Origin of the sequence: uncultured Tessaracoccus sp. (assembly GCF_947286155.1) — a bacterium.
Lineage (GTDB): Bacteria > Actinomycetota > Actinomycetes > Propionibacteriales > Propionibacteriaceae > Arachnia.
Window position 1 is genome coordinate 1 of record NZ_CAMYPD010000014.1, and the last position, 55679, is coordinate 55679.

Here is a 55679-nt window from a genome sequence, read left to right on the forward strand (position 1 = left end):
GGCTTCTGAACGCGGCCCCTGCCGGGCAGGTGCAACCTGTGCGGGCGGGCAGCCCTCTGAGTGATCCTGCAAGATACATCCTAGAACGCCTGTAAAACACGGCCTAGAAAGCCTGCAGAATCCGTTCTACTGTAAGCTTGCAGCATGGATACGCGCGACGTCCTCGGCCAGCCCTACCGCCCCCGGATCATCGACGAGGTGCTCGCCGATGCGCTGCAAACGGCCGGAGCCGTCGTGATTGAGGGGCCGCGCGCCTGCGGCAAGACCATGACTGGCCTGAATGCGGCCGCGTCGTACGTGTTCATGGACGACGACGAAGCGCAAGCCAGGCTCGACGTGGCCCCTGCATCACTGCTCGACGGCGCATCTCCCAGGCTGCTGGATGAATGGCAAGTAGCGCCTGGGGTATGGAATCGCGTGCGTCGCCGCGTCGATGCGCAGGCCAAGCCTGGCCAGTTCATCCTCACCGGTTCGGCGGTGCCGTTCGACGATGAGTCCAGGCACACCGGAGCTGGGCGCTTTCTGAGGCTGCGGCAGCGCACGCTGGCTTGGGCTGAGCAGCCAGTGGGCGAGCCGACGGTGAGCCTCCAGGCCCTCTTTCACCAGGAAGCGCCGCCGACGTCGGCCCCGCAGCTGACACTGACGCAACTCACCCAGCAGCTCGTCACGCCGGGGTTTCCTGCTATGACGACGTTGCCCCCAGGTCGGGCGGCTCAACTACTACGCGCATATCTCACCGAGACCGCGCGCGTCGATGTGGCCCGGCTCGCGAATGTGCGGCATGACCCATCCGTCATGGAGCGTTTGATTCGAGCGTTGGCTAGGGCAAGTGCGTCGGAAACGACGTTCCAAACGCTCCGGGCGGATGTGGCGGCCATTGCACCGAGCATCACCGTCGACACGGTCGCCGGTTACGTCGGGCTGCTTGAGCGCCTCTTCGTCGTCGAGCAGCAGCCAGCGTGGGCACCGGGATTGCGCACGCGAGCGCGACTGAGGACCTCGCCGCGTTGGCATCTCGCTGACCCGGCACTGGCCGCCGCCGCGTTACGGGCAGATCAGCACGCGCTCTTCGAGGATCTGCTCACGACGGGAGTCTTGTTCGAAAGCGCAGCGGTGCACGACTTGTCGGTGTTGGTTGAGCCACTGGGCGGGCGTGTCTATCACTATCGGGACTCGAACGGACACGAGATCGATGCCATCGTCGAGTTGCCCGACGGGCGCTGGGGCGCCATCGAGATCAAGCTGGGGGAGAGACAGGTGCCCCAAGGTGCAGCGACGTTGGCGAAAGCCGTCGCGCAGATTGACAGCGAGCCGGCCTTTCGCCTCGTACTCACTGCACTGGGCGGTACGTACTGCCTCGACGACGGCACCGTTACGTGCTCCTTGGCTGCCCTCTGCCCTTGAGTGTGCCGCATCGTGGGTGTCCCGGCCCAGGCAGGCGTAACCTGTGCGGCTCTGTCCCGGAATAGGTGTCACTTGCCTAGCTGCGACGAGGCGTCGTCGGGAGGCAGGTGACACTTGATCCGCTCTGTTGCCGCACAGGTTGCACCTGCCCGGGCGCGCCGGGCACCCCCCACCCCCACCCACACCACCCGACGACGCCGGACGCCGCGCGCAGGTTCCGGGTAGGCTCGCGGGGTGCACTATCTGCTTCCCGACGACACCGTGCCGGGTGCGTTTCGTGTGATGTTCGGGCCGACGCAGCAGTCGTGGGTCGACCCGTCGCGCCCCGACTTCCTCGTCTTCGAGTACGTCCAGCAGATCGCCCTCCTCCTCGACCACACCGCCCTGCGCGCCCCCGACAACAACCGTCTCCGCATCGTCCACATCGGCGGCGGCGGTCTCACCATCCCGCGCTGGGTCGCGTGGCGCCGCCCGCACACCGCGCAGGTGGTGTGCGAACCCAACGTCGAGCTCACCGAGGAAGTCCGCCGCAAAACTCCGCTGCCGAAGCGCTCCGGCATCAAGGTGCGCGACGTCGACGGGCGCACCGGGCTCCAAGCCATGCCCGACGAGTGGGCCGACGTGGTGATCGTCGACGCGTTCAACGGCGCTCAGGTACCGCCGGAGCTGGTCACGTCGGAGGCGTTCGATGAGATCCGACGGGTCACCCGCGGCGAATCTGTGGTCATCCTGAACTGCACCGACCGCGCCCCCTTCACCTGGTCGAAGCGCGTCGCGGCGGGCATCCAACGGCGGTGGCGCCACTTCCTCGTCGGCGCTGAACCTGCCGTTCACAAGGGTCGACGGTACGGCAACCTGCTGTTCGTCGGAGCCCTCGAGCAGCCGGACCTCCGCGGCATCGCCCGCGCATCCGCCGGGCTGTCGGCGGGGTATCGTTGGTTGTCCGGCAAGGAAGCGGCCGCCTGGCCCGGCGGCGCGGACCCCTTCGTCGACGACGATTCTGAGGCCTCGCCCGAGCCCATCCACTCCAAACTCTGGTTCTAGTCTCTCCGCGGCCCGGCGGGAGTGCGCCACAATAGGCCCATGGCCGATGAGACGAAGCGCGGAGTCACCCCAGGCAGGATGCTGCTGGCGCTGGGCGTCCTGATCCTCGTCGCAGTGCTCGCGGTTGCGGGCAGGGCGCTGTGGTTGTTCGTCGGCACGAACATGGCCGCACAAGGCCCGACAGCAGACGCGCTCAAGCGAGCCGAATCCGCCGTCGCAAAGCGCCCTGACAAGGCCAAATCCGAGGCCGAGCTGCCCCTACCCACCGCCGGCGAGCCCACCTGGGTGCTGGAGATCCCCAAACTCCACCTCCGCACCGCCATCATCGCCGGCACCACCCCCGACGACCTGCGCCGCGGCGTGGGCTGGTACCCGACGACGAACCTCCCCGGTGAGATCGGCAACATGGCTATTGCCGGGCACCACACCACCGACGGCAAACCCTTCGCACGGCTGCAGCACCTGGTGAGCGGCGACGAGGTCATCGTCGAGACGAGCCTCGCGCGCTATATCTATGAGGTGCGCGTGGCGCCGAACGACCTCACCGTGCAGCGCGACGACTCGTGGGTGCTCGAGGCGGTGCCCGGCCAAGACGAGCCGCCGCAGCAGCCCTGGCTCACCCTCACCACCGACCAAGACCTCATCCCCACCGACGATCGCTCCGTGGCGTTCGCTGTGCTCACCCGCGAAGAGCGACGGTGAACCGCGGAGCGGGTGCATCGAGACGCGGGCTCGGCTGGGGAAACTGCAAAACTCGCCATCAGACGCAACCCTCCCCGCTCACGCAAGCGTGAGGCTCTCAACTGATGGCGAGTTTTGCAGTTTGGTGCGGGATGATTGCGACTCGCCGCCCTCGACGACGGCTCAATCATCGGTTGCAAGCCTCCGCTGCTCAACCACGGGGGAGATCGAACCAGGCCCCCGACACTAGGGAGACGCGTTGCTCAGCTGCTTCAAGACAGATAAACTGTGCAACAACATGACCGGTTCCGCTGCCCGCCTCGGTGGGAGTCCAGGGCCGGTCTTCGTTTAGTCCCCGCAAGGAGCGCGCGTGCGGCAAGCCAAGCAATTCAAGACCTACGCCGAACAGGTCGAGTTGCTCCGAGCGCGTGGCATGTACGTCGCTGACCCGCAAGAAGCAGAGCGTTTCTTGGCTCACCTGAACTACTATCGTGTGTCGGGCTATTGGTATCCGATGCGCCGTTTTCGTCCATGCGACGGGGGTAGCTCTCGATGAATTCGTCGACGGCGCATCGTTCGACTTGGTAGTTGCGCTGTACGAGTTTGATGAGCGGCTACGCCATGCCGTATTCATCGAGCTAGACCGGGTAGAGATGGCTGTGAGAGCCACGCTCGGTTATGAACTAGGACGGATAGACCCCCTTGGTTACTTGAACCCGCAGCGCCTAGGTGCTCGAGCCCGCCGTCTGCGCCACGATGGGCGAAGTGCACACGATGTGTGGTTGGGGAAGTATCACTCGGCGCTCAAGACGTCGAAAGAGGTTTTTGTGGCTCACCACAGAGCCAATTACCGAGGTGAGTTGCCCACTTGGGCAGCTGTGGAGGTTATGAACTGGGGGATGCTGTCTCATTTGTTCGGGATGGCTCCAAACGTCGTCCGTAACCGCGTGGCCGTGCAGTGCGGCGCGAGCGGGCCTCAGCTGGAGTCATGGCTGAAATCCTTGAACATCGTCCGAAACTATGCGGCGCATCACGCTCGTATGTTCAACCGTGTGTATGACATCAAGCCCAAGTTAAATGACGACCCAAGGCTGGCGGCAGTTGCCGATTCGGTAAACCGCGCCTTTGGCCAGCTATCCCTGATCCAGTACCTACACCGCCAGTTGAAGCTGTCGGACGCTGACCGGCTGCCGAGGGTATTGGCTTCGTACCCAGATAATGCGATTGTTCCGCTGGTGCGAACCGGGGCTCCAGCAGGATGGCGGCAGCTTGCCCTTTGGGCATACGACGACACCGGCCCGGCCTTCTGATTTCGACTCGCCACCTCCGGCGGCGGCTCAATCATCGGTTGCAAACCCCCGGTGGTTGAGTAGCGGCCGTAGGTCGGGTATCGAAACCCCGCCGACAGACGGAAGGCAACCCCACCCGACGACCGCGGTAACGCACCCACCCGCTGGTACTCTGGAAATGTACAGCCACTGAAGGAGAGATTTCGTGGACCTCTTGATTCAAATTCTTCTCGGCATCCTTGCCCTCGTCGTCATTTTGGCCATCGTCGTTGTCATCTGGTGGATCTCGACGCACAACAGCCTTGTGCGCGGCCGCAACACCATTCAGGAATCGTGGCGGCAGATCGACGTCGAGCTGTCCCGTCGCTACGACCTCATCCCCAACCTGGTCGAGACGGTGAAGGGGTACGCGACGCACGAGCGTTCCACGCTGGAGTCGGTAATTCAGCACCGTAACCAGGCGTACGCGGCCGCAAACGCGGCGGGCCATGGGCCGTCGGAGGAGCGCGCTCAGGCGGAGTCGAAGCTGAGCCAAGAGGTGCGCAACCTGATGGTGTCGGTTGAGGCGTACCCTGAGATCAAGTCCAACCAGAACTTCATGCAGCTCCAGCGCCAGCTGGCTGACACCGAAGACCGCATCGCGAACAGCCGTCGCTTCTACAACGCGAACGTGCGCGACTACAACACCCGCATCGAGTCGGTGCCCAGCAGCATCGTCGCCAACGCGGGCAAGTTTGAGAAGGCCACGTACTTCGAGATTCAGGATCCGACGGTACGCGAGGCCCCGCGCGTGAGCTTCGACAACTAACACCGCCCATCCCCGCATCTCCCGTCCGCCCCGTGCCGCACGGTACGGGGCGGAATCATGCTCCGAAGATCATCCCCGACGAAAGGCGCCCATGAGCAGCACCGACGAACTCCCTCGCCCGACGGTGGGTGGCATCATCTACAACGCCGTGCGCGGTGGTCTGATTGGGTTGGCCGAGCTCATCCCGGGCGTCTCCGGCGGCACGATCGCCCTTATCACCGGCGTCTACGAGCGCGTGCTCGACTCCGGCAACCACCTCATCAGCGCGGTGAAGACGCTCATCGTGGGGCCTGATCGTCGCAAGGGCTTCGTCGCAGCGTGCAAGCGCGTGGACTGGTGGCTGCTCATCCCCATGCTCATCGGCATGGCGGCGATGGTGCTCTCACTCGCGGGGGTGATGGCGGCGTTCGTCACCAATACCCCGACGTTATCCCGCGGCCTATTCATGGGCATGGTCGCGGCGTCGGTGGTAGTTCCCCTGCTCATGATCGACCGCCGCAGTGTGCGGCGGGAGCGTCTGTGGGTGTACGCGCTGGTGTTCGTCGTGGTCGCCGTCGCGGCGTTCCTCCTCACCTCCTCCGGCGCGGGTGCAGTGGTGCAGCAGCCGCCGCTGTGGATGGTGTTCTGTGCTGCCGCGGTGGCGATCTGCGCGCTGGCGCTGCCGGGTGTGTCGGGCTCGTTCTTCCTGCTGGTGGTGGGGCTCTACGCGCCAACCCTGAACGCCATCCACACCCGCGACCTCGGCTACATCGCCGTCTTCGGCCTCGGTGCGCTCACCGGCCTCGCGCTGTTCATCCGCGCGCTGCACTGGCTGCTGGAGCATCACCACACCGCGACGATGGTGGCGATGTCGGGGTTGCTGCTCGGTTCGCTGCGTGCGCTGTGGCCATGGCAGAGTGCCGACGGTGGTTTGCTCTCGCCGGGCAACGATGCTGTGGTCGTTGGGGGGTTAGCCCTGGTGGGTGTGGGCATCGTCGCGGCACTCGTCGTCACAGATCGGGTGTTGTCACGTCAGGCTCCCGCAGCCGATGGGTAGTGACGGCATCGTCGAAGAAAGAATGAGGGATTCCACCGAAAATGGTGGAATCCCTCATTCTTTGTTTGAGGTGTGTCTCGCCCGGTGGTTGAGTAGCGGGCGTAGCCCGCGTATCGAAACCCCGGGGATGATTTCGATACGCACCCTGCGGGTGCTACTCAATCATCGAAATGAGCGCTTGGACTCCTGGTAGCCGAGCTGGCGCACTTCGTCGAACGGGGTCGGCGGTTCGACGCGGTGCTGAATCGCGTACGTCACGAACTCCTTGGCGGTCTGCACGGCGTCGGGCACCGTCGCGCCCTTCGCGAGCTCTGCCGTGATCGCCGCCGCCAGGGTGCAGCCCGCGCCGGTGACGTAGCGCTCACCAATCTTCGGCGCACGGTACTCGGTGAAGGACTCCCCGTCGTAGAGCACATCGACGGCGTCGTCGCCCGGCAGCAGCGCGCCACCCTTCGCGACGACGTACGGCACGCCGCTCTCCTGAATGGCCTTCGCGGCCTCCTTGAGCGACTCCACGTCGGTCACCTTGATGCCCGACAGAATCTCCGCCTCGATGGCGTTCGGGGTGAGCACGGTGGCGTGGGGGAGGATGCGCTTGCGCAGGAGGTCGTCGGTGGCCTTCGCGGCGGTGGCGGTGTCCTCCTTGCAGATGAGCACCGGGTCTACCACGACGTTGCGCCACTCGCGCTTGCCGAGCTCGTCGGCCACCGCGTCGATGGTGTCCGGCGCGCCGAGCATACCGATCTTCACCGTGTCGACAGGGTGCACGGCGGTGATGGCCTCGATCTGGTCGCGGATCACCTGAGCATCCACCGGCACGAAGCGGTGCCCCCAGCTGTTCTTCGGGTCGAACGACACGATGCACGTGAGCGCCGCGACGGCGAACGTGCCCAGCTCGTGGAACGTCTTGATGTCGGTTTGAGCTCCCGCGCCACCCGTGGCCTCGGAGCCCGCAATCGTAAATGCGTAATTCACCATGCGGGAAATCCTAGTGCCGCCCGACGCATCCGCGCCTCTTCGCCCAGCCGGTGTCGTCACCGTATGCTGAGCCCGTGACTACCCCCGACGATGACCCCACGGCGCCGAACGTCGGCGTCGGCCCGCACCCTGAGCCCTGGCCCGACGACCCGCGCCTCGACGCCACCCTCCTCGCCGAGGGCGACCGTCGCAACGTGCTCGACGAGTTCCGGTACTGGAGCGTGGAAGCCATCGTCGCAGAGCTCGACAAGCATCGTGCGCCGCTACATGTCGCCATCCAAAACTGGGAACACGACTTCAACATCGGCTCCATGGTGCGCACCGCCAACGCCTTCAACGTCGCGGGCGTGCACATCGTCGGGAAGCGACGGTGGAACCGCCGCGGCGCGATGGTCACCGACCGCTACCTCCACGTCCACCACCACCCCGACGAAGCCTCCCTCTTCGCGTTCCTCCGCGACGCCGGCATCACGCCCGTGGGCGTCGACAACCTGGTCGGCTCCGTGCCGCTGGAAACCACTGTTCTGCCCACGCGCACCTGCCTCATCTTTGGCTCCGAAGGCCCAGGCCTCACCGACGATATGGTCGCCGGCTGCGAGAAACTCGTCGCCATCACGCAGTACGGCTCGACGCGCAGCATGAACGCCGGCGCCGCGGCCGCCATCGCCATGTATCACTGGCGCCTGCACCACGAATGAGCCGGTAGCGAGGAGCACCGGCGAAGAAGGGGGCCGGTGGTCGGCCCACCCGTAGGCCCTCGTCGCACTAGAGTGAATCCCATGCAGGAACGGTTTTCGGTGCACCTCACGCCGATCCCCACGTCGTCGCGGGTGGCGCGCCAACGCCGCACGTTGCGGTGGCGCTGGCTGACGTTCGCCATCTCGACGGTGATTCTCGCGGTGATCCTGATCTGGTTCCGCCCCGACTGGCCGACGCCCTGGATCGTCCTCGGCGCCGTGCTGTGGGTGGGCAGCTCCGTGTTTTGGCTCGTGGTGAGCCTCGTCAGCCTCAGCAACGCGAAGAAAGACCTGACGCGCATCCCCGACGGCGTCGCCTTCCACATCGACCCGGAGGGGTTGTCCTTCGTGTGGCCGAAACGAGTGGCGGTGCCGTGGTCCAAGATTGAGCGTCTCCCCGTCGTTGGAGGCTCGGGAGGTGCGGGGCCCAGGATCGCCGTCGACGCCGACGGCCAGCGCGCGGTGGAAGTGCCGCTCAGTTTCCTCGACGCGAGCCCGGCGGTGCTGGATTCAATGATTACCGCCTGCTCGCTCGGCGAGCACCACCTCGACGCAGCCAAACTCGAACGTACTGCGTGAGCCCACCCTGTCGCTGCCTTTCGCCGGGCGATAAGCTGGGGGATGACACAGTCGGCTAGTTCTAGGAAAAGAGGCCCCCATGCCCATTGCAAGCCCTGAAGTTTACGGCGAGATGATCGACCGCGCGAAGGCCGGTTCCTTCGCCTACCCCGCCATCAACATCACCTCCTCGCAGACGATCAACGCAGCCATCCGTGGCTTCGCTGAAGCTGGCTCCGACGGCATCATCCAGGTCTCCACCGGCGGCGCCGAATACGCTTCGGGCTCGACGATCAAGGACATGGTCACCGGCGCCGTCGCACTGGCGAAGTACGCCGAGGAAGTCGCCAAGAACTACCCCGTGAACATCGCGCTGCACACCGACCACTGCCAGAAGGAAAAGCTGGACAAGTACGTCAACCCGCTGATCGCCATCTCCCAAGAGCGCGTCGACCGCGGCGAGAACCCCCTGTTCAACTCCCACATGTGGGACGGCTCCGCCATCGAGGTTGAAGAGAACCTGCAGATCGCTGACGAGCTGCTCACCCGCACGTCGAAGGCCAAGCTCATCCTCGAGATCGAGGTTGGCGCAGTAGGCGGCGAGGAAGACGGCGTCACCGGCGAGATCAACGAAAAGCTGTACACCACCGTTGAAGACGGCATGCGCACCCTCGAGGTGCTCGGCACCGGCGAAAAGGGCCGCTACATCACCGCCCTCACCTTCGGCAACGTGCATGGTGCCTACAAGCCGGGCTTCGTGAAGCTGCGCCCCGAGATCCTCAAGGAAATCCAGGACGCCTGTGGCGAGAAGTACGGCAAGGACAAGCCGTTCGACCTCGTCTTCCACGGCGGCTCCGGCTCCACCGCGCAGGAGATCTCCGACGCGGTCGACTACGGCGTCATCAAGATGAACATCGACACCGACACCCAGTACGCCTTCAGCCGCCCCGTTGTGGATCACATGTTCAAGAACTACGACGGCATGCTGAAGATCGACGGTGAGGTCGGCAACAAGAAGATGTACGATCCGCGCTCGTGGGGCAAGGCCGCGGAAGCCGGCATGGCCCAGCGCGTCGTCGAGGCTTGCGAGGCGCTCCGCTCCGCTGGCACCGCGATGAAGTGACGTAACTCTCCCTCCACCCGACGGGGCATCCTCTCCTCGAGAGGGTGCCCCGGTTTGGTGCTTCGTCGCTGCGGTGCCGGTCACCGTCGCTGCGCGGGGGAACGACACCCCACGTACTGTGTAATTTGGTGCGGAAAACCGCAACAAATTTCACACTGTCGGAAAATGGTGGTCGCTTCGTTCATAGGCGGGTCGAGGGTCTACAGTGGCTGCTACATGGCGTCGTAGGAGGCACTGATGGAGAACCGCCGTAAGGACATGACGATCCTTCCCGATCTTGCATCGTCGCGAGGACGGGTTGGGCCGGTGCGAGACCGCCGACCGGTCTACCAAGACTTGCTGCCACCGTGCAACGCCGCATGCCCGGCGGGGGAGAACATTCAGGAATACCTGCAGCTCGTGAAGGCGGGCAAGGTGAAGGAAGCCTGGCAACAGCTCGTCCAGGACAACCCGTTCCCCGCCATCCACGGCCGCGTCTGCTACCACCCCTGCGAGGTGTCCTGTAACCGCGGCGACCTCGACACTGCCGTCTCCATCCGCTCCGTCGAACGCCACCTCGGCGATCTCGCCATCGCTGAGGGTTGGGAATTCCCGACGCCGACCCGCCGCTCTGGGCGTCGCGTCATGGTGGTGGGCTCCGGGCCGTCGGGGCTCTCTGCCGCGTACCACCTCACCCGGCTGGGCCACGAGGTCGAGATTTTCGACGCCGGCGACAAGCCCGGCGGCATGATGCGCTACGGCATTCCCGAGTACCGCTTGCCGCGCGACGTGCTCGACGCGGAGCTCGACCGCCTCATCAAGTTCGGCGTCACCATTCACCAAAACAGCCCGGTGAAAGACCTCCTCGCCACGCAGAAGGAGGGCAACTTCGACGCTGTCTTCGTCGCCGTCGGCGCCCACATCTCCAAGCGCGTCGACATTCCGAGCATGGATGCCTCCAAGATGGTCGACGCCGTCAGCTTCCTGCGCGACGTGGCCTCGGGCGAGCGCCCGGTGATCGGCCGTCGCGTAGCCATCTACGGCGGCGGCAACACCGCCATGGACGCCGCCCGCGTCGCTCGTCGCCTCGGCGCGGAGGAGTCCGTCGTCGTGTACCGGCGCACCCAGGAGCAGATGCCGGCGCACGAAGAGGAGCGCCTGGACGCCGAACGCGAGGGCGTCAAGATGAACTGGCTGCGCACCATCAAGGAGATGGGCTCTGAGGCTGTCACCGTCGAGATCATGGAACTCGACGAGAACGGCCAGGCCGTCGGTACTGGTAAGTACGAGACGTTGGAAGCCGACACCGTGATCCTCGCGCTCGGCCAGCGCGCCGACACCGCGTTCCTGCACGACATTCCCGGCATGGCCTTCCACGACGATGTCGTCGACGTCGACCCGGACACGCTCATGACCGCCGTGCCCGGCATTTTCGCTGGCGGCGACATGGTGCCCTCCGACCGCACCGTCACCATCGGCACCGGCCACGGCAAGCGCGCCGCCAAGCGCATCGACGCCTGGCTCAACATGGAGGTGCACGACCCGGCGCCCAAGCACCCCATAGTCCACCTCGATTCCATGAACCTGTGGTACTTCGGCGGGCACGAGCGTCGCGCCCAGCAAGAAGCCGACGCCGCCGAGCGCGTCGCGGATTTCCAGGAAGTGGTGCAGTCGCTGACCGCGGAGGAAGCCCGGTTCGAGGCTCAGCGCTGCTTGAGCTGCGGCAACTGTTTCGAGTGCGACGGCTGCTATGGAGCCTGCCCTGAAGATGCGGTGATCAAGCTCGGACCAGGCAACCGATACCGCTTTGACTACGAGCGATGCACCGGATGCGCCACCTGTTACGAACAGTGCCCCGTGCACGCGATCGAGATGATCCCGGAAGGTAGCAACTGATGACCAAGGCAATCATCGACGGCAATGAGGCGGCGGCCGACGTCGCCTATCGGCTGAGCGAACTGTGCTCCATCTACCCCATCACGCCGTCGTCAACGATGGCGGAGCTCGCTGACGAGTGGTCAGCGAGCAACCGCAAGAACGTCTACGGCACCGTCCCGACGGTGATCGAGATGCAGTCGGAAGGCGGCGCCGCCGGCACGATGCACGGCGCTCTCCAGGGCGGTGCGCTCTCGACGACGTTCACGGCCTCGCAGGGCCTGTTGCTGATGATCCCGAACATGTACCGCATCGCGGGCGAGCTCACGTCGACGGTGTTCCACGTCGCCGCGCGCTCCCTGGCCACGCAGGGCCTCAGCATCTTCGGTGATCACCAGGACGTCATGGCCGTGCGCCAAACCGGCGTCGCCATGCTGAGCTCCGCAAGTGTGCAGGAGGCGCATGACATGGCCGCCATCGCGCACCGCGCCACGCTCGAGGCGCGGGTGCCGTTCGTGCATTTCTTCGACGGGTTCCGCACCTCGCACGAGCTCAACACGCTCACCAAGATCTCCGACGACGAGCTGCGCGCCTTCGTGCCTAACGAGCTCGTACTGGAGCACCGCAAGCGCGCTCTCAGCCCGGCGCATCCGTTCATCCGAGGCACCGCGCAGAACCCAGATACGTATTTCCAGTCGCGCGAAACCGCGAACCCGTTCTACAACGCGGTGCCCGGCATTGTGCAGGCCACCATGGACGAACTGGCAGGCGTCACCGGACGCCAATACCACCTCGTCGAATACCACGGCGCTGACGACGCAGAACGCGTGGTCGTCGTGGTGGGCTCCGGCTACGAAACCCTCCTACCCGTGGTTGACCACCTCAACGCCAACGGCGAAAAGGTGGGCGTGGTGTTCGTCCGCCTCTACCGCCCATTCCCCGTCGAACAGCTGCTCGACGCCATCCCCGCCACCGTGCGCAAGGTCGCCGTGCTCGACCGCACGAAGGAGCCCGGCGCCGCCGGCGAGCCGCTCTTCCTCGACGTGTCGTCGGCGCTGGCGGAATCCGTCGCGGGCGGCCAGCGTGAGGTGCTGCCGCGCATCATCGGCGGCCGCTACGGCCTGTCCAGCAAGGAGTTCACGCCCGCCATGGCGAAGGCATGCTTCGACGAGCTGGCCAAGGATGAGCCGAAGCCGCGGTTCACCGTCGGTATCAACGACGACGTCACCCACCTCTCGCTGGAGTACGACTCGTCGTTCGACCTCTCCGACCCCGACACGCTCGCCGCCGTCTTTTACGGCATGGGCTCCGACGGCACCGTCGGCGCGAACAAGAACACCATCAAGATTCTCGGGCACCGCGACAACACCTTCGCTCAGGGCTACTTCGTCTACGACTCGAAGAAGTCCGGCTCGCGCACCGTCTCGCACCTCAGGTTCGGCCCCAACCCCATCCAGGCGCCGTACCTCGTCGGGCAGGCCGGCTTCATCGGCTGTCACCACTGGTCGATCCTGGAGCGCGTCGACGTGCTGCAATTCGCCAAGCCAGGCGCCACGTTCCTCATTAATTCGCCCCACGGCGACGCCACCTGGGACCATCTCCCGGAGCCGGTGCAGGAGCGCATCAAGGAGCTCGGCCTCAAGGTGTACGCCATCGACGCGGGCACCGTCGCGCGTAGCGTCGGGCTCGGGTCGCGCACGAACACCATCTTGCAGACCTGTTTCTTTGCGATCTCCGGCGTGCTGCCGCGCGACGAGGCCATCAAGGCCATCAAAGACTCCATCACTAAGACGTACATGCGTAAATCCGCCGAGATCGTGCGCAAGAACCACGTCGCGGTGGACGCGTCGCTCGAGCACATGTTCGAGGTGACGCCGGGTGACGCGTCCGGGCACAGCATGCTCGCGCCGGTGCCCGACGACGCGCCCGAGTTCGTGCGCACCGTCACCGCCGAAATGCTTGCCGACCGGGGCGAACGCCTTCCCGTCTCCGCGCTGCCCGTCGACGGCTCGTATCCGTCGGGCACGACGAAGTACGAGAAGCGCAACATCTCCGACATCATCGCGGTATGGGACAACGAGGCGTGCATCCAGTGCGGCAACTGCGCGTTCGTGTGCCCGCACGCGGTGCTCCGCGCGAAGTCGTACCCCAGCGAGGCTGCCGAGGGGGCACCCGACGGGTTCCTCACCGCCCCGCTGAACGCCGCCGGTTTGCCGGACACGAACTACACCCTCCAGGTGTACGCCGAGGACTGCACCGGCTGCGGGCTGTGCGTCGAGGCGTGCCCAGTGAAACCGATCGACCAGCCACACCGTCGCGCCATCAACCTCGAACCCAAGCTCGACCGCACCGCGGAGCGCGAGGCGGTGAAGTTCTTCGAGCAGATCCCCATGAACGCCCGGGAGCGCGTCGACTTCGGCACCGTGCGCGGCACCCAGTTCCTGGAGCCGCTGTTCGAGTTCTCTGGCGCCTGCTCGGGCTGCGGCGAGACGCCGTACCTGAAGCTCATGACCCAGCTGTTCGGCGACCGCCTCATGGTGGCTAACGCCACCGGCTGCTCGTCCATCTACGGCGGTAACCTGCCGACCACGCCGTGGGCGAAGAACGCTCATGGGCGCGGCCCGGCTTGGTCGAACTCGCTGTTCGAGGACAACGCCGAGTTCGGACTCGGCATGCGGCTAGCCGCCGACGTGCACGCCAACCTGGCGCGCACACGCCTGGAGGAGCTGCGACCCGAGATCGGCGACGACGAACTCGTCGACGCGATCCTCGCCAACGAGCAGCTCGACAGCTCTGATCTGGTGGCCCAGCGCGAGCGGGTGGAGCGCCTGATGGACATCCTCGTCGACCTGGATGGGCCCGAAGCGCGCGACCTGCTGAGCGTCGCCGATCACCTGCTGCGGCGTTCCGTGTGGATCGTCGGCGGCGACGGGTGGGCCTACGACATCGGCTCCGGCGGCCTCGACCACGTGCTCGCCTCCGGGCGCAACATCAACGTGCTCGTGCTGGACACGGAGGTGTACTCGAACACCGGCGGACAGGCATCCAAGTCGACGCCGCTCGGTGCCATCGCGAAGTTTGCCTCCGGTGGCAAGACCACCTACAAGAAGGACCTCGCGCTACAGGCAACCGCCTACGGCACGGTGTACGTCGCGAGGGTGGCGCTGGGTGCCGACCCGCAGCAAACACTCAAGGCGTTCCGCGAGGCGGAGGCCTACGACGGGCCCAGCCTCATCATCGCGTACAGCCACTGCATCGCCCACGGCTACGACCTGCGCAACGGGCTCGACCAGCAGTACAAGGCCGTGAACTCCGGCCACTGGCCGCTCATGCGTTACAACCCGGTGATTCGCGACCAGGGCGGCAACCCGTTCTTGCTCGATTCGCCGCGCCCGCGCGTGACGCTGGAGGACTACCAGTCTCGGGAAATCCGGTTCAAGGCGCTGAAGGTGGCCCGTCCCGAGGAGGCCGAGCGCCTGCTGGAACTCGCCCAGGCGCACGTGGATCGTCGGTGGAGAGAATACGAACAGCTAGCCGAGGCGCAGTCTGAAGACTTCGCAGAAGACACGAGGGAACGCTCATGAATCTCGAAACCAACTACATGGGGCTGAAGCTCCGCAACCCGGTGGTGGCCTCTGCGGGGCCGCTGAGCCAGACCGTCGACGGTATCCGCGAACTCGGCGACGGGGGCGTTGGCGCCGTCGTCGTGTACTCCCTGTTCGAGGAGCAGCTGCGCCGCGAGGCCGAGCGTGTGACCGCCGAAGCCGAGGAATTCGACGACATGTTTGGCGAAGCCACGTCGTTCTTCCCGTCGATGGTGGTGGAGGAGTTCGACCCTTCCCGCAAGTACCTGGAGCTGATCGAGGGCGCGGCGAAGGCGTCGGAGGTGCCGGTGATCGCGTCGCTGAACGGCTCGTCGGTGGGCGCCTGGACGCAGACCGCGAAGCGGCTGGAAGACGCAGGGGCCTCGGCGCTGGAGCTGAACATCTACCTGGTTCCGGGAGATCTCACCGCAACCGGCGCGCAAGTGGAGGAGCGGCACCTGGAGATCGTCGCTGCGGTCAAGGAAACGCTGAACATCCCCGTCGCGGTGAAGCTCAGCCCGTACTTCTCATCGGTGGGCAATATGTGCGTGCGCCTCGACGAGGCGGGTGCCGATGGCCTGGTGCTGTTCAACCGCTTCCTGCAGCCGGATATCGATATCGAGCGGATGGAGGTGACGTCGGGGATTAGCTTGTCGCAGCCGGGCGAGGCGAAGCTGCCGAGGACGTGGATTGCCATTCTGCGCGACAAGGTGAAGGCATCGCTCGCCGCCACCACGGGTGTCGAGAAAGCTGAGGATGTGGTGAAGTACATCCTGGCGGGTGCTGACGTGGTGATGACGACGTCGGCACTCGTGCGTCATGGTGCGGGGTATGCGGCCACGCTTGTTGCCGGGCTGGAATCGTGGCTCGGTGCGCACTCGCTCACCCTCAAGCAGGCGCGCGGCATGATGGCCGTGCCTGCTGACGTCGATGCCGCGCGGTACGAGCGTGCCGGATACGTGAGCGCGTTGGAGCAGGTGAAGTCCACCTACGGCTCGCTCGCGTAGCGATTTGTCCCTGAATGACCGTTATCCTCCACGCCTGACAGATTTCTCCGGAAACGGCGGTTTGCAAGCTTCTCGTGGAGGATAACGGTCACTTTTTTGTGGGTCCCCGCCGTGTCGCGATTCGCGTCGCGGGCCGGCGGCGTCTACACTTTCCCCCGGTCTACAAGCCGAGGAGGGCATATGGCAGGTTTTGGCTGGCGCTTACATGGGGACGGGCGGCATATCAGTACTGGAGAGGTGGTGCAGCCTGACGAGCGTCTCGCCTGGCCGCAGACCATCGGCATCGGCGCGCAGCATGTGGTTGCGATGTTCGGTGCAACGTTCCTTGTTCCACTCATCACAGGATTCAACCCGGCGACGACGCTGTTCTTCACCGGTATCGGAACGATCCTGTTCATTCTCATCACCGCAGGGCGACTGCCGAGCTACCTCGGGTCATCATTCGCGCTGCTCGCGCCCATCGGGGCGGTGACGGGCTACGTCGCTGAACCTGGCGCGGTGCTCGACCCACACAAGGCCGCGCTTGCGCAAGGCGGCATCATCGCGACTGGTGCGGCGCTGGCGATCATCGGAGTGATAGTCCATATAGCTGGTGCCCGGTGGATCGACAAACTGATGCCGCCAGTGGTGACAGGTTCGATCGTTGCACTGATTGGTTTCAACCTCGCACCAGCCGCATGGAACAACGTCAAAATCGCCCCGGTGACAGCAATAGTCACAATCGGGGCGATTTTGTTTACCACGGTGTTTTTCCGCGGCCTCATCGGCCGACTCTCGATCCTGATCGGGGTGCTCGTCGGGTATGTGACTGCGGTGATCCGAGGCGAGGTGGACTTCTCCGCGATCTCGCAGGCCGGCTGGGTAGGGCTACCCGAGTTCCACGCGCCAGCGTTCGACGTGACGCTGCTCGGCCTGTTCGTGCCGGTGGTGCTGGTGCTCGTCGCGGAGAACATTGGCCACGTGAAGTCGGTGTCCGCGATGACGGGGAAGGACCTCGACGACGTCACCGGCCGGGCGCTGTTCGCTGATGGTTTTTCGACGATGCTTGCCGGCTCCGGCGGCGGCTCCGGTACGACCACGTACGCGGAGAACATCGGCGTGATGGCGGCGACGAAGGTGTACTCGACGGCTGCCTACATCGTCGCGGCGCTGATGGCGATTGCGCTGTCACTGCTGCCGAAGTTCGGGCAGCTCATCAACACGATTCCTGCGGGTGTGTTGGGCGGCGCGGCTACGGTGCTGTACGGCATGATCGGCATGCTCGGCGTGCGCATCTGGGTGCAGAATCGCGTCAGCTTCTCCGACCCCGTCAACCTCAACACCGCCGCCGTCGCGATGATCATCGCGATCGCGAACTTCACCTGGACGGCGGGCGAGATGACGTTCGAGGGGATCGCGCTGGGATCGTTCGCGGCGATCGGCATCTACCACGCGATGCGCGGCATCGCGAAGTGGCGCGGCACCAGGTGGGAGTCCGCGAGCCCCGCGTCCGTGCCTGCCGGAAGCGAGCTAGAAGACCACTGACAACGCAGACGACGGACGGCGCAGAGCTGCTGGCGACCCCGATTGGATTCGAACCAACGACACCCGCTTTAGGAGAGCGGTGCTCTATCCAGCTGAGCTACGAGGTCAACGGCTAGACATTCTAGCGTGTTCGACGGGGATGGTTTCGACTCGGCCAGGCCAGGTGGTTGAGCCGCCCGCGCAGCGGGCGTGTCGAAACCCGACAGGGACCGGTGGTTGAGTAGCGCCCGGAGGGCGCGTATCGAAACCCAACACCAAAACTTCACAATCCGTACGTAGATGAGATGAAGGGCCCGATTTAGGGGTGTTAGATCAATCTGCGTACGGATTTTGAAGTTTTTGGGCGCATCTCGATACGGACCTTCGGTCCTACTCGACAGCCGAGGTGCGGCCTACGCGATAGCCGGGTGTGCGGGGCGCCCGCCCGACGCCCGCGACTCAATCGCCCCGGCTAGGATCGAGACGTAGCCGATGAAGGGAAGCAATATGTCGACAGAAGGGCTCGAAGCAGCACGTCGGAAGATGGAGGAAGCCGGGGTCGCGGCGCCCGCCGTCGAGGTGTTCTCCAACTTCTACAAGCAACTCGAAAGCGGCGCCACCGGCATCATCCGGGAGGACTCCATCACACCGCTGCTCGACCCGCCCATGCTCGACGACGTAGAAATCAGCGACGACGACGCCCGCGCCGCGCTCGACAAGCTCGTCGTCATCAAACTCAACGGCGGACTCGGCACGTCGATGGGTCTCGACCGCGCCAAAACCCTCCTCGAAGTGCGCGACGGCGAGAACTTCCTCGACCTCATCGCCAAACAGGTGCTCTCAGCCCGCGAACGCTACGACGTGCGCCTTCCGCTGCTGTTCATGACGAGCTTCCGCACCGACGCCGACACCGTCGAGTACCTCGCCAAATATCCCGAACTCCCCATCAGTGGGCTTCCGCTCACGTTCCTCCAGAACCAGGAGCCGAAGCTGCGTGCCGACGACTTCACCCCCGTCGAATGGCCGGCCGACCCGTCGCTCGAGTGGTGCCCGCCCGGCCATGGCGACCTCTACCCAGCCCTCCAAGGATCCGGCGTGCTCGACCAGCTCATCGACGCCGGCTTCCGCTACGCTTGTGTCTCCAACGGCGACAACCTCGGCGCGGCCCCCGACGCGCGCATCGCCGGCTGGTTCGCGAACTCCGGCGCACCGTACGCCGCCGAGCTGTGCCGCCGCACCATCAACGACAAGAAGGGCGGACACCTCGCCATCCGCAAATCCGACGGGCAGCTCATTCTTCGCGACACCGCGCAGACTGCCCCGGAAGAGATGGACTACTTCACCGACGAACACCGTCACCCGTTCTTCCACACCAACAACCTGTGGTTCGATCTCGTCCGCCTGCGCGACGCCCTCGTCGAGCGCAATTCAGTGCTCGGTCTCCCACTTATCCGCAACGAGAAGACCGTCGACCCCACCGACGCTAGCTCCACCCCCGTCATCCAAATCGAATCCGCGATGGGCGCAGCCATCGAGGTGTTCGACGGGGCCACCGCCATCTGCGTCGATCGCAGCCGCTTCCTTCCGGTGAAAACCACCAACGAGCTACTGCTGCTGCGCTCCGACGTGTACGAACTCGACGACGCCGGGCACCTCGTCGCGCAAACCGACAGCTCGCCAGAAATCTCGCTCGACAAGGACTTCTACAAGAAGATCGACGCCTTCGAGCTGCGCATCCCGCACGCCCCGTCGCTGAAGGACGCTACCCGTTTTGAGGTGCGGGGCGACTGGACGCTCGGCGGGGGGGTCACCGTCGTGGGCGATGTTGCGTTGCCTGACGAGGGTGAGGCGCGGCGGGTCGACGACGGTGCCACCCTCGGTGACTGACGCCGACCAGGTAGCCGTCGAGCTAGGGCGCGCCCTGACCGGCGAGGAGCTGCCCCTCACCGCGGCAGATGTCGAGGGTATTGCCAGTCAGCTCGACGGGCTGGGCTGGAATGCGAATCGCCTAGCCAGCGTGCGACAACAGCGTCAGGACGCGGGCGAACCCTGGCCTTTTCCGGTGCACACCGACGCGGTGGCGCGCGTCGGGTTCGCCGCCTTTCATGCCCAGCTCATGCACTTGCGAGCGCAGCTTGGTCTCACCGGACTACAACCGACGGCGACCACCCAGCGTCCCTGGAATACCGATGAGCAGCGCCTGGCTGCCGACCGTCCCCCGCACTGGGGCTGACAAACACAAACGAGGCGCCACCCAGTGGGGTAACGCCTCGTTGAAGCCGATGGTGGCTCAGGCGTGCTTGGCCTTGAGGAGATCGCGGATCTCGCCGAGCAGTGCCTCTTCAGCGGTGGGCTCGACTTCCTCTTCGACGACATCCTTCTCGAAGCGCTTACGGGCGATGTTGTAGGGCTTCACGATGCCGAAGTAGATGACGAAGGAGAGGATGAGGAAGGATACGAGTGCGGTCAGGAACACACCGACGCTGATGCCACCGGGGGCAAAGCTTGAGAAGTTGGGGGTGCCACCCAGCTTGCCGAGCAGGTCCATGATGACGGCGGTGAACGATTCGACGACAGTGGCGAAGGCGCCACCCATGATGAAGGCCACGGCAAGCTCGACGAGGTTGCCGCGCATGATGAATTCCTTGAATCCCTGCATTGTTGCGCTTTCTGTAGGCCGCCTGCTGGCGGGAATGAATCAGGGCGCGCGCAATCACCTGGAGGCGACGTTGGAGTGGGCACGCGCCCCACTAGCGCAACCACGATAGGTGATCCCTCGCAGGAAATTCAAATGTGCTTGTGCTATGGACCTCCGATCACCACCGCGAGCTGCCCGCTTTGCCCGAGCGTGGCCACCGACGGCGCCAGCTCAGCCGTTACTTCCATGAGCACCATGCTCGAACCCTTCGTCGCTCCGATCGTTGACGTAGGTGCGCTGGGTTGGGCGGCGACACGTGCTCGACCCAGTACCTCGGGCCGTTCACCGAGCGCCACCACCAGCTGTACTGCTGTGCCCGGCGTGAGCAGGTTGCGCAGGTCTTGGTCAGGTACGGACACCGGCACGAGTGCATGCCCCTTCTGCACGCCCCCGCCCTGGAGCAGCAAACCCCTCGTGAGCACCTGGCCTGCTTCCAGCGCAACAGCGGTGTGTGCCCCGGCGGCGTTGTCGGGGGAGCGCAGTGTTCCCTCAGTGAGCAGCGAAGCGGGGACGCGAACCGTCGTGAGATGCTCCGGTGAAAGCACCTCGCCGGCGGGTACGTCGGCAGCGAGTGCCACGACGGGCTCCCCGTCGGGCGGCCGTGCGCTGGCGACGGAGATGATGCCCGCGACGACGACCGCCGCGCACAGCGCGGCCACCACGCGGCGATGCCAGTTGATGAATGAACCAAGTCGGCGAAGGAGTTGCATGCCTTTACTATTGGCAACTCGCCACCCGCCACGCCCGTTTTCCACAGGATGAATTTGGTGGGTCAGGTGGGTTTCTTTGGGGGGATGGTTTCGATACGCGGGCTTCGCCCGCTACTCAACCATCGGGGCGGCCTCGCTACTCAACCACAGGGGCGCCCGGGGCGCGTGGCCACCGACCATCGAGTAGGCGACGGAGTCGCCGTATCGAGATGCAGAGACAAGAACTGCAAAACTCGCCATCAGTTGCTCGTCTCCTGCGGCAATCACACATGAGCGCTTCGACTGATGGCAAGTTTTGCAGTTTCTCCAGGGGTACTGCTCGGGGCCTGGTTTCGATACGCGGGCTTTGCCCGCTACTCAACCATCGGGCAGGGTGTGGTTTCGATACGCGGGCTTTGCCCGCTACTCAACCAGCGGGGCACCCGAGGCGTGGCTCAACCACCGGGAGGCGCGGGCTACTCAACCACCGGAGCAGCCGGCTTGGAATCTGCCGGCTTCGACTCAGACGCTTTCGACTCCGCAGGTTTTGCCGCAGCCGGCTTGGAGTCGGTCTTGTAGAAACCAGATCCCTTGAACACGACGCCGACGGCGCTGAACACCTTCCGCAGATTGCCCTGACACTCGGGGCACTCGGTGAGTGCGTCGTCGGTGAACTTCTGCTGCACCTCGAGATCGGCGTCGCAATCGTTGCAGTGATATTGGTACTTGGGCACTGGATCCTCCGAAGAAACAAACGGGCCTAGTGTACGCCCAGAAGCGCACATCAGTGCACCCACGCAACGCCCGCTTCCGTCACCCAGCCATCGCACGGCAGGTCGTGGGGTTCGCGCGGGAGCACGTCGCACACCTCCGCCTCGCGGGCCCACGCCAACACCGGCCCAGCCCCGCGGTGGGCGAGCGCCCGGTCGTACCAGCCTCCGCCGACCCCCAGTCTGTACCCCTCGCGATCCACACCCAAACACGAGGTGACAACCACATCTGCCTCCTCGAGTGAGGCCGCCCCCAGGCGCGTACCCGTCGGTTCCGGAATGCCGCGCCAAGCCGGACGTATGGCGGCCCAGCCGTCGAATCGCGCCCAGTCAGGCTCACGGCGAAGCACCGGTAACCGCACATCCCAGCCGCGCGTCACGAGCGCATCCACGAGCGCGACCGTATCGGGCTCACCCTCGACGCTCACATACGTCGCGCACACCCCAGGCTCTTCTGGAAGCCATTCGAGAAAGCGACGAAGCCGCTCGGCGTCCTCGCGTCGCATGGTTTCCGGCACGCGTTCTCGACGCGCCCGAGCGCGTAGTGCGTCCTTATCTGGTGTCACCCAACTATCGTAGGAGCATGGCTTGGTTTGGTCGTAAGCAGCAAGAACCCGTCGAGGTGGAAGAGGTCGAGGCTCCGCGCCTGCCCGACCCGCCCGCGAACAACGAGGCGGGTCTGCGCTCGATGCAAGACCACATCGACTATCTCCTCGGCCTCGTCGAGCCCCTGCGCCCCTTCGGCATGGGTCTGCTCGAAGCCTGGGATCAGGTGGTGTGCGAAGACATCACCTCGCTCGTCGACGTGCCCCACCAGACCACGGCACTCGTCGACGGGTACGCCGTGCGCGTCTCCGACCTCACCGACGACGGCGGCAAGCGCGTCGAGACGATGATGCTCGCCGAAACCGAAGACGGCCGACTCCCATTCGGCGCTGTGCGTCACGTCGCGGCGGGCGACCCCGTGCCGCCGGGCGCCACCGCAGTACTCCCGACGGTGTACGTCGCGCTGGAAGGTGACTTGGCCAGGATCTTCGACACCGTGAAGGACGACGAATACGTGCGTGTGGCCGGCGAGCACCTCCACGCCGGCGAGCCGCTGCTGAAGGAAGGCGACGTGCTCGACGACCGCTCCGTCGGCCTGTTGGCGAGCGCCGGCATCGACAAGGTCTTCGTCCGCCCGCGCCCGCGCGTGGTGATCGTCGGGTCGGGGGAGGGCCTCGTCGCGCCCGGTGCCCACGCCTCTGCCGACAGCAACTTCGACGCCAACTCCTTCCTCATCGCGGCCGCAGCCCGCGCGGCAGGTGCTCAGGTGTTCCACACCGTCGTCGGCTCCAACAACCACGACGAGCTGCGCCAGACGGTGACCGACCAGCTCATCCGCGCCGACCTCGTGATCTCCACGACGGGCGGGCGTCGGGAAGACTATGAAGCGATGGCGGAGGTGCTCTCCGGCATCGGCCTCGTCGACTCTGCGAAGGTGGCCATGACCCCCGGCCGCACGCAGACCTTCGGCCTCATCGGCGACGACAACATCCCCATGATCATGCTGCCGGGCAACCCCGTGAGCGCCTACGTCTCGTTCCAGGCCTTCGGCTGGCCGCTCATCCGTAAGCTCGCCGGCGCCGACCCGCATCGCCCCCTCCTGCGCGGTATCGCTGCCCACGGCATGCGCTCCACCGAGGGCCAGACGCACCTGCTCCGCGCGCGGGTTTCCAGGGAGTCCGGCATCAACCGCGTCACTCCCGTCTCCGATCCGCACGCGCTCACCGAGCTCGCGCAGACGAACGTGCTCGTGCTGCTCGACGAGCACACTGCCGCCGCGAACGCCGGCACTAGCGTGCAGTACTGGCGGCTCGACGAGCTCAACTGACCTGCCCGCTGTACGATTTTCGCGACGCGCCCATTGAGGTCACAGTTGAATCACAATTGTCCCTCTAGCGTGGCAGCATGCTCGCCGGACTCATCATTGCCACCCTGCTCGTGGCGGGTTTGGCATTCGCTATTCCCTGGATCTCAAATCAGCGCACCAGCCTTGACGACATTGCTGAAGAACCGACGGAGCGCTTCTCTCAATCGCTGCGAATCTTCACTGGCGACGACGCTGACTACGGCGATCCCGCCGCGGTGTCGACGCCGCTCACCCGCGCCTCGGAGCGCTACGGGCTGAAGATGGCCGCGCAGCAGGCGGCGCGTCGTCGTCTCACCGTGATGGCGACGCTGTGCATGATCGCGGTGGTGCTGGGTGTGCTCGGCGGCTTCGGTGTTGTTGCGTGGTGGGCCTTCCTCATTCCGGCCGCGCTGATGGTTACGTTCATCGGCGTTGCGCGGTTCACCGTCGTGAAGATGCACCAGCGGATGGACGCCCACGCTGCACGGATCGACGCCGGATTCAGCGACGACGAGGCCACCGAGGTAATCGAGGTCGTCGAGGAAACTGCCGAATCGACCGAGTTCTCTATCGACCTCAGCGCGCCATCGGAGCACGGCGTGTTCTGGGATCCGGTGCCCGTCACCGCCCCCACCTACGTGCAGAAGCCGCTCATGCCGCGCACGGTGCGCACCATCGACCTCTCCGCGCCCGTCGTCGCGAGCACGCCTTTGGTGCCCACCGCCGACGAACCCGGCGCACCCGTCGCGGAAGAGTCAGCCGAGCTGCCCCGCGCCATGGGCGAGTAGTCCCCGACGAGCAACGCCAGCCTAGAGTTCGCCCCGTCCCCGTGGCGGTACATTGCACGGCTGGGGCTACAGATGAGAGAGCCTGCTCACATGATCATGGTTGATTGGGGAGCTGACCCCGTGCGTGCGAAGTGCTCATGCGAATACGCCGGGGCCTGCGCAGCATCCAAGCGATGGCTACGAGAATGAACAGAATGCCATCAATGAGTGCCATGGTTACCGATGTGGGTAGCTCGGCTTTCCATGCAATTGCGAATCCAGCAATGGCGCTCAATACGGCAGTAATGACTGTTGCTGGGATAACGCTGCGGATGTCGCGGGTAATGAGTAACGCTGTTGCTGCTGGGCAAATCATCAACGCTACGACGAGAATTGACCCAGCAACGCTAAATGCGGTGACTACGGTCAAGGCGACGAGAGTCATGAACACGTTGTCGATACGCCGAACAGGCATGCCGATGGAGCGAGCGTACTGTGGGTCGAAGATTGCAGTGCACAGCACTCGTCGGTATCGCGCTATGAAGGCAATGTTCAACGCCGAGACGCCAATCAATGTCCACATGGCGCGCGGCCCAAGGCTGATTCCGTCGATGAAGATATGTTGCGAGCGTAGAGCCATCAGGTTGAGGTCGCCAGCCAACACTGTTTCCGTGCAGATATGGGTGTTGGAATAGGTGGTCGACAGCAGAAGAACGCCGAGTGAAAACAAGGCAGGGAAAAGGACGCCTTGGTCTGCTTCTCCTATGAGGAGGCTGGCCCGACGTAGCCAGTTTGAACACCACACTATGGCAAGTCCCATGAGTGTGGCGAGGGCAATCATGAGCGGCGATTGAAGGGTTCCTGTGATCACCACTCCCATGACAATTCCTGGCAGCACCGCATGCGACATCGCATCCACCAACATGGATTGCCTTCGGAGCACAACGAAGACCCCAGGAAGCGAACATGCTACTGAGGTAACAACGGCGAGTAAGAACGCAGATGCGATGAAGCTCATCGTGGGTCACCTGTGCTTCGAATCGCTACGCGTTGGCTCTCCTCGTCGCTGGGCCCATCCGCGGCACTGGGAATTGCAGCCCTGCGCCTGCGAGGAGAAACGAGTATCGCTATAACGAATACTCCAAATAGGAGTAGTACAACAATCGGGCCAGTGGGAACATTTCCAGCGCTAATGGAGAGATACGTTCCCACACCTCCGGCCAGGGCACCAATAACCCCTGACCCCAATGCCATGTGCGCCATGGAGCTGGCGAATTGGTGGCATATTGTTGCCGGAAGGATGGCAAAAGCGATCATGAGGATCATGCCGACACTTTTGATTCCTGCAACGATAGCGAGTGTCACGCATGTCATGAGAATGGGGTTGACGATAGATGGGCGTAAGCCATACATGCGAGCTGCCACCGGGTCGAAGATGCAGATCTTGAATTCCTTCCATAACACCACCAGCACCATCAACACGACGACTGATAGCCACACTATTGTGTGCAGATCAGCGGCTCGGGTGGTTGCAGCGTTGCCAAAGATGTAATCCGAGAGCCCCGCCCGTCCTCTTAGCCGAGAGTGACTGATGATGTAAAGGAGGCATAAGCCTCCCCCGTAGAACAGAGCCAGGGACACCGCCATCGCTGCGTCCGCGCTGATAGGAGTGCGATCGCTGATCCACGAGGTAATCCACACCGATAGGAATGCAGAGAGGGCAGCGCCCAGGATTAAGACTGGAATAGAGCGCCCGTTGATCCCGAGCACGGCTTCTGCGACGATGAATGCGCAGGCGACGCCGAAGATTGCTGAATGACCCATCACGTCGGACATCAGTGATTGCCGACGCAGGTAGAGCAGCGAGCCGAATACTCCAGCCAGGAGTCCTGCGAGGACGACAGCGAAGAAGGTGGTCCGGTAGCCATACGTCGAGAAGAACTCCGTTATCGGTATGAAGTGCAGGTTACCCATCGCAGCCCTTCAGCATTTCGGGGGCAATCCCGTAAGCGTTGGCAAGATGTTCTGGTGAGAGCACATCGTCGATAGCCCCAGTTGCTTGGACCGAACCAGCGGAGAGCAGCGTGGCTTGGTCGCAAAACCCACCGATACTTGAGATGTCATGGTGCACGATCATGACCGTCTTGCCCTGCGTGGCCACGTCCTGGAGGACGCTCCGGATCACGGATTCGGAGGCGATGTCTACCCCTGCGAATGGCTCGTCCATCATCAGCAGGTCACTTCCCTGAGCGAGTGTGCGTGCCACAAACACGCGCTGCTTTTGTCCGCCCGAGAGTGCTGATATATGTCTATCCGCGACGTCGGTCAGTCCCACGCGTTCCATCGCGGATGCGGCAGCCTTTCGCTCCGTGCGCCCCGGACGTCGCACCCAACCTAATCGTGGGAATGTCCCCATCAGGACTACGTCTTTGACCTTGATTGGGAAGTCCCACTCAACGCTGGCTGTCTGTGGCATGTAGGCAACACGCCTGCGTGCATGCTCCAAGGGCTTTCCAAAGAACGTGACCGTTCCTGTTGTGCCTGGGAGAAGACCGAGGGCCGCTTTCAGTAGCGTTGATTTTCCTGATCCGTTCGGTCCGATGATGGCATGAACTGACCCAGCCTCAACGTCGAGATTCGCATCGACTAATGCCATGGTTTGCTGATAACCCGCGCTCACGCCCCGCATATTGAGAGGAGCATCCAAGACACTCACCTGCCTTTCGATGGCGCTGTGCGCCATACGCAAGCCTGTTGTGCGGCGGAGTGTTGCCCGCACGCACAACAGGCTTTGTATTCGTCCCGGTTCTGCGTTATCGAAGCGCCTCGCTAATTACTTCGATGTTCGACTTAAACGCTCCCAGGTAGGTATCGGTTGGGGCAGACTCTCCCAACGTGTCGGCGAATAGCTCTGTGTCCGCCACTTCGACGTCTCCTCCCTTGGCTCGCACGGACTCCTTCAAGTGCTGGATCGCCTCTGGGTTCTTGAGATTGTCTTGGAAAATGACCTTGACTTCGTGCTGGACAATCAACTCAGCGAGATCGTTTAGCTCAGCCGCTGAGATCTGAGATTCAGATGTGACGAGGTCCGTGGCGTGCACGTCGATCTTGTAGGTGGCGCCGAGGTAGTTGAACGCATCATGACCAGTGATAAGAATGCGCTTATTCTCCGGAATCTGGGCGAGTTTCTTCATCGCCTCTTCGTGAGCGTCCTGGATTTCGGACTTGTATTTCTTCGCATTGTCGGCGTAGGTGCTGGCGTTGTCCGGATCTATGTCGGAGAGTTTGTCTGCGATCGAATCCACGACGTAGTTCCACAGTAACGGTGAGTTCCAGACGTGCGGGTCGTGCCCTTGCGTTCCGTCGTCGGTCTCCCACGGCAGTAGGTCTTTTTCTGGGATGGCCTCAGCTGCCGGCAGTGACTTATCACCGAGTGAATCAAAGTGCTCCATCATTCGGTGTTCCATGTCGTGACTCGTCCACACGACGAGATCAGCGCTGTCAACCTTCTGGATGTCAGCGGTCGTCAGCTCTTGCGTGTGTGGGTCTCCGCCAGGGGCGACGAGCGTCGTCACCTCAATACCTGGAGCGATGTTGTGAATGGCGTCGGTCAGGTATCCCGTCGAGGAGACGACGTCAAGTGCATCCCCGTCACCGTTGCTGCCAGACGAACACCCCGCTAACGCTGCCGTCGCACATGCAACAGCCACCAGCGCACCGACACAACGATTCATTCTCACGTTACTCTCCCAAACCTTCTACCGGGTCTCTCTTACGGCGGACCGCCCGTCGCAAACTTAGGTTAGGCAAACCTAAGTTTGCGTGTCAAGGCTGGGGGTGCTGCCCGCTGGTGCGCATCGACGACGCTGTGTCGCCGTCGAAACAAATCTGGTGGCACAAACAACCGGGGCGGCAACACCGAAGTATTGCCGCCCCAGCGTGTACGCCTGAGTGCAGGGTTTACGGAGCTTCGACGATCAGGTCGCGCACCAGAAGGTCGAGATCCGCATCCGCGTTCAGGAACTGGCGGATGGTCTTGCGGGTGGCACCGAACTGCTCGAACTCCTCGACGCTCATGCCGTCCACCTCGTAGGCGCGCATGAACTCGGGGATGCCCTTGAGCGTCTCCATGATGTGCTCCGCCACGGGCTCGTCGATGCGCGACACCGGCTTGTACCCGGAATCGTTGACGCGCTTGGCCCACTTGAACGGGGGAGACACGACGAGGTCGCCGCCGATGAACTCGCTCCACTGCAGCACGTTGCGGTAGGCAGCGATGAGCAGACGGGCGCGCAGGCCGCGCTCCTTCATGATCTTGTAGGCGTGCTTCGACGCGGCGATGCCTGCCCACTCGAGGTGGCCCGGGTCGAGGAAGCGCTGCTCCTTCTCGACGACGGTCTTCAGCCAGTCGTCGAGGCGCCCAACCATGAGGGTGACGACCGGGCCCATCTGCGATACGTCGAGGCCTTCTTCCTCGCGACGCTTCAGGCCGCGCTCGATAGCTTCTGCAGCGGCGATGACTTGAGGCACGGTGAAGGAAACAGTGACGTTGATGCTGACGCCGCGGTAGGTGGCGTCCTCGATGGCCTCGATGCCCACCTTCGTGGCGGGGATCTTCACGATGATGTTGGGTGCGAGCTCCGAGAACTCGAAGGCCTGGTCGGAAAGCGCCTTGGCGTTGCGGTGGAGGCGCGGGTCGGTCTGCACCGACAGGCGGCCATTCTTACCGTTCGACGCCTCGAAGGCCGGCTCCAGCAGTTTGGCGGCTTCGACGGACATGTCCCGGATAGCCTGCCAGCCGATCTCGCTCTCGCCCCACGTCGGGTTGTCCTGCGCAATCTGACGGATGCGCGGGCCCCACACGTCGGGGTGCTTCTTGATGGTGGTGTAGGCGATGACGGGGTTGCAGGTGGCTCCCACGCCGCCCATAGCGATGGACTGGCTTAGCTCCTCGATGTCCGCGGAGTCGTTCCACTGCGCGGTTTGGGGAAATTCTTGCGCGGCGTCCCACAGAGGGCCGGGGATGTGCTCGTCGGTCATTGCTGTCCTCCTTGATGGCTCAGCCTAGAGCGGGTGTTCGTAGCCACTATTCAACGCCCTTTCAGCAACTTTGTCAATACAAAGTTCGACGTGCACCCTTCGGCCACGGCTGATCTCAGGCAAACACCGTCTGGCTATAGGTGTAGCGACTCGCCCGGTACACGTGGGTGCCCACCTCGACGGGTTGTTGCTGTTCGTCGTAGGCCGTGCGCTGCATCATGAGCAGCGCAGCGCCGGGGGGTTCGTCGAGCAGCTGCGCCTCGGTGTCGTCGGCCAGGCGCGCACCGATGTTCTGGGTGCCGAGCTTAATCTGCACGCCGCGTTCGCGCAGGAGCTCGTAGAAGCCGTGGTCCACGAGTTCGGCGCGGGTGGGCGCGATGCTTTCGGGCAGCACGTTCATCATGAGGGCGAGAGGTTCCCCGTCGCTGAAGCGCAGGCGCTTGATGCGCACGACGGGGGTGCCGACGGCGAGTGACAGCATGGCTGCGGTGTCCTCGTCGGCGGGGTGGGCCATCCACTCGAGCACCTGGGTGGTGACGGATCGACCGTCGCGGGCGAGGTCGTCGTGGAGGCTCGTGAGCGCCATGGGGCGATGAATCTGGCGGGGAGCGACGGCGGTGCCTGCGCCCCGTCGACGCACGATCAAGCCGCGGTTCACGAGGGTTTCGAGCGCGCGCCGGGCTGTCGGTCGTGACACCTGGAGTCGCTGGGCCATCGAAACCTCGTCTTCGAGCTTCGTGCCCGGCTCGACGGCGCCCGACTGGATCAGGCTGATCAGCGGGTCGGCGATCTGCTGGTGCAGGGGGATTGGGCTGTTGCGATCAATCTCCACTTCGAGACTGAAATGCTCTTTGGACATCCTCGGGCTTTCTTGTTGTGACTTATAGCATCGTAGGAGGATACAAAGATTTGAGCGAATTTGGGAGCCCTATCCAGCACCCCGCCTCCCAGTTTGTCTTGACATTTGGGAATGCCTGTCTAGGATTGAGTGCAGGACCTCGACGAAGCGGGTGACATGGGACTGTTCAATGTCGATGCACTGGATGTGCTCACGATGGGGCGCATCGGTGTGGATATTTATCCACTGCAGACCGGCGTCGGCCTGCAGGACGTCGACAATTTCGGCAAATTCCTGGGCGGCAGCCCCACCAACGTCGCCGTCGCCGCAGCGCGTATGGGTAGCTCGTCGGGCATCGTGAGCGCCGTGGGTGAAGACCCGTTCGGCACCTTTTGCCGGGAGGAGCTCGGTCGCCTGGGTGTGTACGAAGACTTCGTGCAGACCATGGTCGGGCACAACACCCCCGTCACCTTCTGCGAGATCTTCCCGCCCGACAATTTCCCGCTCTACTTCTACCGACGCCCCGTCGCGCCCGACATGCTGCTCACTCCTGACACGCTCCCCGTCGGCGCCATCGAAGCGGCCCGCGTGTTCTGGCTCACCGGCACCGGGTTCTCCAGCCAGCCCAGCCGCGACACACACTTCGCCGCACTCGAAACCCGCGCGAGCAGCGGTATGACAGCCCTCGACCTGGATTTCCGCCCACAGTTCTGGGAGAGTCCCGACGAGGCCCGCATCCACATGCGTGAGGCACTCAGGAAGGTGACGATCGCCGTCGGCAACCGTGAAGAGTGCAAGGTCGCCGTCGGAGAAGACGACCCCATCGCAGCCGGCCGAGCACTGCTGAAGCTCGGCGTGCAGGTGGCCATCGTGAAAGATGGGCCGCGGGGAGCCACGCTCATCACCTCCGACGAAGTGGTCCACGTACCCGGCACCCGCGTCGAAGTGCTCAATGGGCTCGGCTCCGGCGACGCCTTCGGCGGAGCACTGTGTTACGGATTGGTGCAAGGCTGGGAACTGGGCGAGATGCTCGCCGTAGCATCTGCGGCGGGGGCGATCGTCGCGTCGAGGCTCGAATGCGCGACGGCGATGCCCACCCTGCCCGAGCTACGCCGCATGGTGCAGGAGCACCCACAACCGCTATCGAGAACATGCACAACCAATCGCTCCCATGGTGGAGCTCCAAGTGAGGAGAGCAATGACTGAACACGTGTTGCCCGCAGGCTCGACGGCCAACGGGGCCGTCGAAGTGGATGTCAGCCCTAAGCGTGCAGGGTGGACTTGGTCTGGGCTGCAGGTGGTTGCGCTTGCCGCCGGCGAATCGCACACGATCCGCACGGAAGGCCATGAATACCTGGTGCTGCCGCTTGCCGGCGGGTGCACCGTCGAAGTGGACGGGCAGAGCCACGAGCTGCAGGGCCGCTCCACCATCTGGGGTGAGACCACCGACTACCTGTACCTGCCGTCGGGTGCGGAAGCCACCGTCACCGCTACGCGCGACGGGCGGTTCGCGCTGCCGTACTGCGTGGCCTCCGAGAAGCTTGAGGTGCGCTACTGCCCGGCCGACGAGGTCAGCGTCGGCATTCGCGGCGCTGGCGTGATGAGCCGTCAGGTATCCAACTACGCCATCGGCAACCCGCTGCACACGTCGCGCCTGCTCGTCACCGAGGTCATCACCCCAGGCGGCAACTGGTCGAGCTACCCGCCCCACAAGCACGACGAGGACTCCGAGAACGAGCGCGAGCTCGAGGAGATCTACTACTTCGAGATTGAGCCCGACGAGCACGGCCCCGGCATGGCGTTCCACGCCACCTACGGCACCGATGAGCGTCCCATCGACGTGGCTCTCCGCGTCGGCAATGGCGACGTCGCGCTCGTGCCACACGGCTACCACGGCCCCTGCGTGGCAGCACCCGGATACAACCTGTACTACTTGAACGTCATGGCTGGTCCTGGCGATTCCACGTGGCTGTCCGTCGACGATCCCTGTTACGGCTGGCTGCGCGACACCTGGGAGTCGGCCGACGCTGATCCCCGCCTCCCGCTTGATCCCAAGGAGCACGTATGAGCACGATTCGTCTGACGGTTGGCCAAGCCGTCGTTCGCTACCTCTCGCAGCAGTATTCCGAGCGCGACGGGGTGGAGCGCCGCTTCATCCGCGGCATGTTTGGCATCTTCGGTCACGGCAACGTGGCCGGGCTCGGCCAGGCCTTGCTGCAAAACGAGATCGCGCCCGACGAGGGTGAGGATCGCGTCGAGTTCTGGCATGGCCGCAACGAGCAGGGCATGGTGCACGTCGCCGCTGCCTACGCGAAGGCGAAAGACCGGCTGGAGACCCTCGCGGTCACGTCCTCCATCGGCCCCGGCGCGCTCAACATGGTGACCGGCGCCGCGCTGGCCACCACCAACCGCGTGCCCGTGCTGCTGTTCCCCTCCGACATCTTCGCGAACCGCGCCCCCGACCCGGTGCTGCAGCAGCTCGAAGATCCGACGAACCCCGACGTGAGCGTCAACGACGCCTTCCGTCCGGTATCGAAGTTCTGGGACCGCGTGAACCGCCCCGAGCAGCTCATGGTGGCGCTCCCGCGCGCCATGCGCGTGCTCACCGACCCGGCCGACACCGGCGCCGCCACCATCTGCCTGCCTGAGGATGTCCAGGCCGAGGCGTACGACTGGCCGCTGGAGTTCTTCGAGAAGAAGGTGTGGCACATCGGGCGCATTCGTCCCGACGAGGCAGCCCTCGCCCGAGCCGTCGAGGCCATCAAGGCGTCGTCGAAGCCGCTCATCATTTCCGGTGGCGGCACCATTTATTCCGGGGCCTGCGACGAGCTGCGCGCCCTGGCGAGTGCCACCGGCATCCCGGTGTCCGACACGCAGGCCGGTAAGGGAGCCATCAATTGGGATCACCCGCAGGCTGTGGGTGGCGTCGGTGCTACTGGCGCTGGCTCGGCCAATGCGCTGGCCGAAGAAGCCGACCTGATCATCGGCATCGGCACCCGCTACTCCGACTTCACCACCGCGTCTCAGACGCAGTTCAAGAACCCCGACGTGCGCTTCGTGAACATCAACGTCGGCGCCTTCGACGCGGCTAAGCAGGGCGCCGAGATGGTCGTCGGCGACGCGCGCGAGACGCTGCGAGCACTCTCCCCGGCACTCGACGGATACCGCGTGCCCGAGGAATGGGCCACGAAGATCACCGACGAAGTTGCCGCCTGGCAGCGCACCACCGATGAGTGCTACAACCTGGGGCACGGCCCGCTGCCGGCGCAGACCGAGGTGTTCGGCGCGCTCAACGAGCTCATGGGCCCGAACGACGTGCTGATCAACGCCGCCGGCTCGATGCCGGGCGACCTGCAGTGCCTCTGGCGTGCCAGTACCCCGGTGGGGTACCACGTCGAGTATGCGTTCTCGTGCATGGGCTACGAAATCCCGGCCGCGCTGGGCGTCAAGATGGCTCTGCCCGACTCCGAGGTGGTGGCGATCGTCGGCGACGGCACGTACCAGATGCTGCCGATGGAGCTCGCCACCATCGTGCAGCAGCGTGAGAAGGTCATCCTCGTGTTGCTGCAGAACCACGGGTACGCGTCGATTGGCTCGCTGTCCGAGTCGCACGGCTCGCAGCGCTTCGGCACCAAGTACCGGATGCGCGACGAGGACGGCAACGCCACCGACGAGCTCATCCCCGTCGACATCGCCGCCAACGCCCGCTCGTGGGGCATTGACGTGATCGAGGTGAAGACCATCGATGAGTTCCGCGATGCCTACCAGAAGGCGACGGAGTCGACGCACACGACGATGATCCACATCGACACCGATCTCTACGGGCCCAACCCGCCCGGCACCGGCTGGTGGGACGTGCCCGTCGCGCCAGTGTCCCGACTTGAATCCACCCAGACCGCATACGCCGAATACGCCGAGGCCGTGAAGGCCCAGCGTCGATTCTTCTGACAAGGAGCAACACATGACCGAACTGACTATGAAGCATTGGATTGATGGCAAGGAGGTCGTCGAAGACGGCGCCGACGTCATCGACATCGACTCGCCCACTACCGGCCAGGTGCTCGGCGGCGTCGCAGAGGCGAGCATCGAGCTCATCGAGCGCGCCATCCAGGGCGCCCGCAAGGCGCAGAAGGAATGGGCGGCTATGTCGCTCGCGAAGCGCACCGCCGTGATGTTCAACTTCCGCAACCTCATGGTGGAGCGCCAGGATGAACTCGCCGCCATCATCGTGAAGGAAGGCGGGAAGACCCACGGCGATGCGCTCGGTGAGATCGCGCGTGGTCTGGAGATCGTCGAATTCGCTTGCGGCATCCACAACGCGCTCAAGGGCGACTACACCTCCGGCGCCTCGACGGGCATCGACATCCACACCATCCGCCAGCCCGTTGGCGTCGTCGGTGCCATCTGCCCGTTCAACTTCCCCATGATGGTGCCCATGTGGATGCACCCGATGGCGCTCGCCACCGGCAACGCCGTCGTGCTGAAGCCCGCCACCCCAGTGCCGACGGTGTCCCTCACCGTCGCGAAGATGTACCAGGAGGCGGGGCTGCCCGACGGCCTGTTCCAGGTGGTCTGCGGCGACAAGCAGGTGGTGCAGCACATGCTCAACTCCGACGGCATCGACGCGATCTCGTTCGTCGGCTCGACGCCGGTGGCGAAGATCATCGCTGAGGGCTGCGCGAAGACCGGCAAGCGTTACCAGGCGCTCGGCGGCGCGAACAACCACGCCATCGTGATGCCCGACGCCAACCTCGATTTCGCTGCGAAGCACATCGTCTCCGGTGCGTTCGGTGCGGCTGGTCAGCGCTGCATGGCGCTGCCCGTCGTGGTGGCCGTGGGCGAGGCCGCCGATCCGCTGATCGAGAAGGTGAAGGCGCAGGCGGAGGCGCTCGTGCTCGGGCCTGGTGAGGACCCGAAGTCCGAGCTCGGCCCCGTCATCTCGGCCAAGTCGAAGGAGCGCATCATCTCCTGGATCGACGAGGCTGAGGCCGCGGGTGCTCGCGTGGTCTTGGATGGCCGCGGATTCCAGCATGCCGACGAGCAGTTCGCCGGCGGTAACTGGCTTGGCCCGACGATCCTCGACAACGTGCCGCTCGACACCAAGGCATACTGCGAGGAGATCTTCGGCCCCGTGCTCGTCGTCGTGCGTGCCGAGAGCTACGACGAGGCCATCAAGATTGTGAACTCCAGCGAGTTCGGCAACGGTTCGGCGATCTTCACCGAGTCGGGTGAGTACGCTCGTCGCTTCGAGCTCGACGTCGAAGCAGGCATGGTGGGCATCAACGTGCCGATCCCGGTGCCGGTGGGCTACTACTCCTTCGGTGGCTGGAAGGGCTCGCTGTACGGCGACGTGAAGATGCACGGCCAGGAGGGCGTGAACTTCTACACCAAGGCCAAGGTCATCACCACCCGCTGGGCAGGTCGCCCCGACGAACACGTCGGACTCGACTTCGTCGCCTCCGCTTCGCGGTAAATCCGCCGCCCAGCTGGGCGATGGGCTCCGCCGAAGCCCGGCGGAATTAAGGAATGAGGGATTCCACCATTTTCGGTGGAATCCCTCATTCCTTATCTGTGGAGGGGTGAGTTTTCCACAGCTTCGCGATGGGGCATGGACGGGAGCGCCCAGCCAGGGCAGCATGTCGCCATGGTGCATCCCGACGCAGCGCTTGCCTCGCTCCTGCGCACGCAGGCAGGTGCAGTGAGCGCGAAACAGCTACTGGCGCTCGGGTTTTCCAGGCGGCAGATCGAGCGCCTGGCGAGACGGTGGGTGCGCGTGGCGTCGGGGATCTTCGTCGAAGCCATGACCTTCGCCGCCGCAGTCTGGGCCGGGCTGCTGCGCGGGGGAGAGGGTGCAGTGGTGGGCGGCGAGGCTGCCGGTCACCTCGCAGGTTTCCTCCCGACGGAACCCCGCACGGTGGTCGTGTGGGCCAGGCATGTACACGAGGACATGCGGGTGGGGCCGTGGCTTGTGCAGTTTCGGCAGGGGAAGCGCGGCGGGCGGGGCACTCCGCCGGCAACACGCCCTGAGGTGACCGTGCTTGATATCGCCGAGCGTTCGTCGGAGGTGGATGCTGTTGGGGCGCTCACGCGTGCGCTAGCGGAGCGGCACACCACTGGCGAGCGCGTGGCAAGGGAACTCAATGGCCGGGGCCGGCAGCGGCATCGACGGCTGATCGCGCGGCTGTGTGAGGAAGGGGAAGCAGGGATCGAGAGCGCGCTGGAGTATCTGCTGCTGCGCAACGTGATTCGCGCCCATGGTCTGCCGGAGCCGGACCGCCAACGTCGACGCACGGCGGGCCGCGTCGACAACCACTACGACGAATACGGGCTCATCGTCGAGGCCGATGGTGCAAGCCACCACCGCGATAAGGCGCACGATTATTTCCGCGATAACGAACACCTGCTCGTTCACGACGAACGCACGCTGCGGTTTGGCTGGGTGCAGGTGAACGCACAGGCATGCCGGGCTGCAGACCAGCTCGCGCGTGGGCTGGAGCAGGGTGGCTGGGACGGGAACCGAGGGTCAACGACGTGTGACTGCAATACGGAATGAGGGATTCCACCAAAAACGGTGGAATCCCTCATTCCTTGTGAAGATGTCACTCAGGCGAGTGCCTGCAGTGCCTCCAATGACTTCTTCGCTTCGACGATGGGGCCACCGTCTGCGGGAGGTTCATCGTCGAGCATCTTGTCTTGCTCAAGCACGTAGTAGCCGTCGAATCCGGCCTCGTCGAGGAGCTTCACGATCTGCGCGAAGTCGATATCGCCCTCACCGATGGGGGTGAACACGCCGCCCTTGATGGCCTCCGACCAGGTGAGTTCGCCGGGCAGCAGCTTGTCGACGAGGTCCTTGCGCACGTCCTTGGCGTGCACGATGCCGACGCGTTTGGCGTACTTGCGCACCAGTTCGACGACGTCGGCGCCGCCGGCGGCGAGGTGGCCGGTGTCCAGGCAGAGCCCCACCGACGAGTTGTCGAGCACGCGCTCTACCTCGTCGACGTTTTGCACCATGGTGCCCCAGTGCGGGTGGAGGACGGCGGTGACGCCGCGGGCGGCGCACGCGTCGGCGATCTTGCTCATGTTGGCGAACAGTGTTGCCCAGCCCTGCTCGTCGAGGACGGGGCGGTCGTCGTACCCGTCGCGCCCGGAGTCGGCTGCCAGCACGAGGAACTCGCCGCCGGCGGCTTCAAAAGCGTCGAGTTCGCGTTCGACGGCGGGCAGCGGGTCGATGTCGGGGTCATGCATGACGGCGAGGAAGAACGAACCGACCGGCCTCAGGCCGTAGGGTTTGATGGCTTCGGCGCGGGCGGCGGGGTCAGTGGGCAGCCAGCCTGCGGGGCCGAACTCGGTGGCGGTGAGGCCGATTTCTTTCATTTCGGTGAGGACGCGCTCGGGCGACATCTGGTAGCCCCAGCCCGGTACTTCACAAACACCCCAGCTAATTGGTGCGCCAGCAATCTTCATTGATCTACTCCTTGGTTGCAGGATGGAAACTTCTTGTTCCATTATGTCCTATCAAAGAGTAAATGATCCCGCGGGTGCGACGAAAATCGCACGGGTACACTAGATTTGTTCGTACATTGCAATGGCGCGCTGGAGCGCCTGAAGGAGTGAACATGATTCGTTTCGCAGTGATCGGAGCTGGGCGCATCGGCCACGTCCACGCACGTTCCATCGCAGCCCATCTTCAGGCGGAGCTCGCCATGATCTGTGACCCGTTTGAAGACAACGCCAAGTCGCTCGCCGAGCAGTACCAGGTGCCGTACGTGCTCGATCCGGCCGAGGTATTCGCGTCCGACGTCGACGCCATCGTGATCGGATCGCCCACGCCCATGCACGTCGAGCACATCCTCGCGGGTGTCCGTGCCGGCAAGCGCGTACTGTGCGAGAAGCCGGTGGCCCTCGACCTCGCAGAGGCGGAGCGCTGCCGCGACGAGCTCGGCGCCGAGGCTGATCGCGTCATGCTGGGCTTTAACCGTCGCTTCGACCCCACCTTCGCCGACATTCACGCCCGCGTGGCGGCGGGGGAGATCGGCGAGCTGCAGCAGTTCACCGTCATCTCGCGTGACCCCGCAGCCCCGCCTGCCCAGTACGTCGCTAGCTCCGGCGGCATCTTCCGCGACATGACGATTCACGACTTCGACATGGTGCGCCACTTCCTCGGCGACATCGTCGAGGTGTCCGCGTTCGGCAGCAACACCATCCAGGAAATTGCCGACGAAGGCGACTTTGACCAGGCCGTCATCACCCTGCGCGCCGCTGATGGACGCGTCGCCACCATCGTCAACTCGCGCACGTGCTGTTACGGCTATGACCAGCGCATGGAAGCCTTCGGTGACAAGGGCTCCCTCACCGCCGACAACCTCACCGCCACCCAGGTGCGCAAGGCCGGGCCAGAGCTCACCGAGGGCCGAGGCGCGATCCTCGATTTCTTCCTCGACCGCTACGCCGACGCCTACGCGCTCGAGCTGGGCGCCTTCATCGAGGCGGTCCAGGCCGATGGGCCGGTCTCCCCGAACGTGCACGACGGCGTGCTCGCCCTGCAGATTGCAGATGCGGCCACCGTCAGCGCTAAGGAGCGCCGTACCGTCACGCTCTAATCGAGCGGAGGTCCGCGGGCGGCGTCGAGCGTGTCTCGGCGCCGCTTCGCGTTGTGTGAACGTGGTGAGCGCGCCGGCGTCGGGCAGCCACTACGCTGTGCTGGCAGCCACCGTGAGTGACAGGAGATGCAAGTGCAACCGGCCGTGACGCAGAGTGATGTAGCCCGGGTCGCTGGCGTGTCCCGAGGCCTCGTCTCGCTCGCCTTGGCGGACTCCCCGAAGGTGGCCGAGGCGACGAAGGCCCGCATTCGCGCTATCGCCGACGAGCTCGGATACTCGCGCAACTTCGGCGCGGCGGCGCTGGCGTCGTCGAGTTCGACGCTGCTGGGAGTAGTGCTGCCGAACTTGCGCAATCCATACTTCGAGAGCCTCATGGCGGCCTTGCAGGGCGAGGCCGAGAGCAGGGGGCTCACCGTACTGGCGGCCACCGCGTCGGGCGATGAGGCGCGCGAAATCGCCATGCTCGAACACTTTCGTGCCATGCGGGTGGGTGGTGTCGTGCTGGCCACCCCGTCGCGGTCAGCCAGCCACTACGCGCAGTTCGCTTCGCGCTTGCCGCTGGTGATCGCCGGTTCGCCGTACGCCGTAGGACCTGCGCACGTGGTGCACATCGACGAGTACCGCGCGGCCAGGCAGGTTGTCCAGCGGGGGCTTGCTGAGGGTCACTGTCGGTGCGTCTACGTCATGCCCGCAGGGGGAGACGGCGCGACGCAGTACCGACGGGCAGCCATCGCCGCAGCGTGCGACGAGGCTGACGCGCCGCTGGCCATCGTCGATGCCACCGATCGCGCGCGCTTGGTGGACGAGATCGCCACGCATCCAGAGCAGGTGTGCGTGATCGCGCACCATGACCTCCTGGCGATTGAGATTGTGTCGCTCGCGCTGCAGCAGGGGTGGCGGCTTGGGGCCGAGGTCGGGTTGGTGTCGTACGACAACACCTTCCTCGCCGCGTACGAAGGATTCAGTCTCACGTCGGTGGATCAGCAGCCGCACGTGCAGGCTCGGCGGGCGCTGGATGCGATTGCGGAGCCGGGCGGCGACGTGGGGCGAGACCTCGTCGTCGAACCGCAGTTGGTGACGCGCACCTCGGGCTGAGTGGGAAATATCAGCCGAATCTCCACGGAATAATGTCTTGACATTCCATGGTGGGGCGATTAACGTTGGCGATAGTTAACGCGTGTTAATTCGCACGTGCCGGACCGCTGACGAAGGAGTCCCATGTCCTCAACACCTACCTCCGTGGCCGTGATTGGCGCAGGTATGGCTGGGCGCACACACGCAAACGCGTGGCGTCAAGCCTCGACGCTGTATGAGCCTGACCTGCTCCCCGACGTGCGGCTGGCCGCCATCTGCGACGCCTACGAACCGTTTGCGAAGGCGGCCGCCGGGTCGTACGGGTACGAGCGTTACGTCACCGATTGGCGTGACATCGTCGAAGCCGACGACATCGACGTCGTGTCCATCGTCGTCGCCAACAAGCTGCACCGCGAGATTGCCGAGGCGCTCATCAAAGCCGGCAAGCACGTGCTCTGCGAGAAGCCGCTCACCGACACCCTCGAAGACGCCAAGGCCATGACCGAAGTGGCGGAAGCGCACCCCGAAGTGGTCACCGGCATCGGCTTCGGGTATCGCCGTCAGGCGTCCATCGCGAAGATCGCCGAACTCGCCCGAGACGGTGCTCTCGGCGAGATCTACCACTTCGACGGCCGCTACTGGTGCGACTACGGCGCAGATCCCAACACCCCCATCGCGTGGCGGTACAAAGGCCCCATGGGTTCGGGAGCGCTGGGCGACGTCGGCTCCCACATGACCGACGTGGCCGAGTTCATCTGCGGCCCCATCAAGCGCATCTCGGGCGCGACGATGGCCACGGTCATCACACACCGCCCACCGGCAGTGCAAGGTGTTGCCGGTGGACGCGGCGTCGCCGTGACTGCCGAGGCCACGGAGGAGGTAGAAAACGACGACATCGCCATGTTCAATGCCGAGTTTGAATCAGGTGCGGTCGGCACGATCTCCGTCTCCCGCGTCGCATTCGGTGATCCGAACGCGCTCATGTTCGACGTCATGGGCTCCAAGGCCAAGGCCTCGTTCGACCTCGCCCGCGGCGGCGAGATCACGCTCAACGACGGGTCTGCCGAGGCCGGCATGCGAGGTCCGCGACGCATTCTCACCGGCCCCAATTTCCCCTACTTCAAGGGCGGCTCGTCGATGGACTTCGCCGGCGTGGGCACCACGCAGATCGACCAGTTCAACTTCCAGGCCCGCGCATTCCTCGACCAGGTTGCCGGCGTCGACGAGGGTCTCCCCGCTGTGCCCTCGTTCAGCCACGGTTACCGTGCCATCCGCATCCAGCACGCCGTCGCAGAATCTGCGGCAGCCGGCGGCAAAGCCGTCGACACTCACTGAAAGGAACTATCAATGTCGCTCGTTCTCGGTGCGTATACCGCTTGTCTGCATGACCGCCCGCTGGCCGACGCCCTCGACACGCTGAAAGGCATGGGGCTCACCGGCGCTGAACTGAACATTGGCGGTTTCATCCCCTCGCCACACGCTCACGTCGATGCCCTGCTTGCCTCGCAGGCGGCACGCGACGAGCTCCTCGCCCTGTTCGAGGAGAAGGGCATGGTGCTCGCAGGGCTCACTGCCTCGGGAAACCCGCTGAACCCGCTGCCCGACATCGGCCCACGCCACCACTATGACCTCAAGCGCGGCATCGAGCTGGCGGGCAAGCTCGGTGTGGAGGAGATCGTCTGCATGTCCGGCGCCCCGGGCTCCGATCCCGACGCGAAGTACCCGTCGTGGGTGGTGAACCCTTGGGACGGCGTGTACGGCGAGATCCTCGACTACCAGCACTCGGTGCTCGATCCGTACTGGCGTGAAATGGACCAGCGTGCGCAGGACAACAACGTCAAGCTCGCCATCGAGCTGCACCCCCACAACACCATCTTTACGCCGGTGGGTTTCATGGAGTTCGCGGAACGCATCGACGCGAAGAACGTCGGCGTGAACATGGACCCGTCGCACCTCATGTGGCAGCAGGTCGACCCCATCGAGGCGACGCGGTACCTCGGCGAGCGTATTTTCCACGTCCATGCCAAGGACACCAAGATCGAGCCCGGGGTGGGTATCCGCGGCGTGCTCGACACGTCGCATAAGCGCCCGCCTGCCAACGAGGCCGAGCGGTACCCGTCGGGCATGAACCACTGGTGCCAAGTGTGGCCCGACGATCCGGCCTGGAGGTTCGTGCACGTCGGTGCTGGACATGACCAGGCGTGGTGGACGGAGTTCCTGCGCGCGGTAGCGGAAATCAACCCCGAGATGCACGTGAATATCGAGCATGAGGACAACCAGTTCGACAACGTCACAGGGCTCGAACGTGGAGCCGAAGTGCTGATTGCAGCCAACGCTGCGCTGTAGGTGTGACGACGAATGCCAGTCTTTGTCCAAACAAAGATTGGCATTCGTCCGCCTATTGGTGTATTCTGCTGTTGCAGGGACGATGACTTGTCCGGACTTTCACATGAGGGTGACAGTGATGTCAAAGGCAGTGAACACGAGCGATCCGAAATATTCCAAGCTCACCATTGGCGTATGCCCTGATCAGTGGGGGGTGTGGTTCCCCGAAGATCCGAAGCAGATGGATCCCCGCCAGGCTTGGGAGGAGATGGCCGAGGCTGGGTTCGAGGTGATCGAGACTGGCCCGTTTGGCTATTTCCCCACTGAGCCCAAGGAACTCCAGAAGTGGTGCGACGAGTTCGGCATGCGCGTCGTCGCCGGCACCGGTTGGGGCATCCTCCACAAGCAGGAAGCGTGGGAGGACACCCTCAAGACCTTCCGCGCCATTGCTGAGACGCACGCCGCCGTCGGCGCCGAATACATCGTGCACCTCCCACCGCTCTACCGCGACGATAAGACCTGGGAGTGGACCGACGACCGCGAGCTCTCCGACGACGCCTGGAAGCTCTACGTCGAGCACGCCAACCAGCTCGGCCGAATGCTCCTCGACGAGTACAACCTCAAGATGGTGCTCCACCCCCACGGCGATTCGCACATCGAAACCCCCGCCGAAATCGGCCGCATCCTCGACGCCACCGATCCCACCTACGTGAACCTGTGCTTGGACTCCGGGCACGTGGTCTACGGCGGTGGCGACCCCGTCGAGCTGTGTCGCAAGTACCCCGAGCGCGTCACCTACGTGCACATCAAGGCCTTCGACGAAGCCATCACTAAGGAAGCGCACGAGAAGGACTGGCCCTTCGGTGAGGCCGTCACCAAGGGCGCGTCGGTGTGCCCGCCCGCTGGCCTGCCCGAGATGCACGCGTTCGTCGACGCGCTCGCCGAGCTGGATCGCCCGATCTACGCCATCTGCGAGCAGGACTGCTACCCCTGCGATCCGTCGTTCCCGAAGCAGAACGCCATCAACATGCGCAAGTACCTCGCCGAATGCGGCCTGGGATTGGCCTGATCGCCCAACACTCAAGGAAGAGAACAACCATGACTGTACGCATTGGACTCATCGGCGCCGGCGGCATGGGCCGCGCACATCTCGCCCGCATCCACGACGAGCTCTCAGGCGCGACGATCACCGCCGTCGCCGACATCAACGTCGACGCCGCGAAATCAGCCGCCGAGCCGTACGGCGCCAAGGCCTACGCCAGCTCCGACGAGCTCATCAACGACCCGGAGGTTGACGCCGTCGTCATCGCGACGTTCGGCAAGGTGCACGCACCCGACGTCATCAAGTCGATTGAGGCCGGCAAGTACGTGCTGTGCGAGAAGCCTCTGGCCACCACCGCTGAAGACTGCATCAAGATCATGGAAGCCGAGCAGAAGGCAGGCAAGAAGCTCGTCACCGTCGGTTTCATGCGCCGCTTCGATGCGGGCTACAACCAGATGAAGGCCATCCTCGACGAGGGCGCCCACGGCTACGCCACGCTGGTGCACTGCCGTCACCGTAACCCGTCGGTGCCGGAGGGGTACACCACCCGCAACATGATCGACGACACCGCGATCCACGAAATCGACATCTGCCGGTACCTGCTGGGTGAGGAGATCGTTTCCGTCCGTGTGGATACGCCGCGCGCGACGTCGAAGCGGTTCAGCCACCTCCAGGACCCGCTGGTGCTCGTCGCGAAGACGGAATCCGGTGTGCTGATCGACGACGAGATCAATGTCAACATCCAGTTCGGCTACGCCATCGAATGTGAGCTCGTGATGGAGGCCGGCACCGTCCGCCTCGGCGATCAGGAGAAGGTGCATGTGCGCGACCTACAGGGTGACCGCAACGCTATCTGCGAGTCGCACATCGACCGTTTCCAGGCAGCGTTCAACACCGAGTTCCAGTCGTGGATCAACGCTGTCGCGGACGACCGTCACACGGGCTCGACCTCGTGGGACGGCTACGCTGCTACTGCCGTCGTCGATGCGAGCATCGAATCGCTCGAGAACGACGGCAAAACGGTGGATGTGAAGCTCGTCGACAAGCCCGACTTCTACGCCTGACCAGGAATCACCAACGACACGCTGAGAGCTGGAGAGGAAACCCCAATGGTTGATATCGCGCTCGACCCCAACATGTACTACATGACCATGTCGACGGCAGACACGCTGCGTAAAGCAGCGGAGCTCGGGTTCCGCTACGTCGAACTGTCGCCGAACAACGAGTTCCACCTGTGGCACCACTACCCGAAGGCGGACAAGGCGTTCATCGACGAGCTCCGTCGCGCAGAGAAGGAGACCGGGGTGAAGGTGCGCACCATCAACCCCGTGTTCAACTGGGCGTCGCCGAATGAGGAAGAGAGGCAGGCGCAGGTGCGCAACTGGCGAAGGCTGCTCGAACTCGCCGACGCACTTGAGGTGCGCGACATCGTCTCCGAGTTCTCGGGCGACCGGAACCAAGCCCAGCGCTCCGAGGGCCAGTGGTACAAGTCGATGGAGGAGCTCAGCCCGGTGTTTGAGCAGTACGGCCTCCGGCTGAGCATGGAGGCGCACCCGTACGACTTCGTCGAACTGCACGACCGCGCCCTCGAACTGGTGCGTTCCATCGATAAAGATTGGGTGGGCTACGAATATTGCTGCCCGCACACCTTCCACCTCTCCGACGGTGTGGGCGATGCCGGCCGGATGATCCGTACCGCTGCCGAGGCGGGCAAGCTGTGGGAGGTGCACGTCGCCGACGGATTCAACCACCGCATCAACGACGGCAACCGGTACATCATCAACCCGCCGGGTGCCGACGTGACCGTCCACCAGCACAATGCCATCGGGTATGGCGAAGTGCCGTTTGACGAGGTGTTCGACACGCTGCGCGATGTGAACTTCGACGGTGTGCTGTCGGTATGCGTCTTCGGATGGCATGAGCGAGCCGACGAACACAACAAAGCAGCGCTGGCGAAGCTCACGGAAGTCTTCGGTTCCTAGCCTGCACGCTCCTCCCTTCGATAGCCGCCGGAGGGAGGAGCGTTGTCCTTGCTGACAACAATGTCGGCGGGTAGACAGCGGCAACCACCACAACCTGCCAGCGTTGGCAGAATCCTCACAAGGAGATCCCATGTCTCAGAACTCCGACTCCGCAGCGAGTTACTCGCGCGACGAGCTTGAGGAGCTCGTCGAGAAAACCCCGCCATCGGGGCCGAAACGGTCGCTCGGGCTGATCGCCATCGTGGCGACGCTCGGATCACTGTTGTTTGGCTACGACACCGGCGTCATCTCCGGCGCGCTGCCGTATATGTACCTCCCGACGGATGCGCACGGGCTTGCCCTCACCACCGCCGAGGAAGGCTGGATCGGTGGCCTGCTGTGCGTGGGTGCCGCGCTGGGAGCATCGTGGGGCGGCGTGCTGTCCGACAAGTACGGGCGTCGGCACAACATCATGCTGCTCGCCATCGTCTTCTTCTTTGGCGCACTGGGCTGCGCGCTCAGCCCGAACGTCTGGATTCTGTACTTCTTCCGCATCGTGCTCGGCTTCGCGGTCGGTGGTGCGTCGGCCACCGTGCCCGTCTTCCTGGGCGAGACGGCGCCGAAGCGGATCCGCGGCACCCTCGTCGCTGTCGACCAGCTGATGATCGTGTTCGGCCAGTTCCTCGCGTTCTCGGTGAACGCCGGCATCGCCCGCGCCCAGGGTGGCCCGGGTGTCGACGTCGAAGGTGGCCAGCACATCCTTTGGGACACCGCGCGGTCGCAGTTCGAGGCTGGCACCCTGGGCGCCATTATTGACGGCAACGGCCTCACCTGGCGGTACATGCTCGTGCTCGCGTCACTGCCGGCGATCGCCTTGTGGATCGGTATTCGTCTGATGCCGGAGTCGTCGCGTTGGTACGTCGCTAACCTGAAGATTCCCGAGGCCATCGGCTCGCTCAAGCGAGTGCGCGATGAAGAAAAGGACGGCCCCATCGTCGACGAGCTCGACGAGATGCTCGAGGTGCAGCGCAAGGAGTCGAACGCGGAGAAGTGGGGGCTCGGAAAGATTTGGAAGACGAAGTGGACCAGGCATCTGCTCATTTTGGGCGTGCTGCTGGGCTTTGCTGACCAGTTCACCGGCATCAACACGGCCATGTACTACACGCCGAAGATTCTCACCGCGGCAGGATTCCCGACGGACGTGGCCATCATGCTGAACGTCATCTCGGGCGGTCTATCGTTCGTCGGTTCGGCCGTCGGCTTGTGGCTGGTGACGAAGTTCGCCCGACGCCACGTCGGCATTTATCAGGAGCTCGGCATTGTGCTTTCGCTGGGTGCGCTGGCCTTCGTGTTCTGGAAATTCATCCTCCCGCACGAGACCGCCTCTGGTGAGATCGTCGGTGCTCCGAGCTTCGCGCCCATCTTGGTGCTGGTGATCATCTGCTTCTTCGTGTTCATCAAGCAGTCGGGCACCGTGACCTGGGTGATTATCGCGGAGCTCTTCCCGTCGAAGACACGCGGTCTGTCGATGGGTGTCGCCGTGGGCGCGTTGTGGCTGGCGAACGGCTTCGTGTCCATCATCTTCCCGCCGATGATGGAAGCACTCGGTGGTGCTGGAACCTACCTGGTGTTTGCCCTCATCAATGTGCTCTCGCTGTGCCTCTACATCTTCTTCGTCCCGGAGACGAAGTACGACTCCCTGGAGGAGCTCGAGATGCGCTTCGAGAGGGACTACTCCTAAACCGCTGCTGATCTAGGGAAACCCCACTGCACGAGCAGTGGGGTTTCCTATTTGTACTGACAAAGTGGTGATGGGCGGTTATGCTTGTTACGGACATGGCGCGGACCACGGTGGTCTGCGAGGAAGGGCAAAGCCATGACAAGCAAGGACGCAATCAAGATTCCTGAAACTATGCGCGCTGCAGTGCTGCGCGATACATCGAAGGGCCTGCAGGTCGAGACCCTGCGCACCCCTCGCCCCCGGGCAGGTGAGGTGCTCATCAAAGTGACCGCCTGCGGTCTGTGCCACTCCGACCTCCATGTGATCTCCGGCGCCATCGCCTTCCCGCTACCGGCCGTGCTGGGGCATGAAGTGACCGGCACCATCGTCGAGGTGGGGCCCGGCAACGAACACTCCGGGCTTGCGGTTGGGCAGCAGGTGGCGGGCGGCTTCCTCATGCCCTGTGGGCAGTGCGATGCTTGTGCGGCTGGCCACGACGAGCTGTGCGCCCCGTTCTTCTCCCTCAACCGTCTGGAGGGCAAGCTCTACGACGGAGAAACCCGACTGGCTACCCCTGACGGTGAGCAGGTCGCCATGTACTCGATGGGCGGCCTCGCGGAGTACGCGGTGGTTCCCTCGACGTCGGTGGCGGTAGCTCCCGAGGGTGTGGATATGGTGTCTGCCGCCATTCTCGGCTGTGCGGCGCTCACCGGCTATGGGGCGGTGCGACGCGGGGCCGACCTCCGATACGGCGAGACTGTGGCCGTCGTCGCCACGGGTGGCGTCGGTACGAACATCGTCCAGATCGCGGCCGCCTTCGGTGCCAGTCAGGTGATTGCCATCGACGTCTCCGACGAGAAACTGGAACCCATGCTTGGCTACGGCGCCACCGCCGTCGTGAACTCCTCCAAGCAGGATCCTCGAGAGGCTGTGCTGGCACTCACCAACGGCAAGGGTGTGGACGTGTCGTTCGAGGCGCTCGGCATTCCGGCGACCTGGAAGACTGCCCTCGACGTGCTCGCCGACGGCGGCCGCATGGTGCCCATCGGCCTGGGCGCTGGTGTGCAGACTGCCGAGGTGGAAATCAACAGGACGGTGCGGCGTTCGCAGAGCATCCTCGGCTCCTACGGTGCGAGGACTCGCCAGGACCTCCCCGCCGTCGTGGATCTCGCGGCTCGCGGCGTGATTAACTACCGCGACGTGGTCTCGCGCCGTCTACCCCTGGAGAAGGCCGGCGAAGGGTACGAGGCGCTGCGAAACCACGAGATCCAGGGGCGCGCCGTGGTTGATATGAGCCTCTGACTGGCTGCAAGGCTCGACGGCCGTGCAGCGTCGGCGGTGGTCATGCAATCAGCAGATAGGCCGCCGACACCACGGTCAACACCGTCACCACCGCGTCGAAGAGCTGTTTGTGCATGCGCTTGGCGAGCCAGCGCCCCACGAACGCGGACACAACCACGACGGGCGCCAGCACCGCGTCGATCCATAGCGTGGATGGTTTGATGATGCCGAGCCCGATGGAGAAGGGCAGCTTCAGTACGTTCACGATCCCGAAGAACCACGCCGTAGTGCCGAGAAAGCTCATCACGGAAAACTTCGAGGCCAGGAAGTACATGGTGGTAACGGGGCCGCCAGCGTTGGCGGCCATCGTCGTGAACCCGGCGAGAGTGCCGTAGACAGCGCGACCGAGGCGTCCCTGAATCTCGGGCGGCTTGGGGAGGCGCATGAGCGCCATCGTCGCTGCGATCAGAACGAGGAGCAGCGCACCGATGAAGCGCTTGGTGAACTGGTCCGACGAGAAGTGCAGGAAGGTAGCGCCGAGAACGACGCCGGCCAGCACGCCGGGGACGAGGCGTTTGAGTGCGGCCCAGTCGGCCTCGCGGTGGTACATGGAGATGGCCATGACGTCGCCCACCAGCAGGAGTATCAGCATGGTGCCGGTGGATTCCTTCGCCGGCAGCGCGGTGGCGAACAGGGCGACGGCTAACGTCGCGGCCCCGGGGAGGGCTGATTTTGAGATGCCGATGGCGATCGCTGCTATGACGAGCAGCGCCCACATGGGTGCGGAGATGGAGGTGAGCTCAGGGAGTCCGGAGAAGAGCAGTGTCACCACAAGGGAATTCTAGGGGAGTGGAATGGGAGGGTGGAGACTGCGCGGTCGCCGTTGTCCGCGCAGCGCAGGGAACCCTTCCCTTTGCTGACTGGCCTCAGACGATGCGGTTGAGGCTCAGGTAGATGCCGGCAAACGCGGCAGATGCGGACACGAGGGCAGCTACGGTAGCTACGATGGGTGACGCGATGCTGGCGCTGAGAATGGCCATCACGAGCGCAATGGCGGCGATGATGGACATGTGCACCATGAAGGCGCGGTTGTCAGCACCCTGGGTGGCCCTACGTGCCGGGGTGTATGGGATTGCTGGTGTGGTCATAGGCTATATTCCTTTCGGTTCCTGTGCGGAACCGTCCGGAGAAAGCCCCGCACGGCGGTGTGTCCGGCCAGTCGGCCAGGTCAACTATGTTCGCTGACGTCTCAACTATAGCACCCGACTCAAATGTAAAGACAAAATGGGTGGGGCGCTCGTTGGTGCCGGTGTGCAGGTCGGGTCGCGTGAGGGCGGCCGACGGATACACTCGGATAGATGGACTGGTCGGTGTGGGAATGGGTGCGGTTTACCGTCGGCCTCTCGGTGATGGTGGGCGCGGTGATCGCCATCTTGCGCGCCCACGGCGTCAAGATGGGGTGGGCTCCGGCGGTGGCCATCGTCCGCGCGTGCCTGCAGCTGGCGCTGATCTCCGTGCTACTCGGGGCGGTGCTGAAGTGGCCGTGGCTGGTGCTGGCGTTCATCCTGCTCATGCTCACGACGGCGTCGATGACCGGTGCCAAGCGGGCGGCGGAGCTGCCCGGCGGACGACGGAATGCGGCGCTAGCCGTCGTCGCGGGTGGCGTGGCGGCGACGGGGGCGTCGCTGTTGCTGGGGTTGGTTGGCCTCGATGTGCAGCAGATCATCGCCGTGGCGGGCATCTCTATCGGCAACGCCATGGCCGCGTCGACGCTGACCGCGCGTAACTATCTTGCGGCGCTGCGCTCCGGCGTCGGGGAAGTGGAAGGCTGGCTGGCGCTCGGGGCGACGCCGCCGCAGTCCACTGTGCGGCTGCGGAGGGACGCGGTGCGCGAAGCGCTCATCCCCACCATCGACCAAACCCGCAACACCGGGCTTGTCACGCTGCCGGGCGCGTTCGTCGGTGCCTTGTTTGCGGGGCTGAGCCCGGTGGCGGCGGGAGTGTTCCAGGTGGTGGTGTTGGCTGCGATTCTGCTCGCGAAATCTGTGACTGCCACGGTGTTCTCCACCCTCGCGGGGCGGGCGCGCCAGCTGGTGCCGAGTTCCTGAGGGTTGCGGGGCTGGGGCTCGCGAGGAACCTAACCCGATATCCACATTCGTTTCCTGAAACAGCCCATTCTGGCCCGATTTGGCAAACGCGTGTGGATATCGGGTTAGCTGCTGGCGGTAAGGCTCAGCTATTCGTGTTCCGGAACGAGCACGCGAACTCCGAAGCGAGCGAAGTCGCGATCAAAGGTGACCATCGTCGCATCGAGTTCCAGCGCCAGGGTGGCCAGATGAGCATCGTTGGTGAGATTGCCGGCCGTGCCTGATTCCGCCAGAAGCCCCGCAAGCAGGGTTTGCGTGGTGAGGGGGCCTGTGTTGACCGCGTACTTCAACATGTTGGCATCTACAGGCAGTATCAGCGGCCTTGGGTGAGTTTGTATGTCAGAGCCTCGTCCTCCAGGTCGGCAGTGAGCCTAGTGGCATGGGTGAGGTCTGTTTTAGGTGATCCCATATCGAAGCTGGGGAATGTGAAGTCGGCGTTGGGGTGTGACCCTAGGCCTCGACGTAGGGCATCGTTTACTACCTGTTTGAGCGGAGCCTGGCGTTTGGCCATCTCGAGCTCGAGCAACTTGGCCACATCAGGGTCAAAAGTGAGCGTCGTACGCATGGATTCATGATGACATCATGAAGGCTGACGTTTTGGTGTGAAACGTGATTCGGCTAGCGCGATCACCCGATCGTGTACACCAAACCCTCACTTGACTGGGCGAGCTCCCGCGTGAAGGCCTTGGCCTGCTCGAAGTGATACTTCAGGTAGTCCGCATCGTCTTCTTCGAGGGTCTCACAGAAGCTGGCGAGCTCATCGTCGGCGATGGCTTCGAGATCGTTGGCGATGTCCGCGACCTCGGCGGGCGTCAACGCTGCGACGTAGGGATGCCAGCCAAAACCATCGGGTAGTACGTCTCCTGCGACGAGAGCGTACGCGGGGCGCGGGTGTGCCGTTTGGTGCGTGAGCCGTTGCATGAGCGACCAGCACTTGTCTAGGTACAACATGCGAGGGCGCGGGTTGACGTGCATCGTGTATTCGTATGCGCCGACGGGCTCTAGCCCCCATGCGTCCGCCAGGGGGTCTGAGGAGAGGAACCGTTCGGGGTTCTTGGAAGCTTCGTCGATGTTCTGAGGTGCGACTGGATATGCGTAGTAGCGAATTCCCATGGCGGTTACAGTGCCATGCGTTTCAGCGCAGCGCTAGAGCCAGTCGTGAGCCTGTGGAAAACTCTCAAGTGCGGGGCGGATGGGAGCGCTCGTTGGTGTCCTGGACGCGCTAACCCGATATCCACACGCGTTTCGTGAAACAGCCGTTTTCGGCCGGATCTGGCAAACGCGTGTGGATATCGGATTAGGGCAGCGGTGTGCCTGCCTGCCGGCGGTATATGTGCTACATGGTGGCTACGCTCTCGGTATGCTGACCATCAGCCAACGTGAGATGCGCAATGACAGCGGCGCGATACTTCGTGAGACGGAGGCCGGAGAGGTCTTCGTCGTCACCCGGCGCGGCGTACCCGTCGCGCAGCTCGTCCCCTACGCAGGCGGTCACCGAGCCATCGAGCCCGCACGGCAAGAGGCGACCTTCGATGTCTCCGAGCTGGCCGCCAGCTCGATTCCGACAGCCACGGTGCTGGAAGATTTGCGTGGAGGGCGATGAGTCACTGGTACCTAGGTACGTCAGCCGTGGTCAAACTCCTGGTGAGGGAGAGCGAGTCGGCTGCGCTCATCCATATGATTTCCATGAGCGGCCAGCGTTGATCTCGTCGTTGCTCCTGGAAACTGAACTCCGTCGAACGGTTCAGCGCATCCCAGCCCTCAGCCAGGGGCTGGTTACCGAGTTGCTCGCGAAGGTCTCGTTGTTCGAGCTTGAACCGGCTCAATTCACGCACGCAGGCCTCTTGCCCGGCACGAATCTACGCTCCCTCGACGCACTGCACCTCGCGACAGCCATCGACCTGCAGGCGGATGCTCTCCTCACCTACGACGTGCGAATGGCTGCAGCGGCTGAAGAAGTCGGTATGCCTGTGCTGGCTCCGGCCTAATCCAACGGGTGCGTTACTGGAGGACGTGCGCTCCCGGTGGGTGATCGGGCTCGCAAACGTCTTATGTCCGTGGTGCCAGGGAGCGTCAGAGCTGGCGGACGTGGATCAGTAGTGCCTCGGCGGCGAAGTCGGCCCCTTCAGAGCTTCCGAAGGCGGGGTGAAAGTCCGGATTGGCGACGTAGAGCTGCGCCATTCCTTGCACCATGGCGGTCGCGTTCACGGGGTCGGTGGAGTGAGTTGGCGTTCCGGGGATTTCGGCAAACCATGCCACATGTGCGGCGGCGTGGGCTTGCGCCTCGGGGCTGGACGGACTGTGCCCAGCCGCATGCAGCTCGCCCCAGCGTGCGAGGAGTTGCTCGGCGTCGGCCTGGAACCGTTGTTGCTGCGTGGGGGTCTTGCTGTGCCACCATTGGTTGGATACGTCGAAGGCCTCTTGTCCCCACTGGGCAATCACTTCGCTCTCGTAACGATCGTTGAACCCCTCGAGCATCATGTCCATGCGCGGCTGGCGTCCCTCACGACGCATGGCGATGGTGTGCTCGACGGACGCGATGCGTCGGCTCAGGGCCTCGCTCTCACGCCGGAGCCTGAGGACGTGTTCCTCCAGAGCCGCCACTTCGTCGGCCTCGTTGTGTTGGGAGTCGAGGACGGTGGCAATGTCAGTCAAGGAAAGGCCCGCTTCGCGCAACAGCAGGATGCGTTGGAGGCGTGCCACGGCGCTCTGCCCGTAGTAGCGATAGCCGTTTGCCCCGATTCGGTCAGGGCTCAGGAGCCCGATGTGGTGGTAGTGCCGCAGGGTCCGAGGGCTGATCCCGGCACGCTGAGCCAGTTCTTTCACGGTCCACTCCACCATGCTCACCCTCATCAATGCGCGGTGGTGGCGAGCCCCAAACGCGGCAGGGCCACAGCCAGGATGTCGGCGGCGGGCAGCGTCAGGCAGTCGGCGGCACTTCGGCCAGTCTGGGACAAGTAGGCCTCGACGATACGGACACCAGCCGCATAACCAGCGCCCGTGGGTAGACCCACAGGGGTGACGCCGAATAGGCGTGCGCTGGCATCGCCCAGCACCCACGCGCTGAAATGCTGCATCCCGGTCACTTCCAAACCCTCGACCACACGTTCCAGAACGTCGTTATTCGCGCGTGTTTCTGCTGTGACGAAGTGAGTGAACCCCCGCGTACCGCAGGCCTCCGCAGCGAATAGGTCCGCCACTCCCTCGGCTACGACGTGCTCACCCACGGTAACCGTTCGAGGGTCCCACGGCACGCCGCCTGGCGAGTAGCGCACATTGTGGTGGACTTCGTGCAAAGCGATGCCCTCCAATCGACTCAACACCTCAGGGGTGGGCCAGACGGTGATCGTGATGAAGCCGCTGATCCCACCGAGGGCCGACAACCCGCGAAGCTCGTCCATGAAATGCTGATTACCGGGGTCGCCCAGGATGAGCAGCACTCGAAGGTCCGGCATGTCCATACCCGGATGAGCCGTCGATAAGCGCTCCAGTCCGTCTTGCAAAGCCCGCTCAATCCGCCCCCAGGCATCGGCTGATTCTAAAGTATGGAGGGTATCGAGAATGAGGTCGCTGGAGGCGCCAGGTCCGAACCCGAAGTTGTTGGCGTGCACCTGGGTTAGATCCAGGTTGCCCGGGATGAAGGAATGCATATCGGCCATTGGCGCCCACAATTCGCGGACCGCCGCATCCCACTCGCCAGGTGGTGCCTGTGCGAGACGCCGCATGCCAGTGAGGCTGTCGATCATCGAGATTGTCATGCTCACCACCGTAAACATTGACGTTACGAGAAGGTCAATCCCGTGCTCGAACCACTGAGTCCCGTTGAGCTGCAGCAGAGGGCGTTCATGAATTATAGCCGACGGTCACGGTAGGCGGATGACCGCGCTGGTTTACTTGCGGAACTGTGGTGGAATGTACTGCTCTTCTAGAGGGATTTCTCGCCCGGTGGGAGTGTCGACGATGCGAATCCCTAGTTCATCGCGCACGATTTGTAGATCTGAACCGACGGGAAGGTTCCAGATTCCAATGAGCGCCGGCTCAATACTGCACAGGAGATTGAAATCAGTGATTTGATAGTTACTCGTGTCCGCGAGGTATTCCTCGGTGTCGAGATGCCCCATGATAAACCAACCATTATCAGCCGGGTGCTGGGAGGGGTGGCGGACCATCCACCTGACCACGCCGACACCATTTAGCACATTTTTTGTGGCAATACAGGCACCCGCATTGGGGATGAATTCTACCATGCGAGACACGCTCCTTCCTGTCACGATTCAACTGGGATTTCCACTAGGGAGCCGCGGGTGCTGGGAGATGCACTTCTTTGTCTTGCCTTTTTCTCGAACAGAAATCACTCCAGCCGCACACGAGACGGTTGCTCCGGTATTCGGGCGGCATAAAGGTTTCGAGGATCGAGTTGTTTGGCCGGTAGCTTGCACGAGAGGTGTTCAGGCAGACAAGGCGCTTCGTCGTCGTGAAGGCTTGTCATCGGCTTGGGTCCTACATACATGGCGAGTTTTCTGCGCTGCGGCTGTCGCGGTCAGGTTAGCACACCACGTCGATCACGAAAGTGGCTCTTCGTATTTGAGGGTGTAGTTGGTGGTAGCGGCGTGGCGGCTGGTGGAAGGGGTCGAGGCCTTTCCATGATGGGAGTTCCTAAGCAACCCATGAGAAAGACCTCGACGTGTCCAACGCTACCTTCACTGCACCCGATCTGACTAGCTTCTGCGGCCTTGACGAGCTCGGGCTGGAGGTGACTGGGCAGCAGATCACTAGTTGTTCTGTCCGGACAGAACAGCTAGAGAACGATCCCTGGGTGATCGGGTAGGAGGCGCCGTTGGCGAACGGCAGGAAGAACTGGCCGGTGAAGGGGTACTGGTAGTCCTGCTGCGGCTGGGGCGGCGTGGTGGGCTGCGGTGCCCGGGTCGGCTGGGACGGCGCATCGGTGGAGGTGGGGACACCCTTCAGCGGGCCGTTCGTGCCGGTGTCGACCCACCCGTCGGAGACGTAGCCACGGCCCGGGATGCGATCCCACAGGTTCGTGCACCCCCAGCGGCCGTCCACCCAGTCACCCTGCACCTGGCACTCGATGGCGATCCGCTCACCGGGGCGCGGCCAGCTGACGCGCGTACCCGTGCGCGGCTCGGAGTTCACTGCGAGGGAGTAGCCCTCCGTGGCCGCGGTGGCGGTGAGGAGGAACTTGGCGAAGCCCTTCATGATGATTTCTCCT

53 protein-coding genes, 1 tRNA gene and 1 pseudogene are annotated in these 55679 nt (G+C 64.1%); 34 read left to right on the forward strand and 21 right to left on the reverse strand.

From position 1 onward, the window contains the following. Nucleotides 1-144: 144 nt before the first annotated feature. The 6 genes from Q0X68_RS05080 (at nt 145) to Q0X68_RS05105 (ending at nt 6262) form a co-directional block, all read left to right on the forward strand. Nucleotides 145-1404: an ATP-binding protein gene (locus Q0X68_RS05080; RefSeq protein WP_297748473.1), complete on the forward strand. Its 1260-nt coding sequence runs from the start codon at nt 145-147 to the stop codon at nt 1402-1404. A gap of 234 nt (nt 1405-1638) precedes the next feature. Continuing rightward, nucleotides 1639-2448: a spermidine synthase gene (locus Q0X68_RS05085; RefSeq protein WP_297748476.1), complete on the forward strand. Its 810-nt coding sequence runs from the start codon at nt 1639-1641 to the stop codon at nt 2446-2448. Nucleotides 2449-2487: 39 nt separating this feature from the next. Beyond that, nucleotides 2488-3150: a class E sortase gene (locus tag Q0X68_RS05090; RefSeq protein WP_297748480.1), complete on the forward strand. Its 663-nt coding sequence runs from the start codon at nt 2488-2490 to the stop codon at nt 3148-3150. Nucleotides 3151-3620: 470 nt separating this feature from the next. Then, the gene (locus Q0X68_RS05095) at nt 3621-4439 is read left to right on the forward strand and encodes an Abi family protein (protein WP_297748485.1); all 819 of its coding nucleotides are present in this window, start codon (nt 3621-3623) and stop codon (nt 4437-4439) included. Between the two features lie 184 nt (nt 4440-4623). After that, nucleotides 4624-5226 (forward strand): LemA family protein, encoded by a 603-nt coding sequence (locus Q0X68_RS05100; protein WP_297748488.1) that lies wholly within the window; start codon nt 4624-4626, stop codon nt 5224-5226. A 91-nt stretch (nt 5227-5317) separates the two neighbouring features. Next, nucleotides 5318-6262, forward strand: coding sequence for a DUF368 domain-containing protein (locus Q0X68_RS05105; protein WP_297748491.1), 945 nt, complete (start codon nt 5318-5320; stop codon nt 6260-6262). A 162-nt stretch (nt 6263-6424) separates the two neighbouring features. Here Q0X68_RS05105 and thiD read toward each other — a convergent pair whose 3' ends face one another. Then, nucleotides 6425-7240, reverse strand: coding sequence for a bifunctional hydroxymethylpyrimidine kinase/phosphomethylpyrimidine kinase (thiD, locus tag Q0X68_RS05110; RefSeq protein WP_297748494.1), 816 nt, complete (start codon nt 7238-7240; stop codon nt 6425-6427). A gap of 74 nt (nt 7241-7314) precedes the next feature. On the opposite strand from thiD, the gene Q0X68_RS05115 reads away from it, so the two are divergent. From Q0X68_RS05115 to Q0X68_RS05145, 7 genes are all read left to right on the forward strand, one after another. Beyond that, nucleotides 7315-7938: a TrmH family RNA methyltransferase gene (locus Q0X68_RS05115; protein ID WP_297748497.1), complete on the forward strand. Its 624-nt coding sequence runs from the start codon at nt 7315-7317 to the stop codon at nt 7936-7938. Between the two features lie 81 nt (nt 7939-8019). Further along, nucleotides 8020-8556: a hypothetical protein gene (locus tag Q0X68_RS05120; RefSeq protein ID WP_297742008.1), complete on the forward strand. Its 537-nt coding sequence runs from the start codon at nt 8020-8022 to the stop codon at nt 8554-8556. Nucleotides 8557-8635: 79 nt separating this feature from the next. Beyond that, a complete protein-coding gene (gene fbaA, locus Q0X68_RS05125; RefSeq protein WP_297742007.1) occupies nt 8636-9658 on the forward strand; it encodes a class II fructose-bisphosphate aldolase in 1023 nt (340 codons plus the stop codon). 237 nt (nt 9659-9895) lie between these two features. Then, entirely contained in the window at nt 9896-11533 is a 1638-nt protein-coding gene (locus Q0X68_RS05130; protein WP_297748500.1) for an NAD(P)-binding protein, read from the forward strand. Further along, complete coding sequence (gene nifJ, locus Q0X68_RS05135) at nt 11533-15096, forward strand: pyruvate:ferredoxin (flavodoxin) oxidoreductase (protein ID WP_297748503.1); 3564 nt, start codon at nt 11533-11535, stop codon at nt 15094-15096. Before Q0X68_RS05130 ends, nifJ begins: the two co-directional genes overlap by 1 nt. Then, on the forward strand, nt 15093-16103 hold the full coding sequence (locus tag Q0X68_RS05140; RefSeq protein ID WP_297748506.1) for a dihydroorotate dehydrogenase-like protein: 1011 nt from the start codon (nt 15093-15095) through the stop codon (nt 16101-16103). Before nifJ ends, Q0X68_RS05140 begins: the two co-directional genes overlap by 4 nt. Nucleotides 16104-16283: 180 nt before the next feature. Beyond that, nucleotides 16284-17627 carry a uracil-xanthine permease family protein gene (locus tag Q0X68_RS05145; protein WP_297748509.1) on the forward strand — a complete coding sequence of 448 codons (1344 nt, stop codon included), beginning with the start codon at nt 16284-16286 and terminating at the stop codon, nt 17625-17627. A 30-nt stretch (nt 17628-17657) separates the two neighbouring features. Here the strand turns inward: Q0X68_RS05145 and Q0X68_RS05150 are convergent. Beyond that, a tRNA-Arg gene (locus Q0X68_RS05150) sits at nt 17658-17734 on the reverse strand. 379 nt (nt 17735-18113) lie between these two features. Between Q0X68_RS05150 and Q0X68_RS05155 the strand changes: the two genes are divergently transcribed. Further along, nucleotides 18114-19493 (forward strand): UTP--glucose-1-phosphate uridylyltransferase, encoded by a 1380-nt coding sequence (locus Q0X68_RS05155; RefSeq protein WP_297748511.1) that lies wholly within the window; start codon nt 18114-18116, stop codon nt 19491-19493. After that, entirely contained in the window at nt 19486-19839 is a 354-nt protein-coding gene (locus Q0X68_RS05160; protein WP_297748514.1) for a hypothetical protein, read from the forward strand. The genes Q0X68_RS05155 and Q0X68_RS05160 overlap by 8 nt, the downstream gene beginning before the upstream one ends. A gap of 57 nt (nt 19840-19896) precedes the next feature. Here the strand turns inward: Q0X68_RS05160 and mscL are convergent, their stop codons facing one another. From mscL to Q0X68_RS05180, 4 genes are all read right to left on the reverse strand, one after another. Beyond that, complete coding sequence (gene mscL / locus Q0X68_RS05165) at nt 19897-20265, reverse strand: large conductance mechanosensitive channel protein MscL (protein ID WP_297748517.1); 369 nt, start codon at nt 20263-20265, stop codon at nt 19897-19899. 143 nt (nt 20266-20408) lie between these two features. Continuing rightward, entirely contained in the window at nt 20409-21014 is a 606-nt protein-coding gene (locus tag Q0X68_RS05170; RefSeq protein WP_297748520.1) for an SAF domain-containing protein, read from the reverse strand. Nucleotides 21015-21469: 455 nt separating this feature from the next. After that, the gene (locus tag Q0X68_RS05175) at nt 21470-21727 is read right to left on the reverse strand and encodes an FmdB family zinc ribbon protein (RefSeq protein ID WP_297748523.1); all 258 of its coding nucleotides are present in this window, start codon (nt 21725-21727) and stop codon (nt 21470-21472) included. A 50-nt stretch (nt 21728-21777) separates the two neighbouring features. After that, nucleotides 21778-22329: a 5-formyltetrahydrofolate cyclo-ligase gene (locus tag Q0X68_RS05180; RefSeq protein WP_297748526.1), complete on the reverse strand. Its 552-nt coding sequence runs from the start codon at nt 22327-22329 to the stop codon at nt 21778-21780. A gap of 17 nt (nt 22330-22346) precedes the next feature. On the opposite strand from Q0X68_RS05180, the gene glp reads away from it, so the two are divergent. Together glp and Q0X68_RS05190 are read left to right on the forward strand one after the other, a co-directional pair. Then, nucleotides 22347-23636 carry a gephyrin-like molybdotransferase Glp gene (gene glp, locus Q0X68_RS05185; protein WP_297748529.1) on the forward strand — a complete coding sequence of 430 codons (1290 nt, stop codon included), beginning with the start codon at nt 22347-22349 and terminating at the stop codon, nt 23634-23636. Nucleotides 23637-23713: 77 nt separating this feature from the next. Beyond that, nucleotides 23714-24442 carry a hypothetical protein gene (locus Q0X68_RS05190; RefSeq protein ID WP_297748532.1) on the forward strand — a complete coding sequence of 243 codons (729 nt, stop codon included), beginning with the start codon at nt 23714-23716 and terminating at the stop codon, nt 24440-24442. A gap of 94 nt (nt 24443-24536) precedes the next feature. On the opposite strand, the gene Q0X68_RS05195 is transcribed toward Q0X68_RS05190, so the two are convergent. From Q0X68_RS05195 to Q0X68_RS05220, 6 genes are all read right to left on the reverse strand, one after another. Then, a complete protein-coding gene (locus tag Q0X68_RS05195) occupies nt 24537-25439 on the reverse strand; it encodes a metal ABC transporter permease (protein ID WP_297748534.1) in 903 nt (300 codons plus the stop codon). Continuing rightward, nucleotides 25436-26395, reverse strand: a complete 960-nt coding sequence (locus Q0X68_RS05200; protein ID WP_297748537.1) for a metal ABC transporter permease — start codon at nt 26393-26395, stop codon at nt 25436-25438. The genes Q0X68_RS05195 and Q0X68_RS05200 overlap by 4 nt, the downstream gene beginning before the upstream one ends. Next, nucleotides 26388-27200, reverse strand: coding sequence for a metal ABC transporter ATP-binding protein (locus tag Q0X68_RS05205; RefSeq protein WP_231974307.1), 813 nt, complete (start codon nt 27198-27200; stop codon nt 26388-26390). Before Q0X68_RS05205 ends, Q0X68_RS05200 begins: the two co-directional genes overlap by 8 nt. A gap of 34 nt (nt 27201-27234) precedes the next feature. Further along, nucleotides 27235-28131: a metal ABC transporter solute-binding protein, Zn/Mn family gene (locus Q0X68_RS05210; protein WP_297748542.1), complete on the reverse strand. Its 897-nt coding sequence runs from the start codon at nt 28129-28131 to the stop codon at nt 27235-27237. A 250-nt stretch (nt 28132-28381) separates the two neighbouring features. Next, nucleotides 28382-29461, reverse strand: coding sequence for a transaldolase family protein (locus tag Q0X68_RS05215; protein WP_297748545.1), 1080 nt, complete (start codon nt 29459-29461; stop codon nt 28382-28384). Nucleotides 29462-29576: 115 nt separating this feature from the next. Beyond that, nucleotides 29577-30320, reverse strand: coding sequence for a GntR family transcriptional regulator (locus Q0X68_RS05220; protein WP_297748547.1), 744 nt, complete (start codon nt 30318-30320; stop codon nt 29577-29579). 156 nt (nt 30321-30476) lie between these two features. Here Q0X68_RS05220 and iolC point away from each other — a divergent pair, with 156 nt between their 5' ends. The 5 genes from iolC to Q0X68_RS05245 all read left to right on the forward strand — a co-directional run bounded on the left by iolC (nt 30477) and on the right by Q0X68_RS05245 (nt 36852). Continuing rightward, nucleotides 30477-31505 carry a 5-dehydro-2-deoxygluconokinase gene (gene iolC, locus Q0X68_RS05225; RefSeq protein WP_297748619.1) on the forward strand — a complete coding sequence of 343 codons (1029 nt, stop codon included), beginning with the start codon at nt 30477-30479 and terminating at the stop codon, nt 31503-31505. Next, complete coding sequence (gene iolB, locus Q0X68_RS05230; protein ID WP_297748550.1) at nt 31498-32367, forward strand: 5-deoxy-glucuronate isomerase; 870 nt, start codon at nt 31498-31500, stop codon at nt 32365-32367. The genes iolC and iolB overlap by 8 nt, the downstream gene beginning before the upstream one ends. Continuing rightward, the gene (gene iolD / locus Q0X68_RS05235; RefSeq protein WP_297748554.1) at nt 32364-34247 is read left to right on the forward strand and encodes a 3D-(3,5/4)-trihydroxycyclohexane-1,2-dione acylhydrolase (decyclizing); all 1884 of its coding nucleotides are present in this window, start codon (nt 32364-32366) and stop codon (nt 34245-34247) included. Before iolB ends, iolD begins: the two co-directional genes overlap by 4 nt. Before the next feature lie 28 nt (nt 34248-34275). Further along, on the forward strand, nt 34276-35772 hold the full coding sequence (locus Q0X68_RS05240; protein ID WP_297748622.1) for a CoA-acylating methylmalonate-semialdehyde dehydrogenase: 1497 nt from the start codon (nt 34276-34278) through the stop codon (nt 35770-35772). Nucleotides 35773-35943: 171 nt separating this feature from the next. Continuing rightward, nucleotides 35944-36852 carry a type IV toxin-antitoxin system AbiEi family antitoxin domain-containing protein gene (locus tag Q0X68_RS05245; protein ID WP_297748557.1) on the forward strand — a complete coding sequence of 303 codons (909 nt, stop codon included), beginning with the start codon at nt 35944-35946 and terminating at the stop codon, nt 36850-36852. A 50-nt stretch (nt 36853-36902) separates the two neighbouring features. Here Q0X68_RS05245 and Q0X68_RS05250 read toward each other — a convergent pair whose 3' ends face one another. Further along, entirely contained in the window at nt 36903-37763 is an 861-nt protein-coding gene (locus Q0X68_RS05250) for a sugar phosphate isomerase/epimerase (protein ID WP_297748560.1), read from the reverse strand. Between the two features lie 152 nt (nt 37764-37915). On the opposite strand from Q0X68_RS05250, the gene iolG reads away from it, so the two are divergent. The 9 genes from iolG (at nt 37916) to Q0X68_RS05295 (ending at nt 48323) form a co-directional block, all read left to right on the forward strand. Continuing rightward, the gene (iolG, locus tag Q0X68_RS05255) at nt 37916-38899 is read left to right on the forward strand and encodes an inositol 2-dehydrogenase (RefSeq protein WP_297748563.1); all 984 of its coding nucleotides are present in this window, start codon (nt 37916-37918) and stop codon (nt 38897-38899) included. 132 nt (nt 38900-39031) lie between these two features. After that, nucleotides 39032-39994 carry a LacI family DNA-binding transcriptional regulator gene (locus Q0X68_RS05260; RefSeq protein ID WP_297748565.1) on the forward strand — a complete coding sequence of 321 codons (963 nt, stop codon included), beginning with the start codon at nt 39032-39034 and terminating at the stop codon, nt 39992-39994. 123 nt (nt 39995-40117) lie between these two features. Beyond that, nucleotides 40118-41308, forward strand: coding sequence for a Gfo/Idh/MocA family protein (locus tag Q0X68_RS05265; RefSeq protein ID WP_297748568.1), 1191 nt, complete (start codon nt 40118-40120; stop codon nt 41306-41308). A 12-nt stretch (nt 41309-41320) separates the two neighbouring features. Next, nucleotides 41321-42319, forward strand: a complete 999-nt coding sequence (locus tag Q0X68_RS05270; RefSeq protein WP_297748572.1) for a sugar phosphate isomerase/epimerase — start codon at nt 41321-41323, stop codon at nt 42317-42319. Nucleotides 42320-42437: 118 nt separating this feature from the next. Continuing rightward, nucleotides 42438-43367: a sugar phosphate isomerase/epimerase gene (locus tag Q0X68_RS05275; protein WP_297748575.1), complete on the forward strand. Its 930-nt coding sequence runs from the start codon at nt 42438-42440 to the stop codon at nt 43365-43367. Between the two features lie 29 nt (nt 43368-43396). Continuing rightward, nucleotides 43397-44404 (forward strand): Gfo/Idh/MocA family protein, encoded by a 1008-nt coding sequence (locus tag Q0X68_RS05280; RefSeq protein ID WP_297748578.1) that lies wholly within the window; start codon nt 43397-43399, stop codon nt 44402-44404. Nucleotides 44405-44449: 45 nt separating this feature from the next. Continuing rightward, complete coding sequence (locus tag Q0X68_RS05285; protein WP_297748581.1) at nt 44450-45322, forward strand: sugar phosphate isomerase/epimerase; 873 nt, start codon at nt 44450-44452, stop codon at nt 45320-45322. 130 nt (nt 45323-45452) lie between these two features. Further along, nucleotides 45453-47042, forward strand: coding sequence for an MFS transporter (locus tag Q0X68_RS05290; protein ID WP_297748584.1), 1590 nt, complete (start codon nt 45453-45455; stop codon nt 47040-47042). A 135-nt stretch (nt 47043-47177) separates the two neighbouring features. Next, on the forward strand, nt 47178-48323 hold the full coding sequence (locus Q0X68_RS05295) for a zinc-binding dehydrogenase (RefSeq protein WP_297748588.1): 1146 nt from the start codon (nt 47178-47180) through the stop codon (nt 48321-48323). A 40-nt stretch (nt 48324-48363) separates the two neighbouring features. Here Q0X68_RS05295 and Q0X68_RS05300 read toward each other — a convergent pair whose 3' ends face one another. Together Q0X68_RS05300 and Q0X68_RS05305 are read right to left on the reverse strand one after the other, a co-directional pair. After that, the gene (locus Q0X68_RS05300; RefSeq protein ID WP_297748590.1) at nt 48364-49134 is read right to left on the reverse strand and encodes a sulfite exporter TauE/SafE family protein; all 771 of its coding nucleotides are present in this window, start codon (nt 49132-49134) and stop codon (nt 48364-48366) included. A gap of 94 nt (nt 49135-49228) precedes the next feature. Further along, nucleotides 49229-49450: a hypothetical protein gene (locus tag Q0X68_RS05305; RefSeq protein ID WP_297748593.1), complete on the reverse strand. Its 222-nt coding sequence runs from the start codon at nt 49448-49450 to the stop codon at nt 49229-49231. A gap of 210 nt (nt 49451-49660) precedes the next feature. Between Q0X68_RS05305 and Q0X68_RS05310 the strand changes: the two genes are divergently transcribed. Then, nucleotides 49661-50410 (forward strand): ABC transporter permease, encoded by a 750-nt coding sequence (locus Q0X68_RS05310; RefSeq protein WP_297748595.1) that lies wholly within the window; start codon nt 49661-49663, stop codon nt 50408-50410. Between the two features lie 128 nt (nt 50411-50538). On the opposite strand, the gene Q0X68_RS05315 is transcribed toward Q0X68_RS05310, so the two are convergent. Both Q0X68_RS05315 and Q0X68_RS05320 read right to left on the reverse strand, forming a co-directional pair. Further along, the gene (locus Q0X68_RS05315) at nt 50539-50742 is read right to left on the reverse strand and encodes a PIN domain-containing protein (RefSeq protein ID WP_297748598.1); all 204 of its coding nucleotides are present in this window, start codon (nt 50740-50742) and stop codon (nt 50539-50541) included. 334 nt (nt 50743-51076) lie between these two features. Further along, nucleotides 51077-51562, reverse strand: coding sequence for a DUF1877 family protein (locus tag Q0X68_RS05320; protein ID WP_297748601.1), 486 nt, complete (start codon nt 51560-51562; stop codon nt 51077-51079). 247 nt (nt 51563-51809) lie between these two features. Here Q0X68_RS05320 and Q0X68_RS05325 point away from each other — a divergent pair, with 247 nt between their 5' ends. Together Q0X68_RS05325 and Q0X68_RS05330 are read left to right on the forward strand one after the other, a co-directional pair. Further along, complete coding sequence (locus tag Q0X68_RS05325; RefSeq protein WP_297748605.1) at nt 51810-52052, forward strand: type II toxin-antitoxin system Phd/YefM family antitoxin; 243 nt, start codon at nt 51810-51812, stop codon at nt 52050-52052. Nucleotides 52053-52161: 109 nt separating this feature from the next. After that, nucleotides 52162-52437: a PIN domain-containing protein gene (locus tag Q0X68_RS05330; RefSeq protein ID WP_297748608.1), complete on the forward strand. Its 276-nt coding sequence runs from the start codon at nt 52162-52164 to the stop codon at nt 52435-52437. A gap of 85 nt (nt 52438-52522) precedes the next feature. On the opposite strand, the gene Q0X68_RS05335 is transcribed toward Q0X68_RS05330, so the two are convergent. From Q0X68_RS05335 to Q0X68_RS05350, 4 genes and pseudogenes are all read right to left on the reverse strand, one after another. Next, nucleotides 52523-53275: a MerR family transcriptional regulator gene (locus Q0X68_RS05335; protein ID WP_297748610.1), complete on the reverse strand. Its 753-nt coding sequence runs from the start codon at nt 53273-53275 to the stop codon at nt 52523-52525. A gap of 26 nt (nt 53276-53301) precedes the next feature. Next, nucleotides 53302-54207 (reverse strand): DUF2268 domain-containing protein, encoded by a 906-nt coding sequence (locus Q0X68_RS05340; protein ID WP_297748613.1) that lies wholly within the window; start codon nt 54205-54207, stop codon nt 53302-53304. 132 nt (nt 54208-54339) lie between these two features. Beyond that, nucleotides 54340-54696 (reverse strand): DUF2185 domain-containing protein, encoded by a 357-nt coding sequence (locus Q0X68_RS05345; RefSeq protein ID WP_297748616.1) that lies wholly within the window; start codon nt 54694-54696, stop codon nt 54340-54342. 409 nt (nt 54697-55105) lie between these two features. After that, nucleotides 55106-55679, reverse strand: a pseudogene (locus Q0X68_RS05350) (hypothetical protein); the annotation flags it as partial.

Coding starts and splice junctions, on each gene's coding strand:
- fbaA (WP_297742007.1), top strand. CDS start 8,636: ATGCCCATTGCAAGCCCTGAAGTTTACGGCGAGATGATCGACCGCGCG.
- Q0X68_RS05340 (WP_297748613.1), bottom strand. CDS start 54,207: ATGACAATCTCGATGATCGACAGCCTCACTGGCATGCGGCGTCTCGCA.
- Q0X68_RS05090 (WP_297748480.1), top strand. CDS start 2,488: ATGGCCGATGAGACGAAGCGCGGAGTCACCCCAGGCAGGATGCTGCTG.
- glp (WP_297748529.1), top strand. CDS start 22,347: ATGGCTTGGTTTGGTCGTAAGCAGCAAGAACCCGTCGAGGTGGAAGAG.
- Q0X68_RS05345 (WP_297748616.1), bottom strand. CDS start 54,696: ATGGTAGAATTCATCCCCAATGCGGGTGCCTGTATTGCCACAAAAAAT.
- Q0X68_RS05195 (WP_297748534.1), bottom strand. CDS start 25,439: ATGAGCTTCATCGCATCTGCGTTCTTACTCGCCGTTGTTACCTCAGTA.
- Q0X68_RS05290 (WP_297748584.1), top strand. CDS start 45,453: ATGTCTCAGAACTCCGACTCCGCAGCGAGTTACTCGCGCGACGAGCTT.
- Q0X68_RS05320 (WP_297748601.1), bottom strand. CDS start 51,562: ATGGGAATTCGCTACTACGCATATCCAGTCGCACCTCAGAACATCGAC.
- Q0X68_RS05190 (WP_297748532.1), top strand. CDS start 23,714: ATGCTCGCCGGACTCATCATTGCCACCCTGCTCGTGGCGGGTTTGGCA.
- Q0X68_RS05305 (WP_297748593.1), bottom strand. CDS start 49,450: ATGACCACACCAGCAATCCCATACACCCCGGCACGTAGGGCCACCCAG.
- Q0X68_RS05200 (WP_297748537.1), bottom strand. CDS start 26,395: ATGGGTAACCTGCACTTCATACCGATAACGGAGTTCTTCTCGACGTAT.
- Q0X68_RS05240 (WP_297748622.1), top strand. CDS start 34,276: ATGAAGCATTGGATTGATGGCAAGGAGGTCGTCGAAGACGGCGCCGAC.
- Q0X68_RS05145 (WP_297748509.1), top strand. CDS start 16,284: ATGGCAGGTTTTGGCTGGCGCTTACATGGGGACGGGCGGCATATCAGT.
- Q0X68_RS05285 (WP_297748581.1), top strand. CDS start 44,450: ATGGTTGATATCGCGCTCGACCCCAACATGTACTACATGACCATGTCG.
- Q0X68_RS05155 (WP_297748511.1), top strand. CDS start 18,114: ATGTCGACAGAAGGGCTCGAAGCAGCACGTCGGAAGATGGAGGAAGCC.
- Q0X68_RS05120 (WP_297742008.1), top strand. CDS start 8,020: ATGCAGGAACGGTTTTCGGTGCACCTCACGCCGATCCCCACGTCGTCG.
- iolD (WP_297748554.1), top strand. CDS start 32,364: ATGAGCACGATTCGTCTGACGGTTGGCCAAGCCGTCGTTCGCTACCTC.
- Q0X68_RS05130 (WP_297748500.1), top strand. CDS start 9,896: ATGGAGAACCGCCGTAAGGACATGACGATCCTTCCCGATCTTGCATCG.
- Q0X68_RS05245 (WP_297748557.1), top strand. CDS start 35,944: ATGGTGCATCCCGACGCAGCGCTTGCCTCGCTCCTGCGCACGCAGGCA.
- Q0X68_RS05140 (WP_297748506.1), top strand. CDS start 15,093: ATGAATCTCGAAACCAACTACATGGGGCTGAAGCTCCGCAACCCGGTG.
- Q0X68_RS05315 (WP_297748598.1), bottom strand. CDS start 50,742: ATGTTGAAGTACGCGGTCAACACAGGCCCCCTCACCACGCAAACCCTG.
- nifJ (WP_297748503.1), top strand. CDS start 11,533: ATGACCAAGGCAATCATCGACGGCAATGAGGCGGCGGCCGACGTCGCC.
- Q0X68_RS05265 (WP_297748568.1), top strand. CDS start 40,118: ATGTCCTCAACACCTACCTCCGTGGCCGTGATTGGCGCAGGTATGGCT.
- Q0X68_RS05325 (WP_297748605.1), top strand. CDS start 51,810: ATGCTGACCATCAGCCAACGTGAGATGCGCAATGACAGCGGCGCGATA.
- iolC (WP_297748619.1), top strand. CDS start 30,477: ATGGGACTGTTCAATGTCGATGCACTGGATGTGCTCACGATGGGGCGC.
- Q0X68_RS05220 (WP_297748547.1), bottom strand. CDS start 30,320: ATGTCCAAAGAGCATTTCAGTCTCGAAGTGGAGATTGATCGCAACAGC.
- Q0X68_RS05105 (WP_297748491.1), top strand. CDS start 5,318: ATGAGCAGCACCGACGAACTCCCTCGCCCGACGGTGGGTGGCATCATC.
- mscL (WP_297748517.1), bottom strand. CDS start 20,265: ATGCAGGGATTCAAGGAATTCATCATGCGCGGCAACCTCGTCGAGCTT.
- Q0X68_RS05275 (WP_297748575.1), top strand. CDS start 42,438: ATGTCAAAGGCAGTGAACACGAGCGATCCGAAATATTCCAAGCTCACC.
- Q0X68_RS05250 (WP_297748560.1), bottom strand. CDS start 37,763: ATGAAGATTGCTGGCGCACCAATTAGCTGGGGTGTTTGTGAAGTACCG.
- Q0X68_RS05280 (WP_297748578.1), top strand. CDS start 43,397: ATGACTGTACGCATTGGACTCATCGGCGCCGGCGGCATGGGCCGCGCA.
- thiD (WP_297748494.1), bottom strand. CDS start 7,240: ATGGTGAATTACGCATTTACGATTGCGGGCTCCGAGGCCACGGGTGGC.
- Q0X68_RS05215 (WP_297748545.1), bottom strand. CDS start 29,461: ATGACCGACGAGCACATCCCCGGCCCTCTGTGGGACGCCGCGCAAGAA.
- iolG (WP_297748563.1), top strand. CDS start 37,916: ATGATTCGTTTCGCAGTGATCGGAGCTGGGCGCATCGGCCACGTCCAC.
- Q0X68_RS05080 (WP_297748473.1), top strand. CDS start 145: ATGGATACGCGCGACGTCCTCGGCCAGCCCTACCGCCCCCGGATCATC.
- Q0X68_RS05170 (WP_297748520.1), bottom strand. CDS start 21,014: ATGCAACTCCTTCGCCGACTTGGTTCATTCATCAACTGGCATCGCCGC.
- Q0X68_RS05310 (WP_297748595.1), top strand. CDS start 49,661: ATGGACTGGTCGGTGTGGGAATGGGTGCGGTTTACCGTCGGCCTCTCG.
- Q0X68_RS05295 (WP_297748588.1), top strand. CDS start 47,178: ATGACAAGCAAGGACGCAATCAAGATTCCTGAAACTATGCGCGCTGCA.
- iolB (WP_297748550.1), top strand. CDS start 31,498: ATGACTGAACACGTGTTGCCCGCAGGCTCGACGGCCAACGGGGCCGTC.
- Q0X68_RS05270 (WP_297748572.1), top strand. CDS start 41,321: ATGTCGCTCGTTCTCGGTGCGTATACCGCTTGTCTGCATGACCGCCCG.